This is a genomic window from Ruminococcus albus AD2013 (genome assembly GCF_000526775.1).
Taxonomy (GTDB): domain Bacteria; phylum Bacillota; class Clostridia; order Oscillospirales; family Ruminococcaceae; genus Hominimerdicola; species Hominimerdicola alba_A.
Genome location: NZ_JAGS01000001.1, coordinates 2189790 through 2247460, shown reverse-complemented (window position 1 = coordinate 2247460; position 57671 = coordinate 2189790). Strand labels below are relative to the sequence as shown.

Sequence of the window (57671 nt, the reverse complement as noted above, 5' to 3'; positions counted from 1 at the left end):
GTGGACGTATCTCGTTCATCTTGTTGCTGCCCGAGCCTTTTACCACGCCGCCTGCTTTATTGCCCAGTATCATGCAGGCATCGTCGTATTCCTCTTTGGTGACAGCCATGAGGGCGTTTACGAACCTGACATGGGAGGGGTGAATGACCGTTCTGCCGATGAAGCCGTTTGCTTTGTCGAGTATTACTTCTCTGAGAAGACCATCTACCTCGTTATTGACGATGGTGTGTCTTTTCAGCAGGCAGTCATCAAGGCTGTGTGTAGGCAGTTCGCCGAACATAAGCTCTTTCGGGGCGCGGAAGTATTCCCATACGGGTCCCGATATTACGTAGTCATTGTTTCTGCCGCAGACGTTTATGATGTCGCACAGACATTCGCGGACGGTGAGTATATCGTATATTGAATGGTCAACGCCGCGCCTTACGCCGAATACCGAGGAAAAATCTGTGCCGCCCACACGCACCTGCAATACCAGGTCGCGGTATCTGTCGAGGATATCCTTTATGCCGAGAAGTTCGGTCATGCGGCTTTCTTTGTAGGCTACCTCGGGGCTTTCGATTATCGGCATACCGTAGAGGACATCCTCAAGCTTTTCGTTGAGTTCTTTCAGGTAGGCGAAATATTCCTCACCGTTCTCTGCACTGAATTTCGGGAAGTTGATGCCGCAAAGCGCCTTAGACCTGCGCTTGTTCAGCCCTGCGGCGAAGTGCCTGAACTGTTCGGGGTTTCTTGTGCGGACGAATATCAGGGGTATGTTATCGGGGGAAAGCGTACCTTCTTCGGTGGCAAATGCCAAGGTATCCAGCAGGCGGTAGACGTTCTGCTCGGCGGCTTCAACGCTTTCCTCGGGACAGGCATCCTCAAAGCACAGCACTACGGTGGTAAGACCCGGCATTGCACCGCTGAGTATCTTCGGGGTGAAATCCTTGGTGCCGGGCATATACATCGTAGCACCGAGACAATACTGCAAAAGTTCTCTGTCGGTATATTTATTGAAGTCCTCGGGCGGACGGACGAAATTAAAATCGGGGTTATAGAGATGATGACGCATCGCTTAATGACCTTTCTGCTTTAATTGAATAATTAACTTTAGTAAACGGCTGATATATGCTTATGTGAAGTCAGCAAGTATCAGTTGAATGTCATTTACTATATGTACTAATATATTATAACATTTCACCACTATAATGTCAATAATGACAATGGATATCATTGAAAGGCTTATGTTTCGGGAAATGAAGAGAATGGCAAAAATATCAAAAATACGCGAAAAAGTATCAAAAACTTAATGTAAGATTTTTTGACAGATTAGATTTTTGATAAAAAGTTATATGTTTTTAATATAAATTTCAAAATGCCGATGTTATAATGAAGTTGTCATTAAGGACATATTTAGCGGAAAAACCAACAAACTTATGTGATGAATGAACAATTCAGAAACGGAGGTATATTTATGAGAGTTAAGAGGATCGTAAGTTTACTGACAGCAGCAGCTATTTCAGCAAGCATGATGATGACTGCAAATGCAGCACAGCGCTTCAACGGCAGCTATTTCGGCTCGGGTTTTGACAGCTACGAGTGGGGCACTATGGAGGCTTCCGACGGCTGGTCAAACGGCGGAATGTTCGACTGCACCTGGAGCAAGAACAATGTTCAGTTCTCGGGCGGCAAGATGAACCTTTCCATCACAGGCAACAGCTGGCAGGGCTACAAGGGTGCTGAGTACCGTACCACCCAGACTTTCGGATTCGGTATGTATGATGTGAGCATGAAGCCTATCAAGAACGACGGCGTTGTAAGCTCCTTCTTCACCTACACAGGTCCTTCGGACGGCACTGTATGGGACGAGATAGACATCGAGTTCCTTGGAAAGAACACCAATCAGGTACAGTTCAACTACTACACCAAGGGTCAGGGCAACCACGAGTATCTTTACAATCTGGGCTTTGACGCTTCTCAGAGCTTCCACCAGTACGGTTTCTACTGGGACAAATCCAGCATTACATGGTATGTTGACAAGAAGCCTGTATACACAGCTTACAGGGATATCCCCCAGACACCCGGCAAGATTATGATGAACGTATGGAACGGCAAGGGCGTTGATGAGTGGCTCAACCACTATAACGGCAGAGCTCCTCTGACTGCGCAGTATGACTGGATATCCTATACTGCTCCCAACGGCAATACCCAGAAGCAGAGCAGCAATAATAACCAGAACAACAATAATAACAATAACAACAATCAGCAGCAGAACAATAACAACAATAATAACAATAATAACAGCGGCAATTTCAACAGCAAGCAGAAGTACGCTATCAAGTCTGTTAACAGCGGCAAGGCTCTGGACGTAAGCTGGGGCAGCAAGGACGACGGCGCTAACGTTCTTCAGTACAGATACAGCGGTTACGAGAACCAGAAATGGTATCTTGAAAAGCAGTGGGACGGCTACTATGTTATCAAGTGCGCTAACAGCGGCAAGGTTCTTGATGTGGCATGGGGCAGCAAGAATGACGGCGCAAACGTTCAGCAGTGCAGCGCGAATGGCGGTGACGCACAGAAGTGGGAGCTGAGAAAAGTCGGCAGCAACTATGCGCTCATCAACAAGGGAAGCGGCAAGGCTCTGGACGTTGAAGGCAAGTCCAAGAACGACAATGCAAACGTTCTCCAGTGGAGATACACAGGCGGTGCAAACCAGCTCTGGAGCATTGAAGCAGTGTATTGACCTAACCTGAATCAATATTTGTTGGACAAAGCAAGGACCGACAGCGGGATATCCCGACTGTCGGTCTTTGCTTTTAGTGCTTATCATATTTATATGCGGATATCCTTTTTGTACACCGATACATTGTCAGGTATAACGGGGTGCATATGCTGAGGTGTATCCGTTCCCCGCCGTAGGCTTAGAGAACGGATAACGCCATCTATTGATAATTCCCCCGAATATACGCTGTTATTCTTGGTGTATCATCGGGATAACTGCATATTTATTTGGCATTTTCGATTATCGCATCGGTAACTGTATCGGTGAACCATGTGCAGGTGTTTCTGTCAAAGATACCGAAAAGCTCATTGCCCGATGAATAGTATCCGTTATCCCACCATACGCAGGGTATGCCGCCAAGCAGCTCGGCATATTCGATATAGCTGGATACCCATTTTGCACGGTCTTCGTCGTTGTTGTCCTTATTGACAGCGCCGTATTCGGTGATAATAACGGGTATACCCTTATCAAGATAATTCTCTTTCAGATTGGTCATCAGAGATACCAATTCACCGTCATGGGAATCATCCCAGTGGAAAAGCTCCCAGTCAGCATTTGCATTATATGTAAATGCGTAGGGGGTATAAGCGTGTATCGAGAAACCGATATGGTCGTCCTCGGGTATAGCTGTATCCTTTATGACATTGCTCATACTCGATGATGCATAGGTGGTCATCAGCAGAAGGCGCTTCTCGTTATTGCCGCCTGTTGCACGGACTGTATCAAGGAAAGTCTTGTTGAGCCTGTCAACACAGCGTCTGCCTTCTTCGGTGCCGCCGTTCCATTCCTGTGGTGAGCCTTTTACCCGGGGTTCGTTGAGACCCTCGAATATCAGGTGGTCGCCGTAATCCTTGAATCGCTCTGCTACCTGTTTCCAGATAGCGGCTGTCTTTTCGTCAACTGCATCGATATGCTCGTTATCGGGGATACGCCAGTCTTCCTCGTGATGGGAGTTGATGATGACGTATGCGCCGTCATCGTATGCATAGTTTACTACCTCCTGCACGCGGGCTATCCATTCATCGTCGATCTTGTAGTCGGGTCCGTCCCCGACGTGACCGCCCCAGGTAACGGGTATGCGTATAACATCGAAGCCTTTGTTATATACCGAATCTATCATTTCCTTGGTAGTTTTGGGGTTGCCCCAGTTTACTTCCGAAGCGTTGCCCGGCGCACCTGTTGCATCGAGGGAGTTGCCAAGATTCCAGCCTGTTTTCATCTCGCCTACAAGTTCCATGGCGGATATGTCCCTTACCTCTCCGCTTCTGGCAAGATCGCCTGCTGCGGGTGAAGTCTCGCCGCCGTCAGGCAAGGCTTCACTGTCAGCTGTGTTTTCAGCGGCAGAAGAAGCGGTATCCTTTTCAGCCTTTGAAGTATCTTTTCCGTTCCCCTGACCGCAGGATACAAGTCCCGATGAAGCCATTGCGAGGACGGTTATCAGTGTTATGAGTTTTATTTTATCCATAGCTGTCACCTCCGATTGATGATCCGATATGTGTTAATTATGTTATATTTATTGTACATTATTTGTGAGATGTATTCAATATAATAAAATGCAATAAAGTTAACATATTATGCAAATACAGAAAGTTTACAGAAAATATGTCTTGAATTAATTTGCAGGATGTGCTAGTATGTAGGTAGAAAGAGCTGCTGCGGAAAGGGGGGATATCTGTGCGTATAACGAATGTGGGCTGTAATCACTGGCATGACGCGGATTTTTTCATAGACCGTCCCGAGGGTTCGGGGGATTATCTTTTACTGCTTTTGAAGACCTCGGCGGTATTTGTTTCCGATAGGGGAGAGATGACTGCGGAGGCAGGTTCATTTATTCTATTCAAAGCGGGGACTCCCCAGTACTACCGTGCTTCGGGGGCGCGGTTCGGGAACGACTGGTTCCATTTTCTGCCCGAAAGCAGTGAGGACGAGAATTTTCTGAAAGAGCTGGATATACCATTTGATACCCCTGTGAAGATAGACAGTCTTTCGGAACTGACAGTATTCATCAGTATGATGTGCAACGAGCATTATTCGGGTGGGATATACTCCACTGATACCTGCGACCTGCTGGTGAAGCTGTTTTTTCTGAAATTGAGCGACAAGCTTCACAGGACGGGAGAAAGGGGCATGGGCAGCGGCTACGAGAAGATGTCGGTGCTGAGGGCGAAGATATACAACGATCCTGCCCGCAGGTGGAATATCGAGGAACTTGCCCACGAGATGACAATGAGCCGTTCATCGTTCCAGCACAGCTACAAAAGGCTTTTCGGGGTGACACCAATGAGCGATGTTATCGCGGCGCGTATCGAAAGATCGGAGTATCTGCTGTCTTCCACGAGTTACAGCGTCAGCAGGATAGCCCAGATGTGCGGGTATTCATCGGATATACATTTCGTAAGGCAGTTCCGTAAAGTCAAAGGTGAGAGCCCTACAGAATATCGGACTAAGGTGAAGAGCGATAGGTGAGGGGGGACATATATGAAAATGAGACTGGCATCATTCGTTATTGCGGCACTTATGCTTTGCGGCTGCGGTCATGTGAGTGACGCAGGCAGTAAGGGAACATCTGCGGTGGAGAGTTTATCTTCTGCGGCGGAGATCACTTCTGATGTGAGATCAGATGAGAGTTCTCAGGCAGTAAAGGCATATATCAGACCCGATATGCCCATGTATCTCTCTCAGCAGCAGGAGGTACTTGAAAGGGCGGGAGACCGCTTTTATCTTCTGACTAACTGCCGTTACCCCGTTTATGAGAATACCGAGGTCAGCTATTTCCCCACGGGAGAAAGGTTTTATGAGGCTTTGCTGGAGGAACTTTCTAAGGCGGAAGAGACCATATTCCTTGAATATTTCATAGTCAGAAACGGCGAGATGCTGGACGGCATACTTGATATCCTTACGGAGAAGATCGCCGCAGGGGTAGATGTAAGGCTGATATGCGACGGCTTTCAGCAGAACGACGCTTTCTGCGAAGAAATGAAGTCATACGGCATAGACTGTCGACTTTACCGCGAACCCGACCGTGTCAGCATCAACGAGCGTGATCACCGCAAGCTGGCTGTTATCGACGGAAAGGTGGCTTTCATGGGTGGCGCTAATCTGGCTGACGAGTATATCAATGTTGATTCCCCCTACGGACGGTGGAAAGATGCGGCTATACTCATGCGGGGCGATGCTGTGCGAAGCTGTACCGAGCTTTTCTTTGAGCAGTGGGAGAGCGGTGCTGAGCTTGAAAACTGTCCGGAATATCTGGAAAGATCGGAGCCTGCGGTGGCTGAGGGATTTGTGATGCCCTATGGTGAATCGCCCTATGACGGTGAGGACGCGGCGCGGGAGATATATCTGGAGATAATTGATTCGGCTGAGGATTATCTGTACATCACAGCACCGTACCTGAATATTGACGATGAAGTCGAGGACGCCATATGTTCGGCGGCGGAGCGGGGCGTTGATGTTATAGTAATAGTGCCCGGTGTGCCTGACAAGCTATATATGGAGCTTATTGCCCGCACACATTATGAGCGTATGGTGGGTGCGGGGGTAAAGCTTTACAGATTCAAGCCCGGGTTCATACATTCAAAGGTGTTTGTCAGCGATGACCATGTGGCTACGGTGGGAAGTGTGAATCTCAACAGCCGAAGCTTTTACTGTGATTTTGAATGTGGTGCTGTTCTGACGAATGTTCCCTGCATAGCGGATATCAAGGCGGATATCCTTGATACGCTGTGGGAGTGTGAGCTTATCACCGAGGATAAGATCATTCCTCTGACTGCGGGGGAAGAGGTCCGTGCCGCAATGATGGCAAATCTGAACGGTATGATGTAAAGCTATGCGGGAACCGCTTTCGCAACACGAGTAACGAAGGGCGAAAATTCGCAAGCTAACGACCGCAACAAATATCATAAGGTACGGTTTTATGTGGCTGTGATCTCTTGCAATAAAATACCTCCTATGGGTTCTGCTAAATCCATAGGAGGTGTTTTTTGCCATTGTGTGTTTTTATGGTCAGGTCTCAGTTCTGCCGAACTTTACGGACTTGCGTTTATATACCCGAAACGCTAATTCAAAAGCTTTTTGCCTTTTACGTGTGCTGCGATCCTAGTAATATCGGTAACATTTACCACTCCGTCACCATTAATGTCTGCACGCTGCTGTTCTTCTGCTGAGAGAAGTTTTTTGCCTTTGGCGTGTGCAGCTGCCTTGGTGATATCGGTGATTGTTATCGAGCCATCGCCGTTAACATCGCCTTTGACTATGGTATTACTCTCGCCTTTTTTTACGATCCTGAATGATAACGATGCGGTACCTGTATAGTTTCCCTTACCTGTGACAGTCACGGAAGCTGTACCGACATTTGTGTTGTTTGAATACGAAACGGAGTAGTCGGTGCCGCTGACAAGTGTTCTGCTGCCATCCTTTACGGTGACTTTCGGTTTTTTGGCTGTACCATCGTAGGTATAGCTCGTCTGCGAAAGATCCATGGTCAGATTGCTGATGCTTTTTTTGCTTATGGTAAAATTCTTGGTTACGGAACCGGTGTATGCACCCATACCTCTTATCGTAACGTAAGCTGTGCCGGCAGCGGTATTATCGGAGTATACGGCCGTGTAATCAGTGTCTTTTGTGAGAGTTTTTGAACCTACCTTTACTGTTACTGACGGCTGTTTAGCTGTGCCGTCGTACACATAGGAAGAAGCACTGAGGGTAACTGCATCAGCAGTTATCCTGGTTTGATTGGTCACAAGATTTACGGCATAGTTGGCTATATCGGAGTTATATTTAGAAATATCTTGCCCAAGCACCAGATTATATATCTTCTTGCGGTTTGTAAGCTTGACCGTCTGGGGAGCAGTACCGTTCATATAAACAGTATTGCCCGAACCGAATGTTATTTTACTCGTATCGCTTTCAAAATTACCGCCGACATACACCTTGCCCGCATTCATGGTTACTTTGCTTGTAGTAGCATACGAATAAGTCATTATGATAAAGTCTCCGCTGACATTAACGACATCATTGCTGTTCGTCATATCAAGACCTGCTTCTGTCGATACAAGCTCTCCTCTGCTGGTGACTCTGGCTATCCTGTAATCTCCGTTGACATTCAGTTTTCCGCCTCCAAGCTTTGTCATACCGCCCTCAGCTGTGAAAGTTCCTGTAATATTCAGCGTTCCTCCGCCTAGTTCGATATCCCTTTCAAACTGGGTCACATCACCTGTTATGGATACAGTCTTTCCGCCCATCGCCATTGTGGTGATCTTCAGACCATTCTGTGTTCTGATGTTCAGATCTGAGACGAGCGGTGTCGTTGAGTAGAAATAGCCCTCCATATCGATCGTTCTGTTATCAGTGACAGTGATCTTTGCCAGCTCTCCCTGGTATGAACACTTTATAGTCTGTATGCCCGAGCCATTGAGGTTCAGCACGGAGGTACCCATCATAGTGAAGGCATTATGATTGCTTTCAGTAGAAATATAGTCGTATACATTACCACCAACATTTATCGTACCCGCAGTGATGAGGTCATAGGTATACCAGCCGCGCCTGCCTACGGTGTTTGTCATTTTGGAATTTACGTTCCAGATAAGATCACCCGTAACTGTTATTGATGCCGATGAATTCTGCATCCTGATATACGCATAGGAACTTTCATATTCCTTGCCTATATACAGGTTGCCCTTTACCACCAGTTTACCCGTTCCGATATCCAGCATACCTGCTGTCATGTACAGGTCGCCGTTGATAGTAAGAGTATGTCCGTTGAGTATGATATCACTGTTCGTTTGCACCGAACCAGATACGGTCATGTCCGATGTAAGGGTCTTGGGTGAATCCAAGGTCACAGCAGATGCGCTTATTACCCCCGCGCTTTTCCATACCTGTTCTCCGGGCAGTACTGCTCCCGAAAAAGTCATCGTGACAGCCAAGATGCCAGCCAGCATTTTTCTCATATAAATACCTCCTCAAAATATCTTGTAAAATCTCATAAATACTCGCGAAATCTCAGTATTTCATAAAGTTATGTTCAAGAAATGAACCAAGTTATGGATGATCCAAAGCATTGAATGCCGGATTTAACGTTATCAGGGTACGGCAAACAAAACGTCTTGAGAGATCTGTTTTGACAGCCTTGATGCGACCCATATCCGTTACGGCAGCAAACCTCCTCTGTCCAACGGGATCATTCGTCACGCGAAGTCCCAACTTCCTTCGTTCTGCCTATCCATAACAGGGCGTCGGCGCAGCTCCGTTTCGAGGTCATGCCCCTTGGTAATAATTCCTGCCGACTGCCGGCTCATCCTTTGTTGTTTTCTTAGTGTTGCTTCCTCTGCAGCACCTTTCGGCGGACGCTGCCTGCAGTTTCAGCTTGTAGGTCTTACACCCGTTAAGCTGCTTGCAGCTCTTCGGGACGCCTGATGTCTCTTAACAGTTTTTCAGGATCATAGTCAGCACCACTTTTCAGTATGGCATAAAACACTCGTATCAGCTTGTTTGACAGTACCATCAGCGACTGTTTCTTTTTCAGCGGATTCGTTTTTCTGCCTGTGTAATAGTGATGTATTTCCTTGAATTCCGGATTTGTCGCTGTCAGTGATAAGACTGCCTCAAACAGAAGAAACCTAAGCCGCTTCCGCCCTCGCTTACTTATCCTTGACTGCCCTTTGTGCTTGCCCGAGCTGTTCGCAACTATTGCCTGCCCTGCAAGCTTCTGTATCTGCTTGGGGTCATTAAATCTGCTTACATCTCCGACCTCTGCGATAAATCCTGATACGGTCTTTATCCCGATGCCCTTTATCTGCATCAGCTTCTTTGCATATGGCACCTTACTGACCAGTGTTTCGATCAGCTCCATTATCTGTTCAAGTCGGTTTTGAAGTCTGTCGTAGTCCTCAAGCAGCAGAGTTATCTCAAACCTCGCAGTTTCATGTCCCTCGGTATGACCTATGCTTCGCCTTGCAGCCTCTACCAGGGTCTTAGCCCTCTTTTTACCGACTGCTCTCAGCTTGGCTTCACGCCATATCTCATTGATCTTTTCCTCTCCGAGCGCTATGATGTCACACGGCAGTGCAGCTTTTTTCAGTATCATCATACTGCTGACTGCACTGAAACTACCGTAAACGTCTTTATACTCCGGAAAGTATATCGCAAACCAGCGCTGTATGCGATTTTTGATCCGTGTGAGTTCTGCCTCTGCCTGAAACCTAAGAACGGTTGCGTTTCTTAGCTCGGCGTATATACCCTCAGGCATATACGGATAAGCGTATCTGCCTTCAATGACGAGTTTCGCAATTGTTTTGGGATCCTTCCTGTCGTTCTTGCTGGGAAGGTGATCATCAAGTTCTTTGCTTCGCTTAACGTGGAGCGGATTGACCAGTACCGGCTGCATTCCGTTATCCTGAATAAACTTAGCGAGATCGAACCAGTAATGTCCTGTCGGCTCCATAGCCGGCATAACGGTTTCTTTTCCGCTCTTTTCCATGATCCCGGTGATCCATTCAAAAAAGCCTGCGAATCCTTCTGCGTCATTTGTGAACACATAGGCCTTCTTTGAATATTCCATCCCTCTCCAGTCAAATGCTCTGGCATAGTGCTTTTCGCTGCCTACATCGATCCCGACAATTATTTTTTCTTCTCCTACTTGCAAAATCTTTTCATTTTGTGTATAATACATATAGAGGACACCTTTCTGTAGTTTGTATTACTAACTTTCGCATCGTCAGTATTTACATTCTACACTGAGGTGTTCTTTTTTGCAACCCCTTGATTTGTTTGGTTACAGGAAGCTCCGATCGATATATCTGCGCTCGCATCAGGCAATATTACACCTTTGCCCGATACCATGATCTCGCAGCTGATAAAGTTCATGCTTTCTTTTCAATAAAATAAAAAGGCAATACAAAACCGCATTGCCGTGAATACCGATATATCATCAAGGGATAACCCTCGGCAACCGGCTGTCATACCTTCACAGGCTTAGACCCTTGGCTTTGCGTCACTGCTTTTAAGCAGTTTTGCCCTTATACTATTTTATTATATCTTTTTATTTCCTGATTGTCAATATAACCAATACCACAAAAAAATGTTTATACTTTCTGCCTTATGCACAAATGTCCATGAGGCGTATAACCGCCAAGTATTTCCGATTCTGATATCACAACATCGGAGAACTGCTAACCCATCTGTACTGACATATAAGCATCGTTCATATCGGGTACTTTGTCACATTTTCTAAAGGTTCATTCCGTACCCTGCGCCTACCCCTATTACCGCAGAAAGCAGAATGATCTTGATCGGGTGTACCTTTTTGAAGGCAAGTATGGCTGCAGCAGCAAATAATCCGAGAAATACCCAGAAGCTCGCTGAAGAAAATGCCGACAGGCTGATACCCGAAGGGAAGAAAACAGTCCTTGAAACGGATATGAACGCCGCTCCGATCATGCCCACAACAGCAGGTTTCAAACCGTACATGATACCGCCGACTGCCTTGCTTTTCTTATACTTTTCAAAACATTTTGCTATTATGAGTATGATGATAAAGGAGGGCAGAACGATACCGAGTGTTGCGATGACCGCTCCGAGGACACCTCCTGTCCTCATTCCTGCAAATGTCGCCATATTTACAGCCAGCGGTCCTGGGGTACTTTCGCTAAGTGCAACGAAATCTACAAGTTCCTCCTGTGTCAGCCATCCGTGACGTTCCGCTTCTGCCTGTATCATTGCTATCATAGCGTATCCGCCGCCAAATGTGAATGCCCCTATCTTCAGAAAGGCAAGAAACAGCTCAATCAGTTCCATGGCTTTGCTCCTTTCTGTTCAGGAACGACCACAGCAGTCCGAAGGCGCCACAGCCGAGTATTACAAATACGGCATCTATTTTCAGAAATGCAGTCAGAACAAGAGAGAGCCCCATGATAACATATGAAATGGGTCCCTTTTTATTCTTCACCGATCTGAACATCATCCACAGTGCTTTCAGTATCAGCGCCAGTACGCCTGCACGGATTCCCATAAAAGCGTATCCGACTGCTTTGATACTCTTAAACTGTGTCAGTATCAGGGATATTAGCGAGATCATAAGGAACGAGGGCAGAACAACTCCGAAGGTCGCCATACAAGCCCCTGTAAATCCCGATGTCTTATATCCCACAAATGTTGCGGCATTGATGGCTATAGGTCCGGGTGTGGATTCGGAGATAGCCACGATATCGGTAACGTCCTTTTCGTTCAGCCATTTTTTGTTTTCACATACTTCTTTCTGTATAAGCGGTATCATTGCATAACCGCCGCCGAAAGTAAATGCCCCGATCTTCATGAAGGTCAGGAACAGGTCAAGATTCTTATTCACAGTATCACTCCCACAATGAGATTATACCAAATTACGCGATATACGTCAATATCTGAATATGCCAAGAAAATACTTGACATATGTCGATAAATGTATTATAATTGACATATGTCAGAAAGGAGATGCTGATATGCCCAGACCGCAGAAATCACGCCGTATCTGCTGTTATCCCGATTACTGGAGCTTTGCGCCCGATCAGGACACTATAAATGATACGGTGATAATGTCGCTTGATGAGTTTGAAACGATACGCCTTATAGATCATCAGTCAAAGACGCAGGAGCAATGCGCCAAGGATATGAACGTGGCGAGATCGACTGTTACGGCGATCTATGACACCGCAAGAAAAAAACTTGCTCAGGCTCTGGTGGAGGGCAGGCGCATTGTAATTTCGGGAGGAAACTATACTCTTGATAACAGGATCTCGGAGAAGATCACACAGAAAGGAAGTACTATTATGAGAATAGCAGTAACATATGAAAACGGACAGATCTTTCAGCATTTTGGCAGAACAGAGCAGTTCAAGCTATATGATGTTGCCGACGGCAAGATCATCAATGAGCAGATCGTCGGAACGATGGGTGCGGGACACGGTGCTCTTGCAGGATTTCTGAAAAATGCTCAGGCTGATGTTCTTATCTGCGGAGGTATCGGCGGAGGCGCACAGATGGCAATGCAGGAGGCAGGGATCGCTCTTTACGGCGGTAATATGGGAAGTGCAGATGATGCGGTTGCTTCATTCCTTGCAAATACACTGGTTCAGAACGAGAACCCGACCTGCGATCATCACGGTCACGAACATGGCGAGGGTCATTCCTGCGGAGATCATGTCTGCGGGCATAACTGATGAAAAAATGAGGTGCGTCGATCAGGCGCATCTCATTTTTTTCATTATTTATCAGGTGTCAGACGTTCACGTTTATGCCTTTGTATTTAAATTCTGTGCCGGTTCAGCGGTTTTGTGATAGACTATCATGCTTTTTCTAGGACAAATAAATTGTTAAATGAGTGAAATTTATAAAAACTATTGAAAATATTAATGCAATGTGCTATAATTGTATATAGATTAACACGGCGTTACTGTTATTATTTGGCAAAGATGCGGTGCGGGCGCTGATCTATGATACGAAATTAAATTACAAACTACCGAGGATCCACTGCTGTCGATGCTTTAAATGTATACATCAAAAAGAGAAAAACAGCAGTATTTTCAGAACGGAATACTGCTGATCATTTACATTCGGAAAATCAAAATATGTTATGTCATAATGTTTGATTTTTACAATGAATGTGAGGTGGAAAAAATGGGAAGCATATTACTTATAAGAAATAATTATCCCGAGATCCACGATGAATAGGAGGTAAGATCTTGACCGTTGATACCAAAGAAGTAGTTACCACGATCTCTTACCTGATAGGTGTCCGCAAGGATATTTTAGAGCTGAATTTTGCTGAATGCAAGGGAACTCTTGACAAGCTTTATGCAGACCGTGAAGCTACTGTTATACGATATTTGTGCAAGCTGCGTACTTCACTTTTGCAGCATTTCAAGAAAACGGACATTGCTATGCACTATGAACTGAAGAACCTCACTTCTCTTGAATGGTACGATAAGGATAATATAAGGCAGCTTGAAAAATGGGGATTTCCGATCATTCAGGCGAATTACCGTTCAGAAAAGTATATGCAGGATTTCACAAGACTGATAAATGAAAATATAGATAAATGCTCCCGCCTTTTTTACGACTGGATAATATGGGAGTATATAAGAGATCTGTTCTATATCCCGAAATACCAGAAATCAGGAGTGCTGAAAGAAGAATTTGAAAAGTACATGAAGAATATCCAGCACTATCCTTTTCAGATGTATATCCATTGGCAGCCTGCCGAACTGGGAAACATCTTATACACCGACAGGAAGTTTTTGAAACTGATATATGAAATGCACGGAGATGTTTTCACAGATCACACGAAATATCGGGACGCTGATGATGAAACAAGAAATAATATCTACGAATTTATCGACAGCTCGGAGAAAACAGCTATCGCAGTTGATTGTGAGAACAGCAACCCATTCAAGCTGTACAGTGTTCTTAAAGGTTTAAATCAGGATGAACTGGCCAAGATAGAAAAGATCACGCTGTATGATGATCCGAACACCACATCGGGTTGGGACTGGCTCTCAAAATTCACGATGATACCCGTCGAACATATCGAGATCGAAAGGGTATCCGACAGAAAATCCCTTGTAGATGTGCGAATGACCGCGAGCGTAGTTACTGATTTTTACCGTGACGGCATAACATCATTTATAATAGTATCAAGCGACTCGGACTTCTGGGGACTTATCAAAAGTCTGCCCGATGCACAATTTCTTGTAATGTACGAATACGAAAAGATCGGTTCGGCGATACAGTCCGCCCTGACACAGCACGGTATATACTATTGTGCCATTGATGATTTCTGCACGGCGGGTACGGAAGAGCTGAAGCGCACCGTGCTGTTTGCAGAGCTTGAAAAACATTTCCCGACCATTTGCGGGGAAAGCCCTCTGGAGCTGACTCATAAGATCTATGAAGCCACAAGAGTGACTGCTACCAAAAAGGAAATGGAGAATTTCTGTACCAGGTATGTAAAGACCCTGCGGCTGAAACTGGATGCGGAGGGGAAATTTGTGATCGAGATACAGAAATAAAAAAGGACGGTTTGAGCCGTCCTTTTTTATGGTGAAATATGCACCCGTTTTGATATCAGCTTAATCAGACAGATACAATATTATCAGTATGATATCTTATTATTTAACGGTTATAGAGCCGCTTCCGCAGGGGCGTTTATATGTGCCTTTGTAAGTTTTGCTGAAGAAGTTGTAGGAACCGTTGCCTACGTTCTCAGCAGGTCTGAAAATACAGCCGCAGGCATTTTGGTTAGATGCCCGCGGTTGTTTATGTTTGAATTTTTTTCAATCCTTGACAAAATGTAACATCATCTTTTCCTTGACATACAGCTATCGGTGCGGTATAATGAACTGAAATAATGTATCTCACTGAAAAAAATTTTTTGCTCAAGTGTCACAATATCATCTTCTCAGCTGTATATAGGTCAGAAAGGCAAATAAAGCTTACTGTAAAGCCTTCGGAAAACTATATTACGAAAAGAGGTATTTATTATGAAAAAGATGACAGCAATTATTATGGCACTGGTTATGGCGGCAGGTGTGACGGCTTGCGGAAATGTGAACGAGGTATCTTCAAAGGTCGGTGCTAAGATCGAAAACACAGCTGATGTACAGACTACCGATGAGCAGACAGAAGAAACTCAGGGGGATGAGGGAGCTGAAATGTGCGGTATTGATGGCGGCTGGGTTATCCCCGATGAGATAGCTATTGACAAGAACCCCGAAGCAAGGGCGGCACTTGAAAAGGCTCGTGAAACTTTGGCAGGTGCAGAATTTGAACCTGTGGCAGTTCTCGGTACACAGGCAGTTGCGGGAACGAATTACTGCATACTCTGCAAAGTTACTGCGGTATGGGTCGAACAGCCGACCTATGTGCTGGTATATGTTTATGAGGACCTTGAGGGCAATGCGGAGATAACTGACACTATGGAAATAACTCTCGGCAATCCCGAAACAGGATATGCTGAAACAGGTGTGGAGAATATTGATGGCGGCTGGGTTATCCCCGATGAGATAGCTATTGACAAGAACCCCGAAGCAAGGGCGGCACTTGAAAAGGCTCGTGAAACTTTGGTGGGTGCAGAATTTGCTCCTGTGGCAGTTCTCGGTACACAGGCAGTTGCGGGAACGAATTACTGCATACTCTGTAAAGTTACTGCGGTATGGGTCGAACAGCCGACCTATGTGATGGTATATGTTTATGAAGACCCTGAGGGCAATGCGGAGATAACTGACACTATGGAAATAACTCTCGGTGATGCCGATGAAGAAAATGGGGAAACAGGTGAGGAAACAGTGCAGATGCCTGATCCCTGGGTAGAATATTCCTCCGCTGAGGAAGCAGGCAGGGAAGCGGGATTAGCATTTAATGTTCCTGAAAAACTTCGTGAAAACAGCATTTATCTGATACAGTCTTTTGACGGACTTGCCGAGGTCAGATACGGTTCAGAGGACGATGAGATAAGCTATCGCAAGGGCAGGGGAGTCGATGATATCTCGGGTGATCACAATGACTATAAGGAGAAGGCGGCTATGCAGATAGATGACATGATCATATATCTCCGCGGAAATGGAGACAAGATGTTTGGTGCAGTATGGAACGATGATGAGTACAGCTATTCCTACTATGCCGCAAATGGAGTTTCACTTGAAACAATGCAGGAAGATATCACTGCTCTTATAAACGAAAATACAAAATAACAGGAGAACAATATGGAGATCGCATACCGGAATTATGCGCAGACGGTCTTTGAAATGCTGCGGCAGATATGCTTTGCGGTGTATCTGCCGGCAGCAAAGCCGTTTAAAAGAATGCACTCATCTGCAAGATCACAGACGGCACAGGAACAGCATCTGCGTGAGGTAATGGACAGACACGGAAACCGAATATTAAGGCTGGCATATTCCTATGTTCACAATATGCAGGACGCGGAGGAGATATTGCAGGACACCCTGATAAAAATGCTTGATTCTGCTCCCGATTTTGAGAGCGAAGAACATGAAAAGGCGTGGCTGATACGGGTGGCGGCTAATCTTTCAAAGAACAGGATAGAGTACAACAAGCTGCGGGACACAGACGAACTTAATGACGAACTGGTCGCTGAACAGCGTGATGACCTGACCTTTGTGTGGGAGGCGGTAAAGGAGCTTCCCGACAATTACCGCGAGGTGATACACCTGTTTTATGAGGAAGGTTATCAGACCGACGAGATAGCGGAAATTCTCGGGGAGACAGGTGCAAATATCCGCACAAGGCTGAAACGGGCAAGGGCGAAGCTCAAAGAGATACTTAAAGAGGAGTATGATTTCGGTGAGCAAGTATAACGAAATTATGGAACATATAGAACTGAACGATGAGATGCGTGAGCGCATCATCGGGAATATTGGCGCAAGGCAGAAGCGGAAGCGCATCAATACGGCAGTAAAAATGATATCGGCTTTGGCGGCTTGCATGGTGATAGCTGTGGGTGCGGCGGCTTTGCTCAACAGGGATAAACTTCCGCAGACCCCCGATGACAGTTCACCTAATGTGGCTAAGAGTGCCGAAAGCGAGATAATAACAGGTTCGGCAGATTCGGGAGACGAACAGAAAGCGGGCGGTTATGATGTACAGAAATATGGCGGCACGCAGGATCTTTCCGATGCTTTCGGAGTAGAGCTTCACGATATCACAGACCTGCCCTTTGAGGTGACAGAGCAGAGCTATGAGGTAATGTTCGGGGAATTTGCGGAGATAAATTATAATGGTGCAAATGGTGAAAACTGCTGTATCCGTGCAGGTAAGGACACGGAAGATATCTCGGGCGACTACAACGAATACAGTACGGTAAAGGATACAGATATTGACGGCGTTACGGTCACTTTCAAGGGAGATGATAAACGGTTCGATCTCGCTGTTTGGATAAAGGACGGGCATTTCTACTCGGTATCTTTGAGTGACGGAACAGATGAGCAGAAAATGACGGAAATAGTACGAAGTGTGATGGGATGAACTGATGAGCGGGTATTCGGCGGAGAAGACGGGAATGAGTGAGAGTTCGGAAAGTATTTGACTTGTGGTGAAATAGAGTCAATTTCTTCTGCCGATAACACAACTGTCAAAGACAAGAAAGCCTGCACATATCTTACTATAGAATTATATTATATGATTTCAGTTATGACCTGATAGTCTTACCGCGGTAAGTGTATTCGGATAATATTCTATCCTCAGTGTACCGTCATGTACTCCCAAAAGTGCCCAATAGTGTTCTGAAGATATTTCTATCTCTTCGCCTGTAGCAAGTAGGATATAATAACTGTTTACTTTAAAATTGCTTTCTCTGAAAACATCGAATGACGAACCGGGTACTTCTATTACTATATGTTCGGCAGAAAAATCTTTAAAACATGGAACCGATATTACTGCTGCAACAGCATAAACTGAGATCCACACAAGAATATGTAATATTGTATTCTTAATCAGTTTTTCTTTGAACTCCAGCAGCAATCTGATAACTAATATTCCTCCTAAATGCGATACAAAAATATTGTGCACTATTTTACGCCACAGACCTGCAGTTCCTTCGGGTGATAGCACAGTCATTATAATAAGGCTGACTATAAATACTACAATAAAATAAACAACAGAATAAAATTCTTTGGAATTATTTTTCATACGCTTAATATCTCCTTTACGATCCTTGAATATTATTATCGGAACAGCTATATCTCTTTTTATCTCACTGTCAACAAATCAAAATTTTGTTAATTAATTATAACAAGCTTAGATCGATTTGTCAATACTAAATTTCTATCGAAAGCACAGCCTATTGTAATCCTACACAATATACTCATCTATAAATTATTATGATGTTGACATCTCTTTGGAATGATGTTATAATGAACAAAACTGACGGGGGTGAATTTATGAATATCATACATATGAAATATGCTGTCGAGGTGGCGAGGATAGGCTCGATAAACAAGGCGGCAGAGGAACTGCTGATAGCACAGCCAAACCTCAGCAGAAGCATAAAAGAGCTTGAAGCAGATCTGGGAATTACCATATTTTCAAGAACTTCCAAGGGTATGAACCTTACTTCCGAGGGCGAAGAGTTTATCGGATATGCACGCAAGATACTTGACCAGATAGACGATGTTGAGCGTATGTACCGTCAGGGCGTGCCGAAAAAACAGAAATTTTCTATCTCTGTTCCCAGGGCCGGTTATATCTCGGAAGCCTTTGCTGAATTTTCACGAACGATCACAGGTGATTCGGCAGAGCTTTCCTATTATGAAACCAATGCTCACCGCGCTATAGATAATATCTTTACTTTAAAATACAAACTTGGTATAATCAGGTATGCCTCCGTATATGATAAGTATTTTAAACGCTTTCTTGAGGAAAAAGGTCTTGAATATGAACTCATAGCTGAGTTTTCGAATATGCTTGTAGCGAGCAGAGAGAGCAGTATAGCATCGCTTGATGAAGTGCATTTCGATAATCTCACGAATATGATCGAGATAGCCCATGCTGACCCTTATGTGCCGTCGCTGCCGCTTTCAAACGTTAAAAAGGAAGAGCTGCTTGACAGCATTGGCAGGAGAATATTCCTGTTCGAGAGGGGGAGCCAGTTCGATCTTTTATCTTTGAATCACGAGACTTATATGTGGGTGTCGCCTCTTCCTGACAGGATACTGGATATTTATGGTCTTGTGCAGAAAAAATGCATAGACAACAAGCGCCTGTACAAAGATGTTTTGATATATCGTAAAGGATATAACCTTACCGAACTTGACCACAGGTTCATAACAGCGCTAATCAAATCGAAGAGGGCTTATTTCACTAAAGATAGCTAAAATGACGTAAATACGAGTTTTAACACAGTTTTCTGTAAATTGGAAACTGTGTTTTTTTATTTGGTTGCGGTTATATCGATAAAGATAATATCGATATACTTTTTTGGTTATTCCGTTCAAATTAAAAAGATGTTATAATTGAATTATCGGAGGTGAGATAGTGAAAGGACCGATATTCTCCAAAGCAACGCTTGGCAGACTGCCTGTATATCTGGATTATCTGAGGACAGGCGACCATGGCGAGAACATCTCTGCGGCTGAGATATCAAGGGCATTAGGGCTTGGTGATGTTCAGGTGAGAAAAGACCTTAACGCAGTCAGCGGTACAGGCAGACCAAAGGTAGGCTACAAGACCACTGAACTTATCGCGGCACTTGAAGCTGTTCTCGGCAGAAAAGCGGCGACCCCTGTTGTTATTGTCGGTGCGGGAAAACTTGGCAAAGCACTGCTTGATTTCGAGGGGTTTGAAGAATACGGGATAAAGATCTCTGCGGCGTTTGATGTTGATAAAAGCCTGATGTGCGACAGGATACTCTCTATTGATACTTTTACCAACTACTGTCGGCTATATGATATCCATGCTGGAATAATCACAGTGCCTGCCGCCTGTGCGAAAGAAGTCTGCGAGATCATGATAAAGAGCGGGATAACTGCGATATGGAATTTTGCACAGATCGAGCTGGATGTCCCGGAGAATATAACGGTTTGTCAGGAGAATCTGGCGCTTTCACTGGCACATCTTACCATGAAACTCAGAAAATGATATGGAGGAAATTTCAATGGCAAAGAAAGAATACGAGATCGTTGACGGTGTTGAAAAGCTGGAAGCCGCCCTTGAAAGAGTAAGGGCAGCACAGAGAAAAATGGCAACATTTACTCAGGAGCAGGTAGACAGGATATTCTTAGCTGCTGCCACCGCAGCAAACCGCGCAAGAATAGATCTTGCTGAGCAGGCTGTTGCAGAAACGGGTATGGGTATCGTTGAGGACAAGGTCATCAAGAATCACTATGCCAGCGAATACATATACAACAAGTACCGAGATACCAAGACATGCGGTGTTCTTGAAGAGGATAAATCAGCAGGCATAAAGAAGATAGCAGAGCCTATCGGCGTTATCGGTGCGGTAATCCCTACTACCAATCCTACTTCCACTGCGATATTCAAGTCTCTTATCGCGCTGAAAACCAGAAACGGTATCATCATCAGCCCTCACCCACGCGCAAAGGAGAGCACCATAGCAGCAGCAAAGGTTGTACTTGAAGCAGCTGTCGAAGCGGGCGCCCCAGAGGATATCATTGCATGGATAGACATACCCAGTCTTGAAATGACAAATATGCTGATGAAAGAGGTAGATATCATACTCGCTACCGGCGGTCCCGGAATGGTACACGCTGCATATTCCAGCGGTAAGCCTGCACTGGGCGTAGGTGCGGGAAATACTCCTGCTATCATTGATGAAAGTGCAGATATATTGCTTGCTGTAAACTCAATAATCCATTCCAAGACTTTCGATAACGGCATGATATGCGCTTCCGAGCAGAGCGTTATTGTACTTGACAGCATATACGATGCAGTAAAGACAGAGTTCGCTGCAAGGGGCTGTTACTTCCTCAAACCCGATGAACTGAACAAGGTAAGAAAGACCATCATCATAAACGGTGCGCTCAATGCGAAGATAGTTGGACAGTCTGCCGCTAAGATAGCTGAACTTGCAGGCGTGACAGTCCCCGAAGGTTCAAAGATACTTATAGGTGAAGTTGAGAGCGTTGATATCTCCGAGGAGTTCGCCCATGAGAAACTCTCTCCGGTACTTGCTATGTATAAGGCTTCCGATATTCAGGATGCTTTCGGCAAGGCAGAACATCTTATTGCTGACGGCGGATACGGACACACTGCTTCCATATATCTTGATGCGGTAAGGGAACAGGAAAAGCTTTCCGAGTTCGGTGAAAGAATGAAGACCTGCCGAATTCTTGTGAATACACCATCTTCTCAGGGCGGTATCGGTGACCTTTATAACTTCAAACTTGCGCCATCTCTTACCCTCGGCTGCGGTTCATGGGGTGGAAACTCGGTAAGTGAGAATGTAGGAGTAAAGCATCTGCTCAATATAAAAACAGTTGCCGAAAGGAGAGAGAATATGCTTTGGTTCAGAGCGCCCGAGAAGGTATATTTCAAGAAAGGCTGCCTGCCTGTTGCACTTGATGAACTGAAAAATGTGATGGGCAAGAAGAAAGCATTCATCGTTACTGACAGTTTCCTCTTCAAGAACGGATTCACTAAGCCTGTAACAGATAAGCTTGACGAAATGGGTATAGTACACGAGACATTCTCCGATGTAGCTCCCGACCCGACACTTGCCTGTGCTGTGGAGGGCGTAAAGGCTATCAGAAGTTTTGAGCCTGATGTGATCATTGCTATCGGCGGCGGTTCTGCTATGGATGCTGCTAAGATAATGTGGGTAATGTATGAGCATCCCGAAGCTGACTTCATGGATATGGCGATGCGTTTTGTTGATATCAGAAAAAGAATATACACATTCCCGAAAATGGGTGAAAAGGCATATTTCATATGCGTTCCTACTTCCTCGGGTACAGGTTCTGAGGTAACACCTTTTGCTGTTATCACCGATGACAAGACAGGTCACAAGTATCCTCTTGCAGATTACGAACTTATGCCAAATATGGCAATAGTTGATACCGATATGATGATGAGTGCTCCAAAGGGACTTACCGCTGCATCCGGTCTGGACTGCATGGTACACGATCTTGAAGCACTGGTATCAGTAATGGCTACACCGTTTACTGATGGTATCGCTCTCGAATCTCTGAAAATGACCTTTGATAATCTGCCCGAATGTGTTGAGAACGGTCAGACAGCTGTAAGGGCAAGAGAAAATATGGCTCATGCGGCTACTATGGCAGGTATGGCTTTCGCTAATGCTTTCCTGGGTATCGGTCACTCTCTCGCACATAAGCTGGGTGCATATCACCACCTGCCTCACGGTATATGCTGTGCGTTGGTGATTAGCGAAGTTATAAGATTCAATGCTTCTGATGTTCCTGTTAAGATGGGCACTTTCCCCCAGTACGAATATCCTCAGGCTGCCGCTAAGTATGCTAGGATAGCAAGATATCTCGGCGTACAGGGCAGCAGCGACAATGAACTTGTCGAAGGTCTTATTGCAAAGATAGAAGAACTCAAAGAAGCTGTGGGCTGCAAGAAGACTATCGCTGAGTACGGTATCTCCGAGGAAGACTTCCTCGCTACTCTTGATAAGATGTCAAGAGATGCATTTGATGATCAGTGTACAGGTGCTAATCCCAGATATCCTCTCATCAGCGAGCTGAAGCAGATATATATGAACGTATACTACGGCAGGACTTTCACTGAGACTGAGAAGCCCGATGCTAGCCAGATAGACAGTGCTGAAAGCAGCAAGGATTTCAAGCAGGCATTCAACCGTGCAGTAAGCAGCGGCAAAAAAAGAGTATAAACGGAGGAACGGTATATGAATCTGGATCGTGTAATAGCTGTCAGAAATACCAAGACGGTGTATCGTGACGGTGATAAGTGTATAAAAGTATTCAATGATACTTACAAGAAGTCTGAGGTGCTCAACGAGGCACTGAATCAATCCATGGTTGAAGAAACAGGCATAAATATGCCACGCCTGAAAGAGGTTCTTATGATAGACGGCAAATGGTCTATCGTTTCTGAATATATAAACGGCAAGACCCTTGCACAGATGATGGAAGAAGAACCCGAAAAGAAGAGAGAGTACATCGAAAAGCTGGTAGATATCCAGCTTGATATACACTCCAGAACCTGTCCCATGCTGAGAAAGCTGAAAGACAAGATGAACAGCAAGATAAGTCAGACTGACCTCAATGCAACAACAAGATATGATCTTCATACACGCCTTGAAGGTATGCCCAAGCACTACAAGCTCTGCCACGGTGACTTCAATCCCTCAAATGTAATAATTACTGAGGACGGAACTCCCTATATCATCGACTGGGCACACGCTACACAGGGCAATGCTTCTGCTGATGCAGCAAGAACGTATCTCTGCTTCTGGCTGGACGGAGATATTGAGGGCGCAGATATGTATCTCGATATATTCTGCGAGAAGAGCAATACCGCCAAGCAGTACGTTCAGAAGTGGATGCCTATCGTTGCGGCTTCGCAGTCGGTAAAGGGCAATGCCAAAGAGCGTGAGTTCCTGCTTTCGTGGGTAGATGTTGTAGACTATATGTAATATGTGAGGTGCTAGATATGAAGGTAACTGTATGTATTGGTTCTTCCTGCCATCTGAAAGGCTCGCGTCAGGTTGTCGAGCAGCTTCAGTATCTTATCGCAGAAGAAAACTTAGGTGACAAGATAAAGCTTGGCGGAACATTCTGCATGGGCAAATGTCAGCAGGGTGTATGTGTAACTGTTGATGATGTGTTCTACTCGGTAACTCCCGAAACGGTCGGAGAGTTCTTCGAGAAAGAGATCAAGCAGAAGGTATAGTAACCATGATCATTCAGATATGTGTCGGCTCATCATGTCATCTGAAAGGTTCGGAGAATATGATCGAGCTGCTGAAACAGGCGATAGCGACTCATGATCTTGAAAACGAAATTACACTTGCCGGCAGTTTCTGTGCCGGCAGATGTAATCGCGTGGGTGTGACTGTCACTGTAGACGATGAAGTATACACAGGTGTGACCCCCGAGGGGTTCTCCGAGTTTTTTCAGAAAGCTGTAATGAGCCGTATAGGAAAGTGAGTTGTCATCTATGAGCAGCTGTTTAACATTAAAAAAATCAAATTGTAAAAACTGCTATAAATGCATCAGACACTGCCCTGTCAAGTCTATAAGATTTTCGGGCAACCAGGCGCACATCATCGAACAGGAGTGCATATTGTGCGGTCAGTGCGTAGTAGTCTGTCCCCAGGATGCAAAGCAGATAGTTGATGAATCTGAAAAGGTAAGGGTACTTTTACAAAGCGGTTCTCCTGTAGTTGTGAGCCTTGCACCGTCATTCATTGCAAATTATCACGGGGCGGGCATAGAACAGATGCGTGATGCACTTAAAAAACTTGGTTTTTATGATGTTGAAGAAACAGCTGTAGGCGCGACCCATGTAAAGCGTGAATATGAGCGGATACTAAAAGAAGAAAACAGGGACGTTGTGATATCGTCCTGCTGCCATTCGGTAAACCTGCTGATACAGAAGTACTTCCCCGATCTTCTGCCCATGCTTGCTGACGTTATATCTCCGATGCAGGCGCACTGTGCAGATATCAAAAGGCGTATCCCCGATGCAAAGACTGTCTTCATAGGTCCGTGTGTTTCCAAAAAGGACGAAGCCCAGCATTATGGCGATACAGTCGATGCTGTGCTCACCTTTGAGGAACTTTCAGTCTGGCTGAAAGAAGAGAATATCGAGATAGAACGCAGTTTTTCTGCCGATGAACACAGCCGTGCAAGATTTTTCCCGACAGCGGGTGGTATACTCAAAACCATGGATTGCGATTTGCCTGATTACACATATATCGCGATAGACGGCATTGAAAAGTGCATATCCGTTCTGCGTGAGCTTGAAAAGGGAAGTATACATAAATGCTTCATTGAGATGTCAGCCTGCAACGGAAGCTGTATAGGCGGCCCTGTTATGGAGAATGCTCGGTATACTCCTATTGAAGACCAGATGCTGATAGCAGGATATGCAGGCTCAAAGGATTATGAAGTTGAACAGCCTGATATACTGTACATGAAAAAGCAATTCTCCTTGATAGATCTCGGGCATGCACAGCCAACTGAATCGGAGATACGTCAGATACTGGCGCAGATGGGCAAGTTCGATACTTCCGATGAACTCAACTGCGGTTCCTGTGGATACAATACCTGCCGTGAGAAAGCGATAGCGATATATCAGGGCAAAGCAGATATATCCATGTGCCTGCCTTTCCTGAAAGACAAGGCAGAGAGTTTCTCGGATACCATAGTCAGGAATATTCCCAACGGTATCATAGTGCTTAACGATTCACTGGAGGTACAGCAGATAAACTCCGCTGCTATGGAGATGATGAATATACGTTACGCATCCGATGTTCTGGGAGATCAGGTGGTGCGGATACTCGACCCGAAGGTATTTATGGAAGTAAAGCGGACAGGCAAAGGTGTATATAACGAAAGGATATTCCTGACCGAATACCAGAGATATGCCGAGCGCACCATCGTGCTTGACCGCGAGAGCAAAATGCTCATATGTATCATGCGTGATGTTACCGATGAGGAGAACGCACGCAGTAAAAAGGAAGAGATAAGCCGCAATACTATTGAAGTGGCTGATAAGGTTATTGATAAGCAGATGAGGATAGTTCAGGAGATAGCGTCGCTTCTCGGAGAAACTACTGCTGAAACGAAGATAGCGCTATCAAAACTCAAGGAGTCGATACAGGATGAATAACTTGTGTGCGGATATCGGATTCAAAAGCATAAATCATGTAGGTGAACAGCTGTGCGGAGATCATATCGATATCGTTGAGAATGATGATTCCACAGTTATAGTTCTTGCAGATGGTCTTGGAAGCGGGGTGAAGGCTAGCATACTTTCCACCCTGACATCGAAAATAATCTCCACCATGCTTGCGGCGGGGCTTCCCCTTGAAGACTGCGTTTCGACTATCGCGGGCACACTGCCGATATGTTCGGTGAGGGGAGTTGCATACTCTACTTTCACGATAATCCACATCATAAATAATGAAACTGCTGTGCTTATACAGTATGATAATCCTCTGAGCATACTTATACGCAATGAAAAGGTGTACGACTATCCCAAGACGGAGATGAACATTGGCGGCAAGAAGATATACCGCTCTGAGATAAGGTTACAGGAGAATGATCTTATCATATCCATGAGCGACGGCTGTCCTCATGCAGGCATAGGTATGGCATATAATTTCGGATGGAAGCGAGAAGATATCGCGTCTTTTATGGAAATGCTGGCACCTGTGGGGTATACAGCAAAAACTCTATCAACTATACTTGTGGATGAGTGCGACAATCTATACGGACATGAGCCGGGTGATGATACTACTGCCTGCGTTGTCCGTATACGCCGCCGCGTTCCGATGAATATACTTTTTGGTCCTCCATCAAATAAAGACGATTGTGACAGGATGATGAGTCTGTTTTTCTCGAAAGAGGGCAAGCATATAATCTGCGGTGGAACGACCTCGACCATAGCTTCCCGGTGGCTGAAAAAACCGCTGGTGGCAAGTCTTAGCTTTGAACACAGCGACGTACCGCCCATTGCGACTATCGAGGGTGTTGACCTTGTGACCGAGGGTGTTATCACAGTCAACCGCGTGCTTGAATATGCAAAGGATCATATCGGCGAAAATCTGTTATACGAAAAATGGAGCCACGGCAGGGACGGAGCGTCTCTTATCAGCAGGATGCTTTTTGAGGAAGCTACCGATATTAATTTCTATGTTGGCAGGGCTATAAATCCTGCGCATCAGAATCCCGATCTGCCGATAAATTTCAACATCAAGATGAACCTTGTGCAGGAACTCTCAAAGGCTCTGGGCAAGATGGGAAAACGCATCAAGGTTAGCTATTTTTAAGGGTGTGAACAGATAAATGAAAAACAAGAGAGTATTTGATACCAAGGTACAATATCTGAAATATAAGGTCCTGCGAGAGGTCGCAAGAGAGGCGTGGGATGATAAGCTGCTTGAAGATCTTCTGGATATCCCGAAGAAAATAGTATCAGGCAAGACTCCTACCATGCGCTGCTGTGTTTATAAAGAAAGAGCCATAATCGCCGAGCGTGTAAAGATGGCTATGGGCGGCGATAAGGAAAATCCCAATGTCATCGAAGTTATTGATATAGCCTGCGACGAATGTCCTGCGGCAGGATATGAGGTCACGGATTCATGCCGCGGCTGTCTTGCCCACCGTTGCGAGGATGTATGTCCCAGAGGGGCTATCTCCTTTGATCACAACCATGTGGCACATATCGACAAAAGCAAGTGTATAGAATGCGGCAGATGTTCCAAAGTCTGTCCCTATTCGGCGATAACCAACCGTGTGCGTCCTTGTCAGAATGCCTGTAAGATCAAGGCGATAAGCATAAATGAAGACAGCGTTGCAGCCATCGATAACAAGAAATGTATATCATGCGGTGCCTGTGTATACCAGTGTCCATTCGGAGCTATAACCGATAAATCCTTTATACTCGATGTTATCGACATGATAAAGAAAAACAGCCGCGATAAGAAGTCGAAACTTTATGCGGTAGTTGCGCCCTCGATATCCAGCCAGTTCACATACGCGAAGCTGGGACAGGTGGTATCAGGGCTGAAAAAGCTCGGATTCCATGCGGTAGTAGAAGCTGCACTTGGCGCTGATATGGTAGCATATTCCGAATCAAGAGAACTGGTAGAAAAAGGCTTTCTGACCAGTTCCTGCTGTCCTGCGTTTGTGGCATATGTTAAGTCTGCTTTTCCTGAACTTACAGAGCATATATCGCACAATGCATCACCGATGGCTGCGATTGCGAAATATATTAAGGAGATAGAGCCGTCTGCAAAGGTGGTATTCATAGGTCCGTGTACCGCTAAAAAAGCAGAAGCTCAGCTGAAGAATGTCAGAGCCTATGTTGATTCAGTGCTGACTTTTGAAGAACTCCAGGCACTTTTTGACAGCCGCGATCTTGACATTACACAGCTTGAAGAAGAAGCACTTGACAATGCTTCCTACTTCGGAAGAATTTTTGCACGCAGCGGCGGTCTATCTGATGCGGTCGCAGAGGCGATCAAGGAACAGGGGATAGAGGACTTTGAACTCCTGCCATGTTCCTGTGACGGCATCGAGGAATGCCGCGCGGCACTGATGAAGAAAAAACGCGGTGTGCTCAATGAGAATTTTATCGAAGGTATGGCTTGCATCGGAGGCTGTATTGGCGGCGCGGGCTGTCTTACTCACGGAGAGAAGAACAAAGCTCAGGTTGATGCTTACGGCAGAGAAGCTCTGGAAAAGACGATCTCTGATGCTATCTCGGTGCTTAAAATGTGACTTATTGTTTTTGCATAACTGATATATAATGAGAAAAGACATCTCGTTTATACTGAACGGTGATGCCTTTTTTCTTTGTATTAATTAGTGATATTTCTATAAGGATAAGATAAATTACAACGCACTAAGAAAAATGTACCCGCCCAACAACGTTACATCTTTACTTCATTTCAGACTGTTCAAAATTATGTTATCTAAATAAAAGCACTTCTGATATGGCTGAAATATCCTTGTTAAATTTATCTAACGCCGATAAACATAGAGCCGATTGTCTAACTTTTTGCGGTCAGTTCAAGACCGGCATTATGGTATTATTTTTCTATCTTTATCTTGTTAATAATTTTTTATATCAGATCTAGTGGTCATAATGCTCTGCACCTTTCAGATACACCAAACAGGACAATCGGTAGGACAGATAGTACACAACAAGGTTTATCAAAATCATCACAGAAAGCGTTATGTATTTAGAATCTATCAGACTCTTACCAAAATCAAATAATTTATCCATGCTATCTGAATACACAATGAGGAACATAACGAGAATAATAGCACCTATTGACATTATTATCGATTTTACGACACTGCCGATCTTTTTGCCGAATAAATAATAAAACGGAATATCTATCGCACGAAGGAATAGCTGCAGAATGCTCAGCGGAAGTGCGACACCCATGATCTTGTAAAAATCTATTTGCTCTGCATAAGAGAGATATTTGCGATAACCTGTATCAAAGATCAGCAGAGAAAGCAAAAACAGCGCGATCATACCAAATATCATTATATATTTGTTCCTCAGAAAACCCCTGTAACCATCAGCTGTTGATGATACCCAGTAACTCCACATTTTTCTGTCATCACCGTCAAGTACCATCACCTGCAATAAACCTGCTACAATAAATCCTATGATAAGTCCGATGATGCTTACCATAGCAGATCCTTCACCCTCCAGTATCAGCACAATGATAAAAGGTGCAAGGGCACAAAGTATCATGGAGAGAATGAACCGATAGTTCTGTTTCCATTCCTTATAGACAAGACCTTTCATTACATTTCCCTCCTTTCATGCAGACGCCACATCACAAGAAAATATGATCCAAGGGAGATCACAAAGGATGATACAGCAACGGCAGTTACCTTTCCTGAAGCAACAAATGATGCAAATATGTATGAGGTACTGCCAAATAAAGGATTACCAAATTGTACGGGTGAATACATACGTATGTTGCCTATCAATTTGCAAACTTTGAATATTATAATTACACCGCATACAAAAGCAGCAAGACTCATCAACTCCAGCTCTGCTCTGGTTTGGGCGAACCTGACGACAAAGCTGTATACAATATCAATGATCACAAAGAGCGTTGCGAAAAACAGGAATATATTCATTACATAACACATCAGATGAAGACCTGTATGGTTATCGGAAAAGGTGGCATATATCATTAAAATCGTACCATAGATCAGTATATAGATCAGCTTTATCAGAAGATCTGCTACTGCCTGCTGCATAGGTGTCGGAGGCAGGGCTCTTATATAGCGCTCCCAGCCGGTATTAGTATCCATTCTGTAAATGCCGTTATTTGCACCTGCAATCATACCGCAAAGCATCGCCAACATAAAAGAAAAAACACAGAACATAAACACATCATCTTTAATTTCAGTCGGGTCATCAAAAGACACTATAAACAACAATGAAAAGAAAGCATCCAATAACAGTATCAAAAATAAAAACAATCTGTCTCTGGTACGCTTTAACCTTAAACTTCTGTATATCAAAGAACGGTACATTCTCATCTTAACCACTCCTTATCATAACGATGAACATAGAACAGCATTATATCATCAATATTAGCAGGATCTATAATGCAGTCACTGTACTTGCTGAGAGCCTGCTCTTTATTATTCACCATTACCTCCGCGCCAAAGTTATTAGTACGGATGCTGACGATATCATCAGGATCTATCGTTGTCAGTTTATCGTAGCCGCACTTTATGATACCATGTCGCTCGATGATCTCGTCTTTGTAGCCTGTGAGTAGTATCCTGCCCTTATCTATGAATGTGACCATATCAGCTATCTTTTCAAGATCAGAAGTGATATGCGATGACATAAGGATAGAACGCTCACCGTCCTGAAGATATTCCATAAAAATGTGAAGTATCTCATCACGAACTACAGGATCAAGACCTGCTGTTGCTTCGTCCATTATGAGCAGTTCTGCATTATGTGACAGTGCACAGGCTATCTGCAGTTTCATTTTCATACCCTTGGAAAACTTTCCTATCTTCTTCTTGTAAGGCAGTTCAAAACGATTTAAATAATCTGAATATACATTATTGTTCCATTCGGGATACATACCCTCAAGTATTTTCGCTATATCCTTGGGTGTGAACATATCGTGAAATGGCAGATCGTCAAATACAACAGCGATACGCTTTTTGATCTCTGCTTCGTTCTGTACATGGTCAAGCCCCAGCAGACTTATCTCTCCGCTGTTTATCTTAGTGATATTCAGCATACTGCGTATATTAGTGGTCTTGCCTGCACCGTTCTGCCCTATAAAGCCCATGATGCAGCCTTTGGGAACTATAAAGCTGACATTTTCCAGACCAAAGTCCTTATAAGTCTTGTTTACGCCGCGTAACTCTATGGCGTTTTCATATTCATTCATTTTTATTCTCCTCCATTTACAAGGTCAAGAAGCTCGTGTAGCTCCTCCATCGTGATACCTGCCTTACGAGCTGTATCTCCTGCCTCCATAAGCAGTGATTCTACACGTTTGATCTGCTCCTCACGATATATCTCTAAATTCTGTGATTTTACAAAAGAGCCTCTGCCCGTATACGACTCGATAAAGCCGTCCCGTTCAAGTTCCTCGTAGGCTCGCTTTGTCGTCATGAAGCTGATACGAAGTTCCGTAGCGAGGAGCCGCATTGATGGCAACGCTTCACCCTCTCCCAGTTTCCCTTCAAGTATCAGCGTCTTGATCTGGTTCGCTATCTGCAAATAGATAGGTTCACCTGATGAGTTGCTGATGTTTATATTCATAATTCTTGTGCACTCCTTGTGGTCATATCACTTTGATGCACACTCCGGATTGTAGCATCAAAGTCTAAATTGTATAACTACTATGTATACAATTATATCAACTGTGTTACACTTTGTCAAGAGGTATTTGTAAAAAAAATTAAAAAGCAGATATTTGCTTTTGATGAAGCATATCTCAGCCTGTCAAAGGCAAGCGTATAATATCTCGCACGCAGATGAGCTTTTTTCTGCGAACAAGAAGATATATAAAGGTACGTGTCATTTTTATATTACTTTTATTGTGCGGAAAAGTTTCTTGTAAATAAATAACAAAGCACTATGCCGTTTTTCTTGCTAACTTATGCAACCCTACAAAGCGAAAATATTTTTCTTCAAAAAGCGTTACTTCTGTGCTAAAATCAGCATTAGTATATGAATGCATTCAACAACAAAAACAATAGTGAAAGGCGGTGAGGCACATGACCGATGAACAAAAAGATCTGGAATACGTGATGGAGAAATACGGACGAACGATCAACGGTCTAATAGCCTCGATGCTCGGCTCTCCATCAGAGCGTGATGACATCTTTCAGGAGGTATTCCTGCTATACTATACAAAGGAGCTTCATTTCGAGGACGAAGGTGCAAGACGGTCGTGGTTGATACGTACTGCGGTAAATCTTTGTCGGTCGGCTAACCGCTCGCCGTGGTTCAAATTACGAAACGGCGAGGAGTTCGACGCAGATACATTAATATCACCCGAAGAAAACAGCGGAGAAAGCGAACTCTGGCAGGCAGTGTGCAGGTTAAAAGAGAAATACCGCCTTCCGCTGTATCTCCATTACTTTGAGGAGATCCCGATAATGGATATCGCAAAGGTGATGAATCTGAGCGAAGGCGCAGTAAAAATGCGGCTGAAGCGTGCAAGAGAAAAACTTAAAGCTGTGCTTGAAAACAGCAGTAACAAAACAGAAACGGAGGCGGAAGCTAATGAAAGAAAACAAAAATATCTTATCGATCAAACAAAGGCTTGAACCCTCCTCCGAGCTGAAAAATCGCGTGATGGAGCGTGCAAAAAAGCTTGAAGCAGGTAGAAAGACCTTCGGCATTGAAAAGACAGCAACGGATAACATACATATACAAAAGGAGCAGATAAAAATGAATGCATACAATACTAATGAGACAGCAAAGGTAAAAAAACATTTCCCCATCTCCGTGATATCGGCAGCAGCTTGTGCGGCTGTAGTTATCGGTCTTGCAGCGGTGAATATGAACGATAAAAAGCCGAAGCTTCTCCCCACAACAGCTAAGGACAGCATCACCACAAAAGATCAGACCGTTACCGAGGATGATGAAAGCATCTCAGAAAACGCAATAAAAGTTACCGATAAGAGATACGGCACTTACTTTATTACAGATGAAGAGAGGATAGCGGCTATCGACGTACTTGTGGAAAAAGCCAAAAAGTGCCATGTCTGGGACGGAGAAGAAGTTCCGACAGATCGTACACTGGAATATGTCGTGAATGGAGAAAAGCGAACAGTAAGGATCAGTGAAGTTCAGCAGTGCCCTGCATATCTCGCAGATGCGCATTATTCTGACAGTGGGATGCACCCCGAATTTTGTTGTATCATCACCGTAGACGGTGCTTCATATGCTCTTTGTGAGTTCATCCCCGATGAACCTTACGCCGAACTCAGGCATATAACTGCCAAGGGTGGTTATATATTCTTCCAGAGAAACGATGACTATTATAAAGATCTTCCTGTATTTGCGGAATATGAAGACGAAACAACTGCCGAGAAGCTTTATGATATCATTGAAGATATCAGCAAAAACGGATCACTGAAATTTGAAACAGATGCTGCACAGCCCTGGCTCGAGTGCGAAGAATTGTCGTCCTTGGGTGATGCCAGTGCTTCGTGTTCCTTTGATCTGAATGGTAATAGTTATGATATTTACCTGTATATGGAGTCTGAACAGATCGTTATAATGGTGGACGACTGGAGCGGTAATACTCATTCTGTTCTGTATATAGATGCACAAAAATGGATATCCGAAACAAATGAAGTATTTGATTCTCTCAAAAATTTACCCGAAGTAGATTACCTGTCAGGAGAAGGAACGGAAGTATCCGACACTCAGGAAGATATTGAGGAAGAATACTTCGCTCAGGAGGAAAATACTGAAACATCAGATGATCAGAATGAAAAGGCAGGATTCTCCGAAACGTATGAGGAAAAAAGTCTTCTTCCGAGAAGACCAAACTGCCCGAACTCTTTGATCTGACAGAGGAACAGGCTGTTGCCGCCCTTAAAGAGGCGGGTCTGAACGCGATCATAGGATACCGTTTTGACAATTACTATGAAAAAGGCTATGTCAGCTCATATTACAATCCGAGTGAAGATCTGAGCGGTATAGTAGATAAGGGTACGTATGTCGCAGTTGATATCTCACTGGGAAAATATGACGGACCTAACGAAATGATAATACCCGAATTTGCAACAGGTTATTATCCCGGCAAGGACAGCAAGCTGGAAGTTCCTCTGCCCGATGGTCTTAGTGGTTCGTATACTTTTGAAATCTATTCCGCAAATGATGTAGAATACACCGAAACCGCAGATGCTTCAAAGGGTGCAAAAAGTGTTACCTTTGACATCTATGCCATCGACAAAGACAGAAGAGTCATCTATGCAAAGAATAATAATTCATCGGAAGAAAAACTGATACGCTATGCGACCTATGAGTTCGATTATGCCACCGAGAAGTGGACTCTTATCGGCGAACTCAACACCGATGAACTGATTTGATTTAAGTGAAAATTTTCCGTAACTAATAAACATGGGGCTGCTGCGTACAAACACGCAACGGCCCCATGTTTTTGATTGTGGCAAACAGCAGCCTTTTTCAACCTGGCTCTCCCGAGAGCTGGAGTGCTTCGCTTCTTCTTGGTATTATTTTACTACCAGATTTTTTTGCGTTTGTCGACTGCTATTTTAGTATAACGCTCCAAAGAACAAATGTTTGATTATAGCATAGTAAGTTCAATGCGGAATACACTTCCAGCTCCGACCTCCGACACAGCACTGCACATTCCGCCGTGCTGAATGACCGTCTGTTTCACGATGGCAAGACCCAGTCCCGAAACACCTTTACCGCCACGCTGTCGGCTGGTATAGTATTTATCCCATATCCGTTCAAGCTCATCTGTTGGAATTCCCTCACCGTGGTCGGCTATCTCGATGACTGCTTTGTTGTTTTCAGCTTTCAGAGTAACGCCTATCCACTTATCATCGCCAATATGACGCACTGCATTATCTATGAGATTATATACTGCTCTTGTAAGTCTTGATGAATTCCCGCGGACATGGATATTCTCTGCAACACTGTGTTCAAAGATATATCCGTCTTTTGAGAAAAGGCTCTCAAAGTTTTCCGTGACAGAATTTACAACTTCACTAAGATCGCAGTCGGTAAGGATATCTTCGGCCTCCTTCATCTGCAGTTCGGAATATTCAAGTATCTCACCCACAAGAGCGGTCAGTCTGTCTGCTTCTCTGACGATGACTGCAACGTCCTCGGCACACTGCTGTTCGTCCTCATGAGATATATCACGTATCATCTCGGCATAGCCTTTTATCATCGTAAGGGGAGTGCGCAGATCATGTGATACATTTGCAAGCAGTTCGTTCTGAAATTCCTTGTTCTGCTTCAGCTTGCCGTCTGTCTTGTCGAGAGTTTCGTTCAACTCGTCAAGCTCGAAGCAGAAACCTTTGTGAAATTCTGTATTATCTGAGTTTTCTCCCAATGTATGCGCTTTATCATTGAGTTGAGATATCGGGCGTGAAAAGCTCTTTGAAATGAATAATGCCAGTACAAAACCTACCGCTACGGAGAGAAATGTTACGATCAGGAGCTGTATGCGGATTATACGGGCGGCAGAGCCTACCGGATTAAGATTTGTTCCAAGGTAGAGTATCGCCTTATCACCGTTATAGTCTATGTACTTGCCATAGAAATACATCTGCTCGGTCTTTAATTCTGCTTCTCCGTTTTCCGAAGCGTAAAGGTCTTTGCGGAACTCATCAAAATTATCGGGAAGTTCTCTGTAATGAAATCGTCCATCCTTACGACCCTTCATCTGAGCGAAGCCGTCATTTTCATCAGCTCCATGGTGTCCCTTTTTATATTCATCGGCAGAATAAAGTATATTTCCGTCTGTATCAGTGACATATACCAGTAATGAATTGTCCCTTGATATTTCATCAAGCTTTTCGGTAATATCGCTGTCAAATGCGATTATCTTATTAGCTGCGGATATGGTGTTCCTGATTATCATACCATTGTAAAAGCTTTGCAGAAATACTGTCTGCAAAAGCCAGAGAACAGTAAAAATAACCGCGGTGAACAGCATGAAATATCCCAGCAGCTTTTTGCGGAATGTCCTGGCTTTATACTTCAAATTTATATCCCACCCCTCGAACCGTTTTAATGCAGTCACGGCAAGAACCGAGTTTACTTCTCAGCAATTTGATCTGCCAGTCAACTGTGCGGTCAACTCCGAAGCTGTCATATCCCCAAACTTCGTTGAGTATCTGATCGCGGGTGAGTACTATGCCGCGATTATTCACAAAAAACATTAGCAGAGCATATTCCTTAGCTGTCAGCTCATTTCTTGTTCCGTCAACTGTCACAGTAAGCCCGAAGGTATCTATCTCCATGCCGCCAACGTTTACGATACCGCTGTCATTTTCTGAAACATCGGTCTTGCTTCGATTTATCACAGCTTTGATACGCGCCATAAGTTCTCTGGGTGAGAAAGGCTTTGTAACATAATCGTCAACACCTACCTCAAAGCCGAACAGCTTATCAAACTCTGTTCCGCGTGCAGACAGCATGATGACCGGAATATCCTTGAACTCCTTTATTTTCTTACAGGCAGTAAAACCGTCGGTATCTGGCATCATGATATCCATAACTATAAGGTCGAAATCTTCTTTCCGACAGATATCTATAGCCTGACTGCCGTCCTCAGCAGTAACGACTTCATAGCCCTCACGTTCTGCATAACGGCTTATCAGTGTGATTATATCAGGCTCATCATCAACGATAAGTATTCTTGACACAGCGCACCTCCTGCAATAGTATTGTAATCATTATACACGAAAAATGCCCCTTTGTAAAGCTTCAAGGGAGCATTTTTCCGATATGTCAGCCACAGGCTCGGGATATTTAAATCGTGCTAAGCCTCAGCTATGGGTATCAGAAACCCCTGTGTTTTCCGCCGCCAATGCCGCCTCTCATCATGCTTTGTGGTATCTCTGAGACTTCCTGTCCGTTGACGATGATAGTTCCACCATTGAATTCAGCTGTTTTATCGTAATCGAAAGAGGACATCTGTGCGGTGACATTTATAGTTCCGCCGTTGACAAAGATAGAACCGTTTGAGTCGATAGCGTCAGTATCGCCCTGACCGACTGCCACATTAATATCTCCGCCGTTTATTACGATAGCTGCTTCATAACTGCCGGAATTTGCTGAAGCGTTGATACCGTCATCGCTGGCATCTATTGTGATATTGCCGTCATTGATAAGTATATATGTAGCTTCAAGTCCCTCAGCGGCTGTTATATTGAGATCTCCGCTGTCGATCTGCAGAAGTGCACTAGCCTGGATACCATCGCTGACAGCGTTTATTTCAAAAGTTCCTCCTGTGATAGTTATCGTACCTTCAAGTTCATCATTTTCACAGTGGATACCGTCCTTATTTGAGGTTATATTGAATTTTCCATCACTTATGGAGATAGAATCATTCGCTTCAAATGCATCAAGTGCCGAACTTACATTGTATGTTCCGCCTGTGATCTTCATTTCGTCCTTGCAGGTAATACCGTTTCCGTAATCAGAAGTAACATTCAGCGTACCCGTACCGTTGAGGACAAGATCTTCTTTCGAGAAGATAACTGCATCGGTATTGGTTTCACCGTCTGCTGTAAATTCGCCGCTGACTTTAAGTGTATTTTCGCTTTCCGTAGTGGTAACAAATACCTTATCTGCTGAAACAACGTATATTGCAGGAAAGTCGTTATTGGTAATGCTTACTCCATCGAGTACTAGCTGTACCTTTGCATTTTCGTCTGCATTGATATTGATGGTGCAGTTTTCAGCTGTACCGCTGATGACATATACACCTTCCTCTGTGATATCTATCGTCTTGTTATCGGCAACGGTAATGCTCTGCGACTCGCTTGTGTCTGCGGTCTGCTCAAGGTCACGCTCGGTGAAGATCTCATCAGATGATGTATTGTATGAAAGCTCTGCGATCTGTTCAGTGATGATCTCTTTTGATGTTTCAGCGTTTGTTTTGTCCGTAGATGTGATATTTCCACAGCCTGCCATAGAAGCAACGATAACAGCTGACAAGATGATCGATGTTAAATAAGTCTTTTTCATAAAAGCACTTCCTTTCGGTTATTGAAACTTGTTGTTTGTTTTTATGATCTAATGATACATGATCTCTATGAGAAGATAAAGGAGCGAAAGTGGAAAGTTGGGCTATTAATGTGGAATCATAGTCGTACTTTGTGATAGTATTGTGAAAAAAGTCCCGGCAGTCAATAACGACTGTCGGGAACACGATTCAAAAATATTCGGGGTCATTTATGCTTCGGTACTTTGTTCCGAAGACTTGCCTGTTTTCTTTGCGGGACGGCTTCTGGAACTGCCTTCCGCACCTGATCCGCTGTGTTTATGGCCTTTCATCAGTTTTACGCTTTCTAGTTCAGCATTTTCATTGTATCCAAGCTTAATTATATCGCCTTCACTGATGTCTGATAATGAAGCCTCTGCACCCTTTCTGCTGACGGTAATGTTATCAGTGACAGTTACTGTAACGGTATTGCCGTCTTCAGTAAAGCTGCCGCGATGTCCGCCTTTGCCTTTATGACCTTTGACTTTTGTTTTGCTGCTTTCGGTCTGCTGTTCATCTGTGGAAGAAGTTTCATCGGACTGCTTTTTCTTTTCCTTCACATCCGAAGTTTCGGAAGATTTTTCCGTTTTGGTGAAATCTCCGAGGGCAACTGTTATTTCGCTGCCATTCACCGCAGTTACCTTTCCGAACTTAACATCTGTGTTTTCCGACTTGCTGTTCTCCTGTGTAACAGCTGCAGCCGATCCTTTGCTTTGCTCTGCACTTACGCTGACAGCAGTCATGGTCGATGCCGCCATTACTAAAGCACAAATACAGGCAGCGGGTTTTGAAAATGATCTCATAGTGTTCACGTTCCTTTCTGTTTTGTGTCCGGAATTTGTTTCCGTAGCTATATAGTACAGCACAAATCTGAAAGGATAATAGAATCAATGTGGAATAGCAGACAGAGTTCGTGGAATTATTGTATGTTTTTGTGATGGATATGTGAAGCAATATTTTCGCTGACCCTGTTGTCGGGCGTAAACAGTACTACATCAGTGTCTGCTCGTTGATTATCAGATGAAATTCAAGATCAAGAAAGCCCGCAGCTTTGCGGCACAGCAGCATACGCTCCATGAATATCTCAAAGTATTCGCCTATCTCACCATATCTTGTATCGATATCGAGTTTCAGCTTTATGGCGGTATGATCCTGATTGATCTTCAGCTTGGAAGTCTTGACAGAATAGTTCACTCTGTCATGTATATCATAATTCCTTTTGTCATCATCCTGAACGCGGCTTCTTCTGACATCGGATTTATCAGCAAGGATAAGTGCCGCGGCGATCTTGCTTACGGGAACTCCACAGCCTTCATCGTGATTGCCGATAGCCTGTATTATTGGAGCGATATCCTCAGCGGGTATACCCATTTTATCCAGCAGACAGAAAGTCATCATAGCACCTGACTGACTATGATCCTCGCGGTTTATGACATTACCGAGATCATGCATCCACGCTGACGTCAACGCAAGATCTATTGTGTGATCGTCCAGCCCTAAGGTGTCAAGAATGTATCCCACACGATCGGCAACAACACCGATGTGCGCAAAGCTATGTTCGGTATACCCCATAGCCTGCAATGATTCATTTTGTGCCTTTATATACACACCGATATCGTGATCCTGTTTTATCCTGTTGAACAGCGGAAATCTCTCCGCATTTTCCTGAACATTATTTATCCACACAGCTTAAAATCAACTCCTCTGAAAGCAATTATTTTGTAAGATCATTCTGAATGATCTCTCGGCTATTGTTATTATACTATTTTATGCGGGCATTGTCAATCGGCAGACATTGTTCGGTGTAAAGCTCACTTTGCTTCATTTTTGGTATTGTGGATTGAAAATCGGGGCTGATTGTGGTATAATTACATATATTCACTTTCTAACAATCATCAGTAAAATGGAGGGACATACGATGATAATAGAAACAGATAGACTTATCCTGCGTCCTTTTACCGAAAGTGATGCAGCCGATGTACTGGAATACCTGAGAGAGCCAGCTGTCAACTGTTTTGCTTCAATGAAGCTGAACTCTCTCGATGAAGCCAGAGCGGAGATGAATAAACGTTGCAGTGAAATGGAATATTACTTTGCGATAACCTTGAAAGATACGGGTAAAGTCATCGGTGAGATAGAGGCGTACCCCGAAAGTGATGATCCGACCGATGGCAATAATAGACAGCAGGACACATTCTCACCGTGCTGGATGCTGAACAATGATTATCAGGGCAAGGGCTACGCATATGAAGCAGCACGAGCTTTCTTCGACTATCTTTTCAAAGATAAGGGCGCAAGGCGTATTTACGCTTATACAGAGGACTATAATACCGCAAGCCGACACCTTTGTGAAAAACTCGGTATGCGTTGTGAGGGGCTGTTCCTGGAGTTCATATCCTTTGTGAATGACCCCGACGGCACTCCGCACTATGAAAATACCTATCAGTACGCTATTCTGAAAAAGGAATGGCTCGGCAATCAACTTTGAAGAGATATGAGTGCGGGTTCGTATAAACATAAACATCTTCCTTTCACTTTAGCACGCTAATACAAAAGTTGACAAAGTTGACACAAATTGACACTGTTTTGTCAACTTTTAAAAGCCCTATTTTACGGCGTTTAAGCCTTGTTTTTGAGAAAATTGACAATGTTGACAAGGTAAGGGGAAAAATGAAAAAATAGCAGGTAATTTCCAATATATGGCAAATTTACTTTTTTAAAGTATCCTTACTACCCTGTCAATTTTGTCAACTTTTATGTTTTTACCTCTGAAAGCCCTATTTTTCGGAGTTATAAAGTTGACATTTTCGTGTCAACTTTTGTCAACTTTTGTCAATTTTGTCAATTTAGTGGTGGGATTGACTTGTATTATCGTTTTTGACTTGCCTCCGGTGCTGTGTTCCTCTATTATCCTGATATAGTTCAGGCTTTCAAGAAGTGTCAACGGCTCACTAAGTTCTTGTTACATTGCGGATAATGGTTAAATTCATGAATTATTAAAAAATGAACTTGACATGAACATTATTTTAGGTTATAATAGAATAAACAAATTTTTAGACAATATCACATAATATTCGTAACAAGAAAGTTTTCGGGCAGGTGATGCTGTTAGTATGAAAGAAATGTTTTCGCAGATAGGACCGCTTCAGCTTGCACAGGTCATCGTAAAATTCTGGAATGAGTGCTTTATACTGTTTCTGCTGGCTTCGATGCTTATTGGCAGGCAGGACGATAAGCGCTATCAGGTAGTTAACAGCAGGGCTGTTCTGCTTACAAAGGAACTCACCCTTTATTATCTTTCGGTGCTTATCTACAATTTAAGCGACATTTTTTATCTGGCATTCAGCGGCAGGGAAGGCAGGATAGCACACTATCATATACGTATCGGTTCGTTCATGTACTATGCTTCAAGCATGGGTATAACACTGTTCATTCTGCGAGTGATACGAAAGTACATCGCCGACAAGCACGGGCTGAAACGTCTGCGGCGTGCGATGATAGCTTTTCAGGTGATGCAGTATATGCTGTTTGCTTTGCTGTTAAGCACACCGTTCACAAAGATATTCTACCATATCACTTCTGATAACCGCTATGAACGTTCGTGGGGGTTCCCGATATGGCATCTTACAACGGTAGTGACCTATGCTTTCATACTCTGTGTGACGGTGCTTGAATGGGACAGGATATACAATTTCCTTGGAAAAGCCGTTATTACGGCGTCGGGATTTCAGCTAATCGCCCTGATGATAAGCTATTATACGAACAATAATCTTAACAGCACGATGGCTTCTTTTTCGGCGCTGATACTTTTCACGCTGCATGAACAGAACAAGAAAGACAGCTTTATAAGAAGTATCCAGGAATTGGAAAAGACGCGGATCGAGCTGGCTGAATCGAAATATCAGCTGGAACAAAGCAAGAATCAGCTGCTTATTGCACAGATACAGCCCCATTTTATAAACAACTCGCTGATGACACTCTGCGCCCGCAGCCGTGATTATCCCGAGGTATACGAGGGGCTGAAATATTTTTCGATGTATCTGCGGTCGCATTTTGATATACTGGGTGAAGCATACACCATAACTTTTGAGCAGGAGATGGACAATATCGAGGCTTATCTGACGCTTGAACGCATGAATTACAAGGACAAGCTTCAGGTGGATTACAACATTGAATGTGACGATTTTACGGTGCCTGCCCTGAGTATACAGCCGCTGGTGGAAAATGCTGTTAGGCACGGTATATCCCGTGAAAACGGAGGCACGGTTGGTATCAGTTCGTTCCGCAAAGACGGATACATAATCATTGAAGTAAAAGACGACGGTACGGGTGACCGTCCCTATATTGAAGATACAAAAGAACGCAGGGGCGTGGGGTTGGAGAACATCATAAAAAGGTTTGATCTGGTCTGCGGAGGCAGGGTGGAGCTTATGAAAGTCCCTTACGGTACCCTTGCTCGGATAACCATCAAAGAAAAGTCGGGAGATGAGGAGCATGATAACGCTTTCGGTTGACGATAAGCCTGAGATATCCGAGATGATACAGCACCTTATGACGAAGATCGACCCGAGCGGTACTCACATGGCGGCGAATACTGCGGAACAGGCTTTCAGGCTGATATCAAAGGAAACGCAGATCGTTTTTCTTGATGTGGAGATGCCCGGCATGAACGGGATCGATCTGGCGAAAAAGATAAAGGAATTTTATCCCACGCTGAATATCATATTTGTGACAGGATTTACAAAGTACTGCTACGAAGCTTACGGAGTTCACCCCAGCGGGTATCTGCGAAAACCGGTTTTTGAGGAAGACCTGCGGCGTGAACTGCAAAATCTGCGGTATCCGATAGATGCTCCGCAGAGCAGGCTTCTTGTGAGGTGTTCGCCTTTTGCGGTATTCGATAATGAAAAAGCATTCGTTTTTCACAGGAGCAGGACGCTGGAGATGTTCGCTTACCTGATATACCGCGACGGCACGCTGTGTTCAAACGGTGAGCTGTTGGGGATACTATGGGACGGTGATCCCGACAAGGCGGGGTATCTGCGGCAGCTGATAAAGGATTTGATAGAATCCCTTGATGAGATCGGTGAGAGGGATATAATTGATAAAAAGTACGGAAAAATAGGCATCAGGCACGGCTCGGTGCGGTGTGAGGGTGAACTGGACAGGATAGCTGATGAGTTTTCCTGGGTATAATGATTTAAGACCTTTCCTTCGGTGATGGAGGGAAGGTCTTTTTTTTGTGCGGAATTTCGGTAGGGGAGACGGTACTGATTTTTAGGTTTTTCGCATTGTTCTGCAAACGGATGAAAATCGGTGCGTAAAATATTGGAATGGTGAAATCTATAGGATTTTATTGGCTTGAAATCATGTCAAGAGAAAAATTGATTTTCGCTGAAATTTCATTTAACTTTCACAATATGAACACGAATAACGTTTTCGCTGTGACGGCTTTGTAACACTCGATATGCTATAATTATAATAGATAAAATCATAAAACATATGAATTAATTGCATGAAACTATTTAATGCGGCGTTCACAAATGATATAAAAGATATGGCAGAAACATACTTCTGAAGGGGGGATCTCTGTGAAAAAGATAAATATAAAACGTTTGATTCCGCTTCTGGTATCGGCAGCCATGCTGATAAACTGCTGTCCGACAGAACTGCTGACAGCATCGGCAGATGAGATAACAGCTGAGACTTCGGCTGAAACGGCAGAGACCGAGGAAAACGGGCTTGAATATCAGCAGCTGAGTGCTTATCCCGGCAGAGATGAGTCGGAATCGGTATCGCTGGACGGACTGATGCCAACGAATGCGACCCTTGAAGTTCAGAAGCACAGCGACACTGAAAACGGCGCTGTATGTTCTTACGATATAACGATAACCAAGGACGGCGAGGTATTTCAGCCCGTATCGGAAGCACCTATCACCACTAAGATAACCAACAAAAAGATAGGTCAGGCAAATGCCGCCAACAGGAATATGCGTCTGTGGCATATATCCGATGACGGCATACGCGAGGAGATAACTGATTTTTCAGTGGACGGTGATACTGTTATCTTTCAGGCGAAGGGATTCTCCCTTTATGAGATAGACGACGGGACTATGCCCCTGCGTACTTATGAATTCTACACACCCGATAACAACGGTGTTTATTCGCTTTACTACTTTCCCACATCATCGGGCAGAGAGATATGCGAGCAGACCATAAAGGGCGATGAAAAGCCTATATTTCCCCAGCTGCCTATACTGCTGGATTCGAGGACAAAGACATTTCAGGGCTGGTTCATCTACAATGAAGAGACAGGGACTTATGATGAGAAGATAGATTTTTCAAACGTGCCGCCTGTTACCGCAGAAAATCAGGGGCTTGTAAAGATAGGTGCGGTATATGCCGACTGTGTATTCGTGGTATTTCACGATCAGAGAAATGCTGACGGAACTACGGGTGCGATACTTGCCACAAAACTGGTGATGCTGACTGATGGTGCCGATACATTCACAACAGACGATATTATTGCTACCCACGATGGAAGTACATTTGTACTGGGTACAGAACATCAGGAGATACAGGCACCCCACATGGAGTTCAAGGGCTGGTCTTATGATTACGCAGTAAATGAAGACCCAGACGCAGACAGAACTCCGCTGCCTGCGGAAATGGAAGTTGATGTTGAGAACCATGTAGGACTTTCACATACAATAGACCTTTACCCCATATTTGAACCTCTGCGCTGGATAACATTTATTTCGGGCGCAACAGGAAGCGGTGCTTCGTATATTCCGCCCTGTTCGGTTGAAGCGAAGAACGGCGCGTGCAGTGATGATATCCGTGTACCGCGCCGAGAGGGTTATAATTTCTATGGCTGGTATCTTAGAGAAGAAGGACACGAACCTGTAAGGATAACTGACCATTTGGCTGATCTTCTGGAATCGCCTGCATTTGATGCCGAACAGCTGGAACATATGCATATGGAGAACGGACGGCTGATCTTCGACCATGATCTGAAATTAGAGGCATTCTGGACTCCTGCACAGACGAAATACACTATCATCTGCTGGAAGCAGAAAGCCAATTATGATGAAGACGATGATTACGATTTTGAAACAAGTGAGCAGATATCCGCGCTTACAGAAACAGTGGTATCAGTACCTGCAAGCTATCAGAATTGTCCTTATACAGGATTCCACTATGCGTATTGTGATGAAAGCAAAGAAGTTGAAGGCAACGGTACTACCATACTGAATGTGTATTACGACCGTAATGCGCATACTGTGACATTCAGAACATCAAACGGAAATGTGATACATACCGTGAACACACGATATGGTCAGGATATAAGCGGTATATGGTCATTTACGGGCAGCAATAACGTGACCTACCCCCAGACCAATCCGCCTACTTCATGGCAGCCTGTTAATTCATCGACATACACCCAGCGTATCACACGTATGGAGATAATGCCCGATGAAAATCTGGTATTCAATCATACCACGACTGATTATCAGACACGATATTTCAACTACTACGTTGAGGCACTTCCCGATGTTGGTGAAGACAAGGTATTTCAGAATAGAAGGTATTCTCTTTATCTTCATCTTGTCCATGACTTCAGATTTATAAACTACGCTGCGGACTTCTGGGAACTTACGGGCTTTACAAGACAATGTGCAGCTAATAAGAACAACCAGATCGTGAACGTCGGAAGCCAGACCCAATGGAATAATAATACCATTCCCGATTCGACGCTGAATTTCTACTATACAAGAAATTCTTACAAAATCGAATTTATGGATTCAAGGGACAATACCAAGATCGCTGATATATCTATACCTTACGGCGATTCAATTGGCAAGTATCTGTCTGACATACAGCTTCCCGCAGTGGAGGCGGGCATGAGTTTCAGCGGCTGGTATTTTGATAGTAACTGTTCTGCAAAAGCAGACCTTGATGACATGACGATGCCTGCACACAACATGATAGTATTCGCAGGCTGGGAAGCAGAATGGTATCTCATCGAGATAGACCCTAACGGCGGTCAGCTGCCTGAAGGTTCTTCAACATGGTTCTGGGAATCTTATCACGGTGATAAGATAGCAGAGTATATCCACACCACAAGAAATTATGTTCAGGACCCAAACGGTGAGTATTACTACCACGTTTATGACAGAAATTATTACCATCTTTCACAGGAATGGGACCCTGCGGAATCTGCCTGTACGGACAGACGTGCGTTCTATTCGCAGGAACTGGAGGGTGCAGACCTGAGCAGACGATACAGGCTTGAAGACAAGCAGATGTACCAGTATGCGGGCTGGTATGAAGTTGACAGGGAAACAGGTCATGAAACGCCTTTCAATTTCGATCAGGAAGTGGATCATGATATCCTGCTGCGCCTGCACTGGAAAGAACTTGGTGCTTACTATATCGACTATCATGCAGGTGACGGTACGATAGACGAACGAGATGAATCGGAAGATGATGTGTTCCTGCTGCTGGCAGATTCTGTTTACTCCGGAAGCGCAAAGGCTGTTGTTACAAGAACAGCAGTTCCCCCCGCCGGAATGAACTTTCTTGGCTGGCATATCCGAGGCGACAGGAGCGGAAGTATATATCCCCCGGGACACAGCTTTGAACTTAACGAGACATATTCAGAGATAACCATGACAGAAGATGGTTCGGAAAAGCGTATAATAATCATGGAGGCAGTGTATGTTCCCGTAGATACGGCAACTGTCATCTATGATGCAAACGGCGGTTCGCTGAAAAGCGGAATGCCCACTGAGGGGTACGAAGACTGTCTGGCGAACTACGGCGGACGAATAGACGTTGACCCTAGTAGGGACTACGAGAACAGCCGTCCTGTATACAGCGTTACAAATTCTTCTGTAAGAGTAAGTCATCTGCTGAACAATTCGCATATGAAACTCAGCGGAGATATATTTGAAAATCACAATTACCGTTTTACAGGCTGGAACACAAAGCCTGACGGAAGCGGAATACATTTTGAAGCAAGTGCGAACCGTCTTATTGATACGGAGAAGACAGCAGGATTTGACGGTACTCCCCAGACGCTGTATGCTGAATGGGAAGTAAAGGTTTACTTCGACAAGAACAAACAGGATTCAGACTGGGGCGGAAACTGGAACGAGGCTGATAATTCTTATCAGTACGATTCGTATAACGATCTGTACTACCGCGAAGTAAAGCTGAATTCGGCACTTCACGAACAGCCCCCCTGTACACCCCACTGTAATGACCCCTTGATAGTTTTCCATTACTGGAGTGCACAACGTTACAGTAACGGACAGGGTTCTGTTCCCGAGTTTGATTATGAAACGATAATAACAAGGGAAATGACCCTTTACGGCTACTGGAACAGTCCGCCCGAAGTTATCGTACACGCAGTTGATGCATCGGAACCTGTTCTGGTGCTGAAAGACGATGAATGGTGCATACAGAACGCGATAACATTCACGGCAGATGTACCCATCGCCATTGGTACGGAAAGCGTAGCCCGAAGCTATGCCGAACCGCCGACCAATACCATCGACCGATACACATTTGATTTTGCCTGTGTCAGCGATGCGTTTATACAGACAGGTCTTAACGATATTTCGGACAGCCGAAGCATAGCGGATATACGCTATGATACTGATGCGAGAGCGGTCATGGTAAGGTACACCAATGGTACAGAAAGCCCTCTGCCTTCCGAAATGGAAGTATATCTGGTATACCATAAGCGTCCTAAAGATGTTGATATCGGATATGTGGAAATGCAGTTTTCAGGCGCACTCAACGAGGTTGAAACCATTGCGGGGGCACCGAGAACTGCGGCGGTCGCAAATTATGTGATGAATGATGAACTGACCACACCGCTGAATTATCCTGCCGATCATACAAACCGCGAGTATTACTCTTTCGCATTCGGCAGTGATAATGCGGCAAGTGCGGGTGATCTGAAAATAATCACAACAGCTTCTAACAGCAATGATTCCCGTCCGTATCTGGAGATACGCAACACATGGCGCGGCTTTGAGTACTCACTCAACGGTACGGATTTTGAACAATGCGGCTACGATCTGAAGCTTTATGTTGTATACTACGAAAAAGAACCGACTATAATCACTTTGAACGAAAGGACGATAGGTCTTCCCGAGGACGTTGAAAAGGATTTTAATTATACAGTATCTATCGTTGAAACGACTACCGTTACAACTACACGATATAACAAATTACCATACGGCGGAGGTTATTCATCAACCGGAACTCAAGTTGGTGATCCCGTTAGTACAGTCATAAAGCGTTTCGAGAATAGATTTGAACTGCATGATAGTCAGTCAGAATCATTCGCAGTATTCTATTCAAAGATCTCGAGAAATGAAGATCACACAGAAGGAAGCGGTTGGAACGCCACTTCGTACCGTTATGTGATCGACACAGTGATAGATCAGACATTCACTGTTTCGCAGACAGCTGTATCGGAATTTGAAACGGCTGTGACTGCTACTGCGGCTGGTGGTGCGATAGATGGAGAAAATCTTACATATTCGTACACTTCGACCGGGACTAAAAACGATCATACAGTAACCTATACAAACACTCATACTCCGCTGCCGCTGATACTTCATGTGGCTGTTGCGGAAAACGGCTCTTTCATCGCAAGGGATGATCTGAGGGTAAGTGACAGCAGCGTTTATACAAAGAGTATCGGTATCGGTACAGACTATACTCTTACTGACACAAATGCAAATTCGATCATCAGTGATACTGACAGGTATATGTTCAGCATGATAGCTGCGGCAGATAAGAAGCCGAACGGCGAACTTGCAAATATCGAAATGCCTGCTGTGACCCTCAGCTACAAGGAGACAGAGGTACAGGATATCTATCAGCTGTGGCTGAACGGCGATGATGAAAAACTACTCGATGGCAGGGATATATGGCTGATATACTACGAAAAGCCGACAGTACGCTACGTCATCGAGGAACCGAATGGCAGGCTGAAACTCATAACGCCTGTTACAAGAAATCTGGAATCTGTTTCTCTGAACGGGGTGACGGTGGAACAAAATGCATATCTGCCTCTGAACGCATATGAGACACTTCTTATCGATCAGACAGATTCAAACGCTTTCAAAGTTCCCCCCGATCTGGACGAGTACGATACCGACCATGGTGAGTGCTGGAAGTTGTTCCTGAACTACGCAAGTATAGGTATCGGCAGCAGAAATACGGCAAGGATGACCGATCTGGAGACTGTTTATCCGGAAAAACAGCTTATTACCGGATTTGATGAAGGTCATATGGCATACCGTGAAACAGAAGATGATGAATGGAACAATATGCCCTCCGAACCGGTTGTATATGTTATCTACCGCAACAAAGGCCTGAATATGAATATCAGGAAGAAAGTCACGGGTGACGCCCCGGACGATGAGGAATTTACTGTGAGGATAAATTCTTCGCTTATCAAGGATATGACATCTCTGCCAGCCAGCGGATATGCGACCGACGGAAGCGAGATAACTTCACTTGAAGTAAAACATCAGGTCATCGGCGGAACAATGACAGGTTATGTTGAGTTCAAAGTTAAGGACGGAAGCGATGTTACTGTGCTGGGACTTCCCCGAGGAAGATATCTGGTAACGGAAATTTTCCGTACGGAGATCTACGAACTTACAGCAACGGCAGACGGATTCAACTGTACCCTTGATGAGGAAAATTCTTTCCATATAATCATCGACAGCAATACAGAAATAGTTCTGAACAATAACGTGAAGCCTATTCCCGTGACGGGGATAAAAGAAGACATTGTACCTTATCTGATACTGAGTTCAGTATTACTTACAGGTTCGGTTTGGCTGATATTTATTCAACTCAGGAGGAGAAAAAGCTATGAGGACATTTGAACATACTAATGCCGAAACGGCTGATAACAGTGGAGCAAGAGCACCAAACAGTGAGAACATATCCGCTGAAAAGCACAAGTCGCCGATGAAACCTGTACAGGCCTTTCTGCTTAATCTGTTAGTCATAATAACAATTATCTGGCTGCTGTTCGGGTACGCGATGGGTGCGGTAACTGCACCGAACAACGATATGTCACCGAATATCAAGATGAAAGATCTGCTGTTGTATTATCGTCTTGAAGACCGGTACACCGCACAGGATATGGTGGTCATCAACAAAAACGGCAGAGTATATATCGGGCGTATAGTAGCGGTAAGCGGTGATACGGTGAATATAACGGATGATGAACATCTGGAGATAAACGGAAAAACAGTTTCGGAAACAAATATTTACACTTCCACCCCGAGGTATGAGGGGTTTGTGGAATATCCCGTAAAGCTGCCCGAGGATACCTGCTTTGTACTTGCCGATAACCGCAGCGGCGGTGAGGACAGCAGATACTACGGTATCGTTGACCGCAGCGAGATTAAGGGCAAGGTAGTAATCACACTGAGAAGACATAACTTATAAGGAAGGTGGTATCATGAAACTCCTGAACAAGATAGCGTCAGCTGCAAATACACTTCTGATGGCTGCCGCAGCAGGTGCAGGAGTGCTGATGCTCGCTTTCGGAGCCTATGTGCTATATGATATCAGGTACACCGATCAGAATGCTTATATCTCACAGGATCTTCTGCAATACCGTCCGAAGGTAACAGCAGAAGAGGACGGCACGGAAACATTCGCTGAACTGCGGGAGATAAACCCCGATGTTGTGGGCTGGCTGGAACTTTTCGATACCCACATCAACTATCCTCTGGTGCAGGGCGAGAACGATCTTGAATACCTGAACAAGGATATTTACGGTGATCCCACACTCAGCGGTTCGATATATCTGGCAAGTGAGAACGAGCGTGATTTCAGCGACTGGTATAATCTCATATACGGACATCACATGGACAACGGTGCGATGTTCGGTGATATCAGAAATTTCCTTGATGAGGAGTATTTTGATTCTCATCAGGAGGGACTTCTTCAAACGGAAAAAGCGACATATCTGATAAAAGTATTTGCCTGTGCCTATGCAGATGCTTACGATAATGTCATCTACAACATATCGGAAGATGCAGATGCAAAAATTCCCGAACTGAGGGAATTCCTCAGTGAACACGCAGTACAGCATAAGGAGATACCGAAGGAATTTTCGGGTGAGAAACTGATAGGTCTTTCCACCTGTACCGATGTGGTAACGAACGGCAGGATCGTACTTTTCGTTCGTGCAGAACCCCTTAGTCAGGAAGAGGCTGTGCAGTATCTGGAGCGCAGTTCTGATGATACGCCCGGGGAAAAGATACATCGTTCTCCCCTGGGGTACTTTACGGACAGCGACCACTGGGCACTTCTGAATCTGCTGTGCGTGGCGGAAACATTCCTGATATTCCTGCCGATAACAGCCCTGAGAAGAAAATACAGGCAGATATCATACAGCAAAAAATTAGCGAAACAGCTTGAAGAAAAAATGAACTGCGATGACAGTTCGGATAGTCAGGAAAATACTGAAAATTACGATAGGGAAGGACGGAGATGCCATGAAGATGATGAAAAGGTATGTAAGCAGTTAAGGAGATTTACAGACAATATGCAAATCGGAATGATAGTTGAATGTGTATTGCTGATAGTTTCGGCAGTAGTCTTTCTGATGACGGAAGACCTGACCAAAAAAATCACACTGAGTGACAAATGGACAGGGCTGATGATAGTTATAGCGGCGGTAAGTCTGCTGGCAGATCATCTGACATTCTGTTACAGAGGTAAAATGCCGGGCAAGGAAAAATTATCATCACATCAAAGGAATGAAAAGGTATATTCATGATATGAAGGAGGGTTCATTATGAAAAAAACTACTATTAAAAATTTTCTGATCGCTGTATGTGCAGCCTGCGCAATGACACAGACTCTGACAGTTTCGGCAGTAAGCACGGGAATGATAAACAGCGAAAACGCCAATACTGTTACGCCGAATTCCACCGCAAATATTTCCATCAACAAGGATATCCTGCTGTTCAACACAGAGGGATCTGATATCTACGCACCGAATATAACATACAGTTACAATATCATCAGTGCATCAACAAACAATGAGACCCAGATACTTACCTACGCAAACAGTGACCTTGAAAACGGTGTGCCAAAACCCGGCGCTGTACCGATAGCAGTTAAAGTTCACAGAGGTCAGATCGAAGCTGTTTCCTCGACAGGGGATAATGCGAGTACGGCAGATATCGTTGAAGCAAGCATTGCATTCGGTGGCAGCGGAGATGTTGTACACAATGCCAATAATTCCTCTTTAAATCTTATCAATGGCAACAAAAAGATCTCGAATAATATGACGATAACCGTAGACGCTATGAAGATCTATAATCCGAATTATGACCCGAATGATGCTTCAACCAAAATACAGGTAAATCCTCCCGGAATTTACCGCTATAAGATAGCTGATGTTACTACGGCTGAAACACTGGCAGCAGCAGGTGTTACCGATGGCGGTGCGGCAAACCGGATATATCTTGATGTTTATACCAAGTATAATACAAATAAGGACGGTCTGGATATATATGGTTATGTACTGTTCAAGAGCGATAGTGATACCGCTAGCATCACCTACGACGAAACGGTTACGATTACGACCGAGGGTAAGGTAACAGGTTTTGATGTTCAGACTGAAACCGAGACAGTATCGGGAGTCAACGGACAGAATGAGATTACTTATAAGTCAGATAAGTACTACACATACAATGCAAAAGTCAAGAAGATGATCGATGGTGAGCTTGCAGATATGACCCACAAATTCCCGTTCAAAGTCGAGCTGACCAATGCCGGTGTAACATCTCAGGATGATTTCATTTACCGTATAAACAAAGACGGAAATAACGGCAGTACAGTTGCTGCACACCTTGCGGCTGACGGTTCATGGTCTCTTGATGGTATAACAGATACAACAACAGGACTTGCACTCGGACAAAACGATGAGATAGTACTGTTAGGTCTGCCAGCAGGAACAAAGATAAAAGTTACCGAGAAGAATGACACAGGTGATATCTACACTGCTTCGGCAAAGGGTACTGATAATGCGGCTGTAAATCTGAAAAGCGGAACAGCTGATGCGGCGGCTTCTGTTGCAGTTTCTCCCGATGCAACGGCAGAAATGAATGCGGTATATGATATCGACGGTACAGAAACCATAACCTTCACCAACTCAATGAAGGACATTTCCGTAACAGGACTGCTGTTCAGCACAGCACCTTTCATCATCATAACAGGTGCAGGTGCAGTTCTGATAGTTATGGTGATTCGAGGCAGAAAGAGGAGAAATGATAACGAGGTAATCTGACGGAACGGCGTCGGATATTACCGAAACAGAACAGGGGCATTCAATAAAAAGCGGTGATGTTTATGTTTAGAACGGCACGTTTTCGGGCGGCAGCGATACTGCTGGCGGCGGCAGTTTCACTTGGATTGCTGCGGCAGTTCAGTACATCGGCGGTACATTTTGTACCTTCCGATGCCGTCTCTGCAGGGGAAGAATATCAGGATCCGTGTGAGGATAGTGATTTATCTTCTGATGATACTGATAACCATGTTGTTCTGTGGCGTGATGAAAAAACACCTGTTCAGATATCGGCTGAAAAATCGGATACCGAGAGATCTTATGAGGAAAAGATCCGTGAAAAACTGAAGCAGATGTCAAAGGATTGTCCCGACATTATCGGGTGGATATATGTTGAAAATTCGGACATTGATTACCCCGTGGTTCAGGGAAAAGACAATCAGTATTATCTTCATCACGCTGGTGACGGTTCGGAAAATTTGGTCGGTACCATCTTTCTGGATAAGATAAGTTCGGCGGACTTTTCAGACCCGCAGAGTATATTATACGGGCATAATATGGAGTATGGTATGTTCGGGGATATACGAAAATTCAGAGAACCAGGGGAGTTTGAACGGCACAGAAACGGTCGGCTGATAACCATGACGGACAGTTTCAATATCGAATTTTTTGCACTGTCCATCGTCAGCGCATTTGATACGGTGTATGATGTTCCCGCAGAAAATCCGCATTGGGTCGATATCATTCGCGAGAACAGCATATGTCTTGCGGATACCGAATTTACCGATGAAGACAGGTACATAGCACTTTCGACCTGTTCATTCGATTATGAAAATGCACGGTTCCTGTTTGTCGGAAAACTTATCACATCGCAGAAAAATGACGAGTGATATTATATGAAAAAAATGCAGAGCGGTTTGACACTCTGCATTTTTTGCGTTTGTCGACTGCGCTTTTAGTATAACACTTCACAAACCGTTACCTAAGTAACCGATTAAATAATACTGCCCATTGTTTTTTCTGGATATTTCAGTATAATTAATATAAAGAAACGAGAGTTACATATCTCCGAAAGGAGTGATAAGATGAAACGCGTTATCGTATTTCTATTGATACTCTTAATGGCAGGAGGCGGTTTTATGCTGTGGCGGAAACAGAAAACAAATGGTATGATATATCCCGAAAGTTCGGAAGAAACAGCAGTGTTGAAAGCATTTGAGACAATGCAGCAGGCAATGATCGACAAGGATATGGATACGCTTGATAAGGTCATTAAGGACGGAACTATCTTCACCCATATGTCCGGCAAACAGCAGACAAAAGCTGAGTATTTCGCAGATATCAAAAACGGAACTCTTAATTACTATGGCTATCATATTGCCGATCTGTTTATCTCAGTTGACGGAGATCATGCTGTTCTCACTTGTACGACAACACTTGATGCGAAAGTTTACGGCTTTTCGGGCAGCTGGGACTTGCATACAAATGCATATTTTGAAAAGACGAACGGCGAATGGATATACTGCAATAATCAGGAGAGATAAGTAACCATTTTGCAAAAACCGTTACCTAAGTAACCATTACAAAGAAACTGCCCGTTGTTATTTCGGTAATTATCTGCTAAAATAGAATTAACGGAACGACGGTTACTTAAAATCAAAGGAGGAACTATTATGAACACTATCGTTATTTTCTTTTCAAGAGCCGATGAGAACTATTTCGGCGGTTCGATGAAGTATGTGGAGGTCGGCAACACCGAGATCGCAGTCGGACATATCACAGAACTGACAGGCTTTGACAGCTTCAAGCTTGAAATGGTGCAGCCATATTCCGCAGACTACATGACCTGTATTGACGAAGCAAAGGCGCATCTAAGAGAAAACGCACGTCCCGAACTAAAAGATATGCCCGATGTTTCAGGCTATGATAACATCATTCTTGCTTATCCGAACTACTGGGGCACTGCTCCTATGGCGGTGTTCACGTTCCTTGAAAGCGCTGATCTTTCGGGCAAAACGATCTATCCGCTTTGCACAAACGAGGGCAGTGGACTTGGAAAGCGTTTTGGATATAAAGAAGTACACAAATGTCGGTGAGGGACTTTCCCTTTCCGGAAGCGGAGTTAAAAATGCAAAGCCCATGATCGAAAAGTGGCTGAAAAATAACGGACTTATCTGAGGAGGTATTACTATGCAGACTTACATCACTTTGAATGACGGTACGAAGATCCCGCAGTTCGGACTTGGCGTTTATCAGGTCCCGGAGGGTGAAGCAACATATAACGCAGTGCTTGATGCACTGAAAATGGGTGTCCGCCACATCGACACGGCTCACGCTTATCAGAATGAGAGAAGTGTCGGCAGGGCTGTAAAGGACAGCGGCGTTCCCCGTGAGGAAGTGTGGATAACCACAAAGCTCTGGCCCCACGAATACGGCGAGGGCAAGACCGCCGAAGCTATCGACAAGATGCTTGAAAGACTCGGAACTGACTACATTGACCTTCTTCTCCTGCATCAGCAGTTCGGTGATTATCTCGGTGCATGGAAGGACATGGAGAAGGCTGTGAAAGCAGGCAAGGTGAAGTCTATCGGAATCAGCAATTTTGAAAGTGAACGCCTTGAGGAACTGTGTGAAGCTGCAACGATAAAACCCTCTGTATTGCAGGTTGAGTGCCACCCATACTATCAGCAGAATGAGCTGAAAAAGCGTATCGAAAAGTACGGCACAGTTATCGAGAGCTGGTATCCCATCGGTCACGGTGACAAGGGACTTATAGGTGAAGCAGTGTTCACGAAACTTGCTGAAAAGTATGGCAAGAGCAATGTACAGATCATCTTACGCTGGCATATCCAGGAAGGGACTATCGTATTCCCGAGAACCACAAATCCTCAGCACATGAAGGAGAACTTTGAGATATTCGACTTTGAGCTGACCGCCGATGAAATGGCTGAAATAAGAGCGCTGGACTGCGGAAAGCGATTCTTCAATATGACGCTTGCTGAGCAGGAAGCAAATCTCGGAGCATGGCACCCTGCTGACTGATACTTGAAAAATAATACACTCTATGGTATAATGTAACCACGGTTACTTTATTATATGAGTGCTGTATCAAATTGCATTTGATACGAGGAGGACTATTATGATACTTACAGGCAGTGAAGATTTAAGAGTACGCAGGACGATAGATTCGATCAAGAGCGTATTTGAGCAGATGATATGCGAAATGGATTACGGCAAGATCAGGGTGACGGAGCTTTGCAGCCGTGCCATGATAAATAAAAAGACATTCTACGTCTACTATCCAACCCTTGACGATTTGCTTGCCGAGATACAGACGGAGTATTCTGCGGAATATATCGAGCGTATCAAGGACTACAAACTGCCTGATGAGCTTGACAAGGTGAACCGCGAATTCTTTCTTTTTTCGGAAGAAAAGGGACTTGCCTATGAGAAGATCACCTGTGCGGGCAATGAATCCTACCACTATATCCGCAGCGGTATGATAAAAAAGGTCACCACCGCAGGCTGGAGCAGTTCAAAGAAATACGGCGCACTGCCCGAATATCAGCAGACCATGCTTATGAACTTCGTCAATAACGCTGTTCTCGGCATTTACAGGCAGTGGATAGAAGAGGGCAAACAGCAGTCGGTAGAGGAGATCATCCGTATCACAAACAGGCTTGTTCTTGGCGGAGTAAGAGACTTTTTCAGATAGGAGCAAGAAATATGGAATACAAAAACGGCTATGTATATGACCTGATGGATAAAGGCGGCCCGACAAAAGTGACAGAGCATTGCCGTACTGAAACTTCCGCCGCACTGAAAGGCAGAACAGAAATCAAGTGATAGAAAAAACACATAGTCCTGTCAAAATAAAACCGCCCGTGTACCATCATCGCAGTACATGGACGGTCATTTTTATGTTCGTTCAATCGGGTGCATACATCAGTATGCTGACATTGAATATCTGATTGTGTGTTTCGATCTCCATAGAGCCTTTGTATCGCTCAACGATATTTCTGACTGAACGAAGACCTATACCGTGGTCGGGAAGGCTTGATATCGGCAAGCCGTTTTTATCAAGGGTGAGTGTTCCGCGATATGGATTATCAACGGAAATGACCAGC

49 protein-coding genes and 1 riboswitch (2 of these 50 cut by a window edge) are annotated in these 57671 nt (G+C 44.4%); of the genes, 32 read left to right on the top strand and 17 right to left on the bottom strand.

Features of this window, described 5'->3' with window-relative positions; all coding sequences use genetic code 11:
• Positions 1-1051, bottom strand: the 5' portion of a protein-coding gene (locus N773_RS0110035; protein WP_024857663.1) for an HpcH/HpaI aldolase/citrate lyase family protein. It extends 104 nt beyond the left edge of the window; only the first 1051 of its 1155 coding nucleotides appear in the window; the start codon lies at positions 1049-1051; its stop codon lies off the left edge, out of view.
• 402 nt (positions 1052-1453) lie between these two features.
• Here N773_RS0110035 and bglS point away from each other — a divergent pair, with 402 nt between their 5' ends.
• The gene (gene bglS / locus N773_RS23410; protein WP_024857662.1) at positions 1454-2722 is read left to right on the top strand and encodes a beta-glucanase; all 1269 of its coding nucleotides are present in this window, start codon (positions 1454-1456) and stop codon (positions 2720-2722) included.
• A gap of 262 nt (positions 2723-2984) precedes the next feature.
• Here the strand turns inward: bglS and N773_RS0110025 are convergent, their stop codons facing one another.
• Positions 2985-4226: a glycoside hydrolase family 5 protein gene (locus N773_RS0110025; RefSeq protein WP_024857661.1), complete on the bottom strand. Its 1242-nt coding sequence runs from the start codon at positions 4224-4226 to the stop codon at positions 2985-2987.
• Positions 4227-4435: 209 nt separating this feature from the next.
• Between N773_RS0110025 and N773_RS0110020 the strand changes: the two genes are divergently transcribed.
• Positions 4436-5227, top strand: a complete 792-nt coding sequence (locus N773_RS0110020; protein WP_024857660.1) for an AraC family transcriptional regulator — start codon at positions 4436-4438, stop codon at positions 5225-5227.
• A gap of 12 nt (positions 5228-5239) precedes the next feature.
• A complete protein-coding gene (locus N773_RS0110015; RefSeq protein ID WP_024857659.1) occupies positions 5240-6586 on the top strand; it encodes a phospholipase D-like domain-containing protein in 1347 nt (448 codons plus the stop codon).
• 233 nt (positions 6587-6819) lie between these two features.
• Here the strand turns inward: N773_RS0110015 and N773_RS22605 are convergent, their stop codons facing one another.
• The 4 genes from N773_RS22605 to N773_RS0109990 all read right to left on the bottom strand — a co-directional run bounded on the left by N773_RS22605 (position 6820) and on the right by N773_RS0109990 (position 12107).
• On the bottom strand, positions 6820-8712 hold the full coding sequence (locus N773_RS22605; protein ID WP_024857658.1) for a dockerin type I repeat-containing protein: 1893 nt from the start codon (positions 8710-8712) through the stop codon (positions 6820-6822).
• A 434-nt stretch (positions 8713-9146) separates the two neighbouring features.
• A complete protein-coding gene (locus tag N773_RS0110005; RefSeq protein WP_024856905.1) occupies positions 9147-10433 on the bottom strand; it encodes an IS110 family transposase in 1287 nt (428 codons plus the stop codon).
• Between the two features lie 271 nt (positions 10434-10704).
• Positions 10705-10788, bottom strand: a riboswitch (cyclic di-GMP riboswitch).
• A 202-nt stretch (positions 10789-10990) separates the two neighbouring features.
• Positions 10991-11557 carry a chromate transporter gene (locus N773_RS0109995; RefSeq protein WP_024857657.1) on the bottom strand — a complete coding sequence of 189 codons (567 nt, stop codon included), beginning with the start codon at positions 11555-11557 and terminating at the stop codon, positions 10991-10993.
• The gene (locus N773_RS0109990) at positions 11544-12107 is read right to left on the bottom strand and encodes a chromate transporter (protein WP_024857656.1); all 564 of its coding nucleotides are present in this window, start codon (positions 12105-12107) and stop codon (positions 11544-11546) included. Before N773_RS0109990 ends, N773_RS0109995 begins: the two co-directional genes overlap by 14 nt.
• 130 nt (positions 12108-12237) lie before the next feature.
• Here N773_RS0109990 and N773_RS0109985 point away from each other — a divergent pair, with 130 nt between their 5' ends.
• The 5 genes from N773_RS0109985 (at position 12238) to N773_RS0109960 (ending at position 17773) form a co-directional block, all read left to right on the top strand.
• Positions 12238-12954, top strand: a complete 717-nt coding sequence (locus N773_RS0109985) for a DUF134 domain-containing protein (protein ID WP_024857655.1) — start codon at positions 12238-12240, stop codon at positions 12952-12954.
• A 522-nt stretch (positions 12955-13476) separates the two neighbouring features.
• Positions 13477-14802 carry an NYN domain-containing protein gene (locus tag N773_RS0109975; protein WP_024857653.1) on the top strand — a complete coding sequence of 442 codons (1326 nt, stop codon included), beginning with the start codon at positions 13477-13479 and terminating at the stop codon, positions 14800-14802.
• A 471-nt stretch (positions 14803-15273) separates the two neighbouring features.
• The gene (locus N773_RS0109970) at positions 15274-16482 is read left to right on the top strand and encodes a hypothetical protein (protein ID WP_024857652.1); all 1209 of its coding nucleotides are present in this window, start codon (positions 15274-15276) and stop codon (positions 16480-16482) included.
• 12 nt (positions 16483-16494) lie between these two features.
• A complete protein-coding gene (locus N773_RS0109965) occupies positions 16495-17106 on the top strand; it encodes an RNA polymerase sigma factor (RefSeq protein WP_242840376.1) in 612 nt (203 codons plus the stop codon).
• A 7-nt stretch (positions 17107-17113) separates the two neighbouring features.
• Complete coding sequence (locus tag N773_RS0109960) at positions 17114-17773, top strand: hypothetical protein (RefSeq protein WP_196231627.1); 660 nt, start codon at positions 17114-17116, stop codon at positions 17771-17773.
• A 159-nt stretch (positions 17774-17932) separates the two neighbouring features.
• On the opposite strand, the gene N773_RS0109955 is transcribed toward N773_RS0109960, so the two are convergent.
• Positions 17933-18436: a hypothetical protein gene (locus N773_RS0109955; RefSeq protein WP_024857649.1), complete on the bottom strand. Its 504-nt coding sequence runs from the start codon at positions 18434-18436 to the stop codon at positions 17933-17935.
• Between the two features lie 251 nt (positions 18437-18687).
• Between N773_RS0109955 and N773_RS0109950 the strand changes: the two genes are divergently transcribed.
• From N773_RS0109950 to N773_RS0109910, 9 genes are all read left to right on the top strand, one after another.
• Positions 18688-19620, top strand: coding sequence for a LysR family transcriptional regulator (locus N773_RS0109950; protein ID WP_013483405.1), 933 nt, complete (start codon positions 18688-18690; stop codon positions 19618-19620).
• Positions 19621-19780: 160 nt separating this feature from the next.
• A complete protein-coding gene (locus N773_RS0109945) occupies positions 19781-20383 on the top strand; it encodes a redox-sensing transcriptional repressor Rex (RefSeq protein WP_024857648.1) in 603 nt (200 codons plus the stop codon).
• A 16-nt stretch (positions 20384-20399) separates the two neighbouring features.
• Positions 20400-23117, top strand: coding sequence for a bifunctional acetaldehyde-CoA/alcohol dehydrogenase (gene adhE, locus N773_RS0109940; protein ID WP_024857647.1), 2718 nt, complete (start codon positions 20400-20402; stop codon positions 23115-23117).
• Between the two features lie 15 nt (positions 23118-23132).
• Complete coding sequence (locus N773_RS0109935; RefSeq protein WP_013483408.1) at positions 23133-23882, top strand: phosphotransferase family protein; 750 nt, start codon at positions 23133-23135, stop codon at positions 23880-23882.
• 17 nt (positions 23883-23899) lie between these two features.
• On the top strand, positions 23900-24139 hold the full coding sequence (locus N773_RS0109930; RefSeq protein ID WP_024857646.1) for a (2Fe-2S) ferredoxin domain-containing protein: 240 nt from the start codon (positions 23900-23902) through the stop codon (positions 24137-24139).
• Positions 24140-24144: 5 nt separating this feature from the next.
• On the top strand, positions 24145-24396 hold the full coding sequence (locus N773_RS0109925) for a (2Fe-2S) ferredoxin domain-containing protein (RefSeq protein WP_024857645.1): 252 nt from the start codon (positions 24145-24147) through the stop codon (positions 24394-24396).
• A gap of 10 nt (positions 24397-24406) precedes the next feature.
• A complete protein-coding gene (locus tag N773_RS0109920) occupies positions 24407-26083 on the top strand; it encodes a [Fe-Fe] hydrogenase large subunit C-terminal domain-containing protein (RefSeq protein ID WP_024857644.1) in 1677 nt (558 codons plus the stop codon).
• Complete coding sequence (locus N773_RS0109915) at positions 26076-27245, top strand: SpoIIE family protein phosphatase (protein ID WP_024857643.1); 1170 nt, start codon at positions 26076-26078, stop codon at positions 27243-27245. Before N773_RS0109920 ends, N773_RS0109915 begins: the two co-directional genes overlap by 8 nt.
• Before the next feature lie 16 nt (positions 27246-27261).
• On the top strand, positions 27262-28698 hold the full coding sequence (locus tag N773_RS0109910) for a 4Fe-4S dicluster domain-containing protein (RefSeq protein ID WP_024857642.1): 1437 nt from the start codon (positions 27262-27264) through the stop codon (positions 28696-28698).
• Positions 28699-29053: 355 nt separating this feature from the next.
• Here the strand turns inward: N773_RS0109910 and N773_RS0109905 are convergent, their stop codons facing one another.
• From N773_RS0109905 to N773_RS0109890, 4 genes are read right to left on the bottom strand one after another with little or no spacing between them, the layout of a single operon-like run.
• Positions 29054-29743: an ABC-2 transporter permease gene (locus N773_RS0109905; RefSeq protein ID WP_024857641.1), complete on the bottom strand. Its 690-nt coding sequence runs from the start codon at positions 29741-29743 to the stop codon at positions 29054-29056.
• Positions 29743-30492, bottom strand: a complete 750-nt coding sequence (locus N773_RS0109900; RefSeq protein ID WP_024857640.1) for a hypothetical protein — start codon at positions 30490-30492, stop codon at positions 29743-29745. The genes N773_RS0109905 and N773_RS0109900 overlap by 1 nt, the downstream gene beginning before the upstream one ends.
• Complete coding sequence (locus tag N773_RS0109895; protein ID WP_024857639.1) at positions 30489-31370, bottom strand: ABC transporter ATP-binding protein; 882 nt, start codon at positions 31368-31370, stop codon at positions 30489-30491. The genes N773_RS0109900 and N773_RS0109895 overlap by 4 nt, the downstream gene beginning before the upstream one ends.
• A gap of 2 nt (positions 31371-31372) precedes the next feature.
• Positions 31373-31747, bottom strand: coding sequence for a GntR family transcriptional regulator (locus tag N773_RS0109890; protein ID WP_024857638.1), 375 nt, complete (start codon positions 31745-31747; stop codon positions 31373-31375).
• A 458-nt stretch (positions 31748-32205) separates the two neighbouring features.
• Here N773_RS0109890 and N773_RS20100 point away from each other — a divergent pair, with 458 nt between their 5' ends.
• The 3 genes from N773_RS20100 (at position 32206) to N773_RS0109875 (ending at position 34536) form a co-directional block, all read left to right on the top strand.
• Complete coding sequence (locus tag N773_RS20100) at positions 32206-32760, top strand: RNA polymerase sigma factor (protein WP_024857637.1); 555 nt, start codon at positions 32206-32208, stop codon at positions 32758-32760.
• Positions 32717-34015 carry a hypothetical protein gene (locus N773_RS0109880; protein ID WP_024857636.1) on the top strand — a complete coding sequence of 433 codons (1299 nt, stop codon included), beginning with the start codon at positions 32717-32719 and terminating at the stop codon, positions 34013-34015. Before N773_RS20100 ends, N773_RS0109880 begins: the two co-directional genes overlap by 44 nt.
• Before the next feature lie 194 nt (positions 34016-34209).
• Entirely contained in the window at positions 34210-34536 is a 327-nt protein-coding gene (locus tag N773_RS0109875) for a hypothetical protein (protein ID WP_024857635.1), read from the top strand.
• Between the two features lie 218 nt (positions 34537-34754).
• Here the strand turns inward: N773_RS0109875 and N773_RS0109870 are convergent, their stop codons facing one another.
• The 5 genes from N773_RS0109870 to N773_RS0109850 form a co-directional block, all read right to left on the bottom strand.
• On the bottom strand, positions 34755-36188 hold the full coding sequence (locus tag N773_RS0109870; RefSeq protein WP_024857634.1) for a sensor histidine kinase: 1434 nt from the start codon (positions 36186-36188) through the stop codon (positions 34755-34757).
• Entirely contained in the window at positions 36178-36852 is a 675-nt protein-coding gene (locus N773_RS0109865; protein ID WP_024857633.1) for a response regulator transcription factor, read from the bottom strand. Before N773_RS0109865 ends, N773_RS0109870 begins: the two co-directional genes overlap by 11 nt.
• 136 nt (positions 36853-36988) lie before the next feature.
• Entirely contained in the window at positions 36989-38179 is a 1191-nt protein-coding gene (locus N773_RS0109860; protein ID WP_024857632.1) for a carbohydrate-binding domain-containing protein, read from the bottom strand.
• A gap of 207 nt (positions 38180-38386) precedes the next feature.
• Entirely contained in the window at positions 38387-38998 is a 612-nt protein-coding gene (locus N773_RS0109855) for a hypothetical protein (RefSeq protein WP_155250877.1), read from the bottom strand.
• A gap of 187 nt (positions 38999-39185) precedes the next feature.
• The gene (locus N773_RS0109850; protein ID WP_024857630.1) at positions 39186-39881 is read right to left on the bottom strand and encodes a hypothetical protein; all 696 of its coding nucleotides are present in this window, start codon (positions 39879-39881) and stop codon (positions 39186-39188) included.
• A 232-nt stretch (positions 39882-40113) separates the two neighbouring features.
• On the opposite strand from N773_RS0109850, the gene N773_RS0109845 reads away from it, so the two are divergent.
• The 12 genes from N773_RS0109845 to N773_RS0109790 all read left to right on the top strand — a co-directional run bounded on the left by N773_RS0109845 (position 40114) and on the right by N773_RS0109790 (position 57259).
• Entirely contained in the window at positions 40114-40683 is a 570-nt protein-coding gene (locus N773_RS0109845; RefSeq protein WP_024857629.1) for a GNAT family N-acetyltransferase, read from the top strand.
• A 625-nt stretch (positions 40684-41308) separates the two neighbouring features.
• The gene (locus N773_RS0109840; protein ID WP_024857628.1) at positions 41309-42709 is read left to right on the top strand and encodes a sensor histidine kinase; all 1401 of its coding nucleotides are present in this window, start codon (positions 41309-41311) and stop codon (positions 42707-42709) included.
• Positions 42690-43391 carry a LytR/AlgR family response regulator transcription factor gene (locus N773_RS20095; protein ID WP_024857627.1) on the top strand — a complete coding sequence of 234 codons (702 nt, stop codon included), beginning with the start codon at positions 42690-42692 and terminating at the stop codon, positions 43389-43391. Before N773_RS0109840 ends, N773_RS20095 begins: the two co-directional genes overlap by 20 nt.
• A 395-nt stretch (positions 43392-43786) precedes the next feature.
• The gene (locus N773_RS0109830) at positions 43787-50116 is read left to right on the top strand and encodes an InlB B-repeat-containing protein (RefSeq protein WP_024857626.1); all 6330 of its coding nucleotides are present in this window, start codon (positions 43787-43789) and stop codon (positions 50114-50116) included.
• The gene (lepB, locus tag N773_RS0109825; RefSeq protein ID WP_051454276.1) at positions 50103-50687 is read left to right on the top strand and encodes a signal peptidase I; all 585 of its coding nucleotides are present in this window, start codon (positions 50103-50105) and stop codon (positions 50685-50687) included. Before N773_RS0109830 ends, lepB begins: the two co-directional genes overlap by 14 nt.
• Before the next feature lie 13 nt (positions 50688-50700).
• Positions 50701-52029, top strand: coding sequence for a class B sortase (gene srtB / locus N773_RS21240; RefSeq protein WP_024857624.1), 1329 nt, complete (start codon positions 50701-50703; stop codon positions 52027-52029).
• A gap of 18 nt (positions 52030-52047) precedes the next feature.
• Positions 52048-53547 carry a DUF7601 domain-containing protein gene (locus N773_RS0109815; RefSeq protein ID WP_024857623.1) on the top strand — a complete coding sequence of 500 codons (1500 nt, stop codon included), beginning with the start codon at positions 52048-52050 and terminating at the stop codon, positions 53545-53547.
• Positions 53548-53609: 62 nt separating this feature from the next.
• Entirely contained in the window at positions 53610-54434 is an 825-nt protein-coding gene (locus N773_RS0109810) for a class B sortase (protein WP_024857622.1), read from the top strand.
• 249 nt (positions 54435-54683) lie between these two features.
• Positions 54684-55088, top strand: coding sequence for a nuclear transport factor 2 family protein (locus N773_RS0109805; RefSeq protein ID WP_024857621.1), 405 nt, complete (start codon positions 54684-54686; stop codon positions 55086-55088).
• A gap of 129 nt (positions 55089-55217) precedes the next feature.
• On the top strand, positions 55218-55640 hold the full coding sequence (locus N773_RS20085) for a flavodoxin (protein ID WP_347495418.1): 423 nt from the start codon (positions 55218-55220) through the stop codon (positions 55638-55640).
• Between the two features lie 94 nt (positions 55641-55734).
• Entirely contained in the window at positions 55735-56586 is an 852-nt protein-coding gene (locus N773_RS0109795; protein WP_024857620.1) for an aldo/keto reductase, read from the top strand.
• A gap of 97 nt (positions 56587-56683) precedes the next feature.
• On the top strand, positions 56684-57259 hold the full coding sequence (locus N773_RS0109790) for a TetR/AcrR family transcriptional regulator (protein ID WP_024857619.1): 576 nt from the start codon (positions 56684-56686) through the stop codon (positions 57257-57259).
• Between the two features lie 213 nt (positions 57260-57472).
• Here N773_RS0109790 and N773_RS0109780 read toward each other — a convergent pair whose 3' ends face one another.
• On the bottom strand, positions 57473-57671 hold the 3' end of the coding sequence (locus N773_RS0109780; protein ID WP_024857618.1) for a sensor histidine kinase. 1121 nt of this gene lie beyond the right edge of the window; 199 of the gene's 1320 nt are visible here — the last part of the coding sequence; its start codon lies off the right edge, out of view; the stop codon is at positions 57473-57475.

Bases quoted from the DNA above. Each gene is read 5' to 3' on its own strand.
- N773_RS0109915 (WP_024857643.1), top strand. From the start codon at position 26,076: ATGAATAACTTGTGTGCGGATATCGGATTCAAAAGCATAAATCATGTA.
- N773_RS0109970 (WP_024857652.1), top strand. From the start codon at position 15,274: ATGAAAAAGATGACAGCAATTATTATGGCACTGGTTATGGCGGCAGGT.
- N773_RS0109890 (WP_024857638.1), bottom strand. From the start codon at position 31,747: ATGAATATAAACATCAGCAACTCATCAGGTGAACCTATCTATTTGCAG.
- N773_RS0109860 (WP_024857632.1), bottom strand. From the start codon at position 38,179: ATGAAAAAGACTTATTTAACATCGATCATCTTGTCAGCTGTTATCGTT.
- N773_RS0109955 (WP_024857649.1), bottom strand. From the start codon at position 18,436: ATGAAAAATAATTCCAAAGAATTTTATTCTGTTGTTTATTTTATTGTA.
- N773_RS22605 (WP_024857658.1), bottom strand. From the start codon at position 8,712: ATGAGAAAAATGCTGGCTGGCATCTTGGCTGTCACGATGACTTTTTCG.
- adhE (WP_024857647.1), top strand. From the start codon at position 20,400: ATGGCAAAGAAAGAATACGAGATCGTTGACGGTGTTGAAAAGCTGGAA.
- N773_RS0110005 (WP_024856905.1), bottom strand. From the start codon at position 10,433: ATGTATTATACACAAAATGAAAAGATTTTGCAAGTAGGAGAAGAAAAA.
- N773_RS0109965 (WP_242840376.1), top strand. From the start codon at position 16,495: ATGGAGATCGCATACCGGAATTATGCGCAGACGGTCTTTGAAATGCTG.
- N773_RS0109925 (WP_024857645.1), top strand. From the start codon at position 24,145: ATGATCATTCAGATATGTGTCGGCTCATCATGTCATCTGAAAGGTTCG.
- N773_RS0109795 (WP_024857620.1), top strand. From the start codon at position 55,735: ATGCAGACTTACATCACTTTGAATGACGGTACGAAGATCCCGCAGTTC.
- N773_RS20085 (WP_347495418.1), top strand. From the start codon at position 55,218: ATGAACACTATCGTTATTTTCTTTTCAAGAGCCGATGAGAACTATTTC.
- N773_RS0109950 (WP_013483405.1), top strand. From the start codon at position 18,688: ATGAATATCATACATATGAAATATGCTGTCGAGGTGGCGAGGATAGGC.
- N773_RS0109920 (WP_024857644.1), top strand. From the start codon at position 24,407: ATGAGCAGCTGTTTAACATTAAAAAAATCAAATTGTAAAAACTGCTAT.
- N773_RS0109845 (WP_024857629.1), top strand. From the start codon at position 40,114: ATGATAATAGAAACAGATAGACTTATCCTGCGTCCTTTTACCGAAAGT.
- N773_RS0110015 (WP_024857659.1), top strand. From the start codon at position 5,240: ATGAAAATGAGACTGGCATCATTCGTTATTGCGGCACTTATGCTTTGC.
- N773_RS0110025 (WP_024857661.1), bottom strand. From the start codon at position 4,226: ATGGATAAAATAAAACTCATAACACTGATAACCGTCCTCGCAATGGCT.
- N773_RS0109895 (WP_024857639.1), bottom strand. From the start codon at position 31,370: ATGAATGAATATGAAAACGCCATAGAGTTACGCGGCGTAAACAAGACT.
- N773_RS0109815 (WP_024857623.1), top strand. From the start codon at position 52,048: ATGAAAAAAACTACTATTAAAAATTTTCTGATCGCTGTATGTGCAGCC.
- N773_RS0109805 (WP_024857621.1), top strand. From the start codon at position 54,684: ATGCTGTGGCGGAAACAGAAAACAAATGGTATGATATATCCCGAAAGT.
- N773_RS0109880 (WP_024857636.1), top strand. From the start codon at position 32,717: ATGAAAGAAAACAAAAATATCTTATCGATCAAACAAAGGCTTGAACCC.
- N773_RS0109985 (WP_024857655.1), top strand. From the start codon at position 12,238: ATGCCCAGACCGCAGAAATCACGCCGTATCTGCTGTTATCCCGATTAC.
- N773_RS0109935 (WP_013483408.1), top strand. From the start codon at position 23,133: ATGAATCTGGATCGTGTAATAGCTGTCAGAAATACCAAGACGGTGTAT.
- N773_RS0109875 (WP_024857635.1), top strand. From the start codon at position 34,210: ATGATAATACCCGAATTTGCAACAGGTTATTATCCCGGCAAGGACAGC.
- bglS (WP_024857662.1), top strand. From the start codon at position 1,454: ATGAGAGTTAAGAGGATCGTAAGTTTACTGACAGCAGCAGCTATTTCA.
- N773_RS20095 (WP_024857627.1), top strand. From the start codon at position 42,690: ATGATAACGCTTTCGGTTGACGATAAGCCTGAGATATCCGAGATGATA.
- N773_RS0109810 (WP_024857622.1), top strand. From the start codon at position 53,610: ATGTTTAGAACGGCACGTTTTCGGGCGGCAGCGATACTGCTGGCGGCG.
- N773_RS0109905 (WP_024857641.1), bottom strand. From the start codon at position 29,743: ATGAAAGGTCTTGTCTATAAGGAATGGAAACAGAACTATCGGTTCATT.
- lepB (WP_051454276.1), top strand. From the start codon at position 50,103: ATGAGGACATTTGAACATACTAATGCCGAAACGGCTGATAACAGTGGA.
- N773_RS0109960 (WP_196231627.1), top strand. From the start codon at position 17,114: ATGGAACATATAGAACTGAACGATGAGATGCGTGAGCGCATCATCGGG.
- N773_RS0109900 (WP_024857640.1), bottom strand. From the start codon at position 30,492: ATGAGAATGTACCGTTCTTTGATATACAGAAGTTTAAGGTTAAAGCGT.
- N773_RS0109995 (WP_024857657.1), bottom strand. From the start codon at position 11,557: ATGGAACTGATTGAGCTGTTTCTTGCCTTTCTGAAGATAGGGGCATTC.
- N773_RS0109930 (WP_024857646.1), top strand. From the start codon at position 23,900: ATGAAGGTAACTGTATGTATTGGTTCTTCCTGCCATCTGAAAGGCTCG.
- srtB (WP_024857624.1), top strand. From the start codon at position 50,701: ATGAAACTCCTGAACAAGATAGCGTCAGCTGCAAATACACTTCTGATG.
- N773_RS0109790 (WP_024857619.1), top strand. From the start codon at position 56,684: ATGATACTTACAGGCAGTGAAGATTTAAGAGTACGCAGGACGATAGAT.
- N773_RS0109910 (WP_024857642.1), top strand. From the start codon at position 27,262: ATGAAAAACAAGAGAGTATTTGATACCAAGGTACAATATCTGAAATAT.
- N773_RS0109855 (WP_155250877.1), bottom strand. From the start codon at position 38,998: ATGAGATCATTTTCAAAACCCGCTGCCTGTATTTGTGCTTTAGTAATG.
- N773_RS20100 (WP_024857637.1), top strand. From the start codon at position 32,206: ATGACCGATGAACAAAAAGATCTGGAATACGTGATGGAGAAATACGGA.
- N773_RS0109840 (WP_024857628.1), top strand. From the start codon at position 41,309: ATGAAAGAAATGTTTTCGCAGATAGGACCGCTTCAGCTTGCACAGGTC.